Annotated in this window: 45 protein-coding genes and 1 riboswitch; of the genes, 22 read left to right on the top strand and 23 right to left on the bottom strand. The window is 68.2% G+C overall.

Annotated elements, in window-relative coordinates; translation table 11 throughout:
- Position 1: 1 nt before the first annotated feature.
- Both ACT3S2_RS13465 and ACT3S2_RS13470 read right to left on the bottom strand, forming a co-directional pair.
- On the bottom strand, positions 2–631 hold the full coding sequence (locus ACT3S2_RS13465; RefSeq protein ID WP_444555594.1) for a hypothetical protein: 630 nt from the start codon (positions 629–631) through the stop codon (positions 2–4).
- A gap of 326 nt (positions 632–957) precedes the next feature.
- The gene (locus ACT3S2_RS13470; RefSeq protein ID WP_444555593.1) at positions 958–1,128 is read right to left on the bottom strand and encodes a hypothetical protein; all 171 of its coding nucleotides are present in this window, start codon (positions 1,126–1,128) and stop codon (positions 958–960) included.
- Between the two features lie 281 nt (positions 1,129–1,409).
- Between ACT3S2_RS13470 and ACT3S2_RS13475 the strand changes: the two genes are divergently transcribed.
- On the top strand, positions 1,410–2,186 hold the full coding sequence (locus ACT3S2_RS13475) for an alpha/beta fold hydrolase (protein WP_444555592.1): 777 nt from the start codon (positions 1,410–1,412) through the stop codon (positions 2,184–2,186).
- Here ACT3S2_RS13475 and ACT3S2_RS13480 read toward each other — a convergent pair.
- The 5 genes from ACT3S2_RS13480 to ACT3S2_RS13500 form a co-directional block, all read right to left on the bottom strand.
- Positions 2,176–3,444, bottom strand: a complete 1,269-nt coding sequence (locus ACT3S2_RS13480) for an acyl-CoA dehydrogenase family protein (RefSeq protein WP_444555591.1) — start codon at positions 3,442–3,444, stop codon at positions 2,176–2,178. The two genes, ACT3S2_RS13475 and ACT3S2_RS13480, sit on opposite strands and share 11 nt — an antisense overlap.
- 108 nt (positions 3,445–3,552) lie before the next feature.
- The gene (locus ACT3S2_RS13485) at positions 3,553–4,266 is read right to left on the bottom strand and encodes a TetR/AcrR family transcriptional regulator (protein WP_444555590.1); all 714 of its coding nucleotides are present in this window, start codon (positions 4,264–4,266) and stop codon (positions 3,553–3,555) included.
- A gap of 26 nt (positions 4,267–4,292) precedes the next feature.
- Positions 4,293–5,822: a DHA2 family efflux MFS transporter permease subunit gene (locus ACT3S2_RS13490; protein ID WP_444561801.1), complete on the bottom strand. Its 1,530-nt coding sequence runs from the start codon at positions 5,820–5,822 to the stop codon at positions 4,293–4,295.
- 37 nt (positions 5,823–5,859) lie between these two features.
- Positions 5,860–6,837 carry a PhzF family phenazine biosynthesis protein gene (locus tag ACT3S2_RS13495; RefSeq protein WP_444555588.1) on the bottom strand — a complete coding sequence of 326 codons (978 nt, stop codon included), beginning with the start codon at positions 6,835–6,837 and terminating at the stop codon, positions 5,860–5,862.
- Between the two features lie 79 nt (positions 6,838–6,916).
- Complete coding sequence (locus tag ACT3S2_RS13500; protein WP_444555587.1) at positions 6,917–7,456, bottom strand: AMIN-like domain-containing (lipo)protein; 540 nt, start codon at positions 7,454–7,456, stop codon at positions 6,917–6,919.
- Positions 7,457–7,803: 347 nt separating this feature from the next.
- On the opposite strand from ACT3S2_RS13500, the gene ACT3S2_RS13505 reads away from it, so the two are divergent.
- From ACT3S2_RS13505 to ACT3S2_RS13535, 7 genes are all read left to right on the top strand, one after another.
- A complete protein-coding gene (locus ACT3S2_RS13505) occupies positions 7,804–8,571 on the top strand; it encodes an ABC transporter ATP-binding protein (protein WP_444555586.1) in 768 nt (255 codons plus the stop codon).
- Entirely contained in the window at positions 8,568–9,884 is a 1,317-nt protein-coding gene (locus tag ACT3S2_RS13510) for a permease (protein WP_444555585.1), read from the top strand. Before ACT3S2_RS13505 ends, ACT3S2_RS13510 begins: the two co-directional genes overlap by 4 nt.
- A 159-nt stretch (positions 9,885–10,043) precedes the next feature.
- Positions 10,044–11,018, top strand: coding sequence for a siderophore ABC transporter substrate-binding protein (locus tag ACT3S2_RS13515; RefSeq protein ID WP_444555584.1), 975 nt, complete (start codon positions 10,044–10,046; stop codon positions 11,016–11,018).
- 15 nt (positions 11,019–11,033) lie between these two features.
- Entirely contained in the window at positions 11,034–12,020 is a 987-nt protein-coding gene (locus ACT3S2_RS13520; RefSeq protein ID WP_444555583.1) for an ABC transporter permease, read from the top strand.
- On the top strand, positions 12,013–13,080 hold the full coding sequence (locus ACT3S2_RS13525) for an iron chelate uptake ABC transporter family permease subunit (RefSeq protein ID WP_444555582.1): 1,068 nt from the start codon (positions 12,013–12,015) through the stop codon (positions 13,078–13,080). The genes ACT3S2_RS13520 and ACT3S2_RS13525 overlap by 8 nt, the downstream gene beginning before the upstream one ends.
- The gene (locus ACT3S2_RS13530; protein WP_444555581.1) at positions 13,077–13,832 is read left to right on the top strand and encodes an iron ABC transporter ATP-binding protein; all 756 of its coding nucleotides are present in this window, start codon (positions 13,077–13,079) and stop codon (positions 13,830–13,832) included. Before ACT3S2_RS13525 ends, ACT3S2_RS13530 begins: the two co-directional genes overlap by 4 nt.
- 264 nt (positions 13,833–14,096) lie before the next feature.
- Positions 14,097–15,575 (top strand): S8 family peptidase, encoded by a 1,479-nt coding sequence (locus ACT3S2_RS13535; RefSeq protein WP_444555580.1) that lies wholly within the window; start codon positions 14,097–14,099, stop codon positions 15,573–15,575.
- Between the two features lie 90 nt (positions 15,576–15,665).
- On the opposite strand, the gene ACT3S2_RS13540 is transcribed toward ACT3S2_RS13535, so the two are convergent.
- Together ACT3S2_RS13540 and ACT3S2_RS13545 are read right to left on the bottom strand one after the other, a co-directional pair.
- Positions 15,666–16,469: an SDR family NAD(P)-dependent oxidoreductase gene (locus tag ACT3S2_RS13540; protein WP_444555579.1), complete on the bottom strand. Its 804-nt coding sequence runs from the start codon at positions 16,467–16,469 to the stop codon at positions 15,666–15,668.
- A 250-nt stretch (positions 16,470–16,719) separates the two neighbouring features.
- Entirely contained in the window at positions 16,720–17,538 is an 819-nt protein-coding gene (locus ACT3S2_RS13545; protein ID WP_444555578.1) for an MBL fold metallo-hydrolase, read from the bottom strand.
- 77 nt (positions 17,539–17,615) lie between these two features.
- On the opposite strand from ACT3S2_RS13545, the gene ACT3S2_RS13550 reads away from it, so the two are divergent.
- Positions 17,616–19,349 carry an SIP domain-containing protein gene (locus tag ACT3S2_RS13550; RefSeq protein ID WP_444555577.1) on the top strand — a complete coding sequence of 578 codons (1,734 nt, stop codon included), beginning with the start codon at positions 17,616–17,618 and terminating at the stop codon, positions 19,347–19,349.
- Between the two features lie 66 nt (positions 19,350–19,415).
- Positions 19,416–19,922 carry a GNAT family N-acetyltransferase gene (locus ACT3S2_RS13555; protein WP_444555576.1) on the top strand — a complete coding sequence of 169 codons (507 nt, stop codon included), beginning with the start codon at positions 19,416–19,418 and terminating at the stop codon, positions 19,920–19,922.
- A 32-nt stretch (positions 19,923–19,954) separates the two neighbouring features.
- On the opposite strand, the gene ACT3S2_RS13560 is transcribed toward ACT3S2_RS13555, so the two are convergent.
- Entirely contained in the window at positions 19,955–20,908 is a 954-nt protein-coding gene (locus ACT3S2_RS13560; protein WP_444555575.1) for an oxidoreductase, read from the bottom strand.
- Between the two features lie 154 nt (positions 20,909–21,062).
- Between ACT3S2_RS13560 and ACT3S2_RS13565 the strand changes: the two genes are divergently transcribed.
- Together ACT3S2_RS13565 and ACT3S2_RS13570 are read left to right on the top strand one after the other, a co-directional pair.
- Positions 21,063–21,638, top strand: a complete 576-nt coding sequence (locus ACT3S2_RS13565; protein ID WP_444555574.1) for a DUF488 domain-containing protein — start codon at positions 21,063–21,065, stop codon at positions 21,636–21,638.
- A 136-nt stretch (positions 21,639–21,774) separates the two neighbouring features.
- Positions 21,775–22,116, top strand: coding sequence for a carboxymuconolactone decarboxylase family protein (locus tag ACT3S2_RS13570; protein ID WP_444555573.1), 342 nt, complete (start codon positions 21,775–21,777; stop codon positions 22,114–22,116).
- A gap of 39 nt (positions 22,117–22,155) precedes the next feature.
- Here ACT3S2_RS13570 and ACT3S2_RS13575 read toward each other — a convergent pair whose 3' ends face one another.
- The gene (locus tag ACT3S2_RS13575) at positions 22,156–22,662 is read right to left on the bottom strand and encodes a MarR family winged helix-turn-helix transcriptional regulator (protein WP_444555554.1); all 507 of its coding nucleotides are present in this window, start codon (positions 22,660–22,662) and stop codon (positions 22,156–22,158) included.
- A gap of 101 nt (positions 22,663–22,763) precedes the next feature.
- Here ACT3S2_RS13575 and ACT3S2_RS13580 point away from each other — a divergent pair, with 101 nt between their 5' ends.
- Positions 22,764–24,632 carry an ABC transporter ATP-binding protein gene (locus ACT3S2_RS13580; RefSeq protein ID WP_444555555.1) on the top strand — a complete coding sequence of 623 codons (1,869 nt, stop codon included), beginning with the start codon at positions 22,764–22,766 and terminating at the stop codon, positions 24,630–24,632.
- A 242-nt stretch (positions 24,633–24,874) separates the two neighbouring features.
- On the opposite strand, the gene ACT3S2_RS13585 is transcribed toward ACT3S2_RS13580, so the two are convergent.
- Positions 24,875–26,125, bottom strand: a complete 1,251-nt coding sequence (locus ACT3S2_RS13585) for a phospholipase D-like domain-containing protein (protein WP_444555556.1) — start codon at positions 26,123–26,125, stop codon at positions 24,875–24,877.
- A gap of 215 nt (positions 26,126–26,340) precedes the next feature.
- Here ACT3S2_RS13585 and ACT3S2_RS13590 point away from each other — a divergent pair, with 215 nt between their 5' ends.
- Positions 26,341–27,726: an MFS transporter gene (locus ACT3S2_RS13590; RefSeq protein WP_444555557.1), complete on the top strand. Its 1,386-nt coding sequence runs from the start codon at positions 26,341–26,343 to the stop codon at positions 27,724–27,726.
- Positions 27,727–27,767: 41 nt separating this feature from the next.
- Here the strand turns inward: ACT3S2_RS13590 and ACT3S2_RS13595 are convergent, their stop codons facing one another.
- The 5 genes from ACT3S2_RS13595 to ACT3S2_RS13615 form a co-directional block, all read right to left on the bottom strand.
- Complete coding sequence (locus tag ACT3S2_RS13595; protein WP_444555558.1) at positions 27,768–29,069, bottom strand: MFS transporter; 1,302 nt, start codon at positions 29,067–29,069, stop codon at positions 27,768–27,770.
- Positions 29,070–29,250: 181 nt separating this feature from the next.
- Positions 29,251–29,934 carry a cation diffusion facilitator family transporter gene (locus tag ACT3S2_RS13600; RefSeq protein ID WP_444555559.1) on the bottom strand — a complete coding sequence of 228 codons (684 nt, stop codon included), beginning with the start codon at positions 29,932–29,934 and terminating at the stop codon, positions 29,251–29,253.
- The gene (locus ACT3S2_RS13605; protein ID WP_444555560.1) at positions 29,922–30,254 is read right to left on the bottom strand and encodes an ArsR/SmtB family transcription factor; all 333 of its coding nucleotides are present in this window, start codon (positions 30,252–30,254) and stop codon (positions 29,922–29,924) included. The genes ACT3S2_RS13600 and ACT3S2_RS13605 overlap by 13 nt, the downstream gene beginning before the upstream one ends.
- A 47-nt stretch (positions 30,255–30,301) precedes the next feature.
- Positions 30,302–31,018: a metal-dependent transcriptional regulator gene (locus tag ACT3S2_RS13610; protein ID WP_444555561.1), complete on the bottom strand. Its 717-nt coding sequence runs from the start codon at positions 31,016–31,018 to the stop codon at positions 30,302–30,304.
- Positions 31,015–32,277 (bottom strand): Nramp family divalent metal transporter, encoded by a 1,263-nt coding sequence (locus tag ACT3S2_RS13615; protein ID WP_444555562.1) that lies wholly within the window; start codon positions 32,275–32,277, stop codon positions 31,015–31,017. Before ACT3S2_RS13615 ends, ACT3S2_RS13610 begins: the two co-directional genes overlap by 4 nt.
- Before the next feature lie 92 nt (positions 32,278–32,369).
- Here ACT3S2_RS13615 and ACT3S2_RS13620 point away from each other — a divergent pair, with 92 nt between their 5' ends.
- Positions 32,370–33,482, top strand: coding sequence for a glutathione S-transferase family protein (locus ACT3S2_RS13620; protein WP_444555563.1), 1,113 nt, complete (start codon positions 32,370–32,372; stop codon positions 33,480–33,482).
- A gap of 7 nt (positions 33,483–33,489) precedes the next feature.
- Here the strand turns inward: ACT3S2_RS13620 and ACT3S2_RS13625 are convergent, their stop codons facing one another.
- Both ACT3S2_RS13625 and ACT3S2_RS13630 read right to left on the bottom strand, forming a co-directional pair.
- Positions 33,490–33,939, bottom strand: coding sequence for a hypothetical protein (locus ACT3S2_RS13625; RefSeq protein WP_444555564.1), 450 nt, complete (start codon positions 33,937–33,939; stop codon positions 33,490–33,492).
- Between the two features lie 32 nt (positions 33,940–33,971).
- On the bottom strand, positions 33,972–34,445 hold the full coding sequence (locus ACT3S2_RS13630; protein ID WP_444555565.1) for a hypothetical protein: 474 nt from the start codon (positions 34,443–34,445) through the stop codon (positions 33,972–33,974).
- A gap of 85 nt (positions 34,446–34,530) precedes the next feature.
- Here ACT3S2_RS13630 and ACT3S2_RS13635 point away from each other — a divergent pair, with 85 nt between their 5' ends.
- Complete coding sequence (locus ACT3S2_RS13635; RefSeq protein ID WP_444555566.1) at positions 34,531–35,559, top strand: RNase H family protein; 1,029 nt, start codon at positions 34,531–34,533, stop codon at positions 35,557–35,559.
- Between the two features lie 55 nt (positions 35,560–35,614).
- A complete protein-coding gene (locus ACT3S2_RS13640) occupies positions 35,615–36,760 on the top strand; it encodes a serine hydrolase domain-containing protein (protein WP_444555567.1) in 1,146 nt (381 codons plus the stop codon).
- A gap of 16 nt (positions 36,761–36,776) precedes the next feature.
- Here ACT3S2_RS13640 and ACT3S2_RS13645 read toward each other — a convergent pair whose 3' ends face one another.
- Positions 36,777–37,592 (bottom strand): FAD:protein FMN transferase, encoded by an 816-nt coding sequence (locus ACT3S2_RS13645; protein WP_443384132.1) that lies wholly within the window; start codon positions 37,590–37,592, stop codon positions 36,777–36,779.
- Positions 37,589–37,876 (bottom strand): hypothetical protein, encoded by a 288-nt coding sequence (locus ACT3S2_RS13650; protein ID WP_443384133.1) that lies wholly within the window; start codon positions 37,874–37,876, stop codon positions 37,589–37,591. Before ACT3S2_RS13650 ends, ACT3S2_RS13645 begins: the two co-directional genes overlap by 4 nt.
- 180 nt (positions 37,877–38,056) lie before the next feature.
- On the opposite strand from ACT3S2_RS13650, the gene ACT3S2_RS13655 reads away from it, so the two are divergent.
- Together ACT3S2_RS13655 and ACT3S2_RS13660 are read left to right on the top strand one after the other, a co-directional pair.
- Complete coding sequence (locus ACT3S2_RS13655; protein WP_444555568.1) at positions 38,057–38,818, top strand: SGNH/GDSL hydrolase family protein; 762 nt, start codon at positions 38,057–38,059, stop codon at positions 38,816–38,818.
- Between the two features lie 28 nt (positions 38,819–38,846).
- Positions 38,847–39,581, top strand: a complete 735-nt coding sequence (locus tag ACT3S2_RS13660; protein ID WP_444561802.1) for a VIT1/CCC1 transporter family protein — start codon at positions 38,847–38,849, stop codon at positions 39,579–39,581.
- Positions 39,582–39,614: 33 nt separating this feature from the next.
- Here ACT3S2_RS13660 and ACT3S2_RS13665 read toward each other — a convergent pair whose 3' ends face one another.
- On the bottom strand, positions 39,615–40,169 hold the full coding sequence (locus ACT3S2_RS13665) for an RDD family protein (protein ID WP_444561803.1): 555 nt from the start codon (positions 40,167–40,169) through the stop codon (positions 39,615–39,617).
- A 117-nt stretch (positions 40,170–40,286) separates the two neighbouring features.
- Positions 40,287–41,783, bottom strand: coding sequence for an amino acid permease (locus ACT3S2_RS13670; RefSeq protein ID WP_444561805.1), 1,497 nt, complete (start codon positions 41,781–41,783; stop codon positions 40,287–40,289).
- Between the two features lie 205 nt (positions 41,784–41,988).
- Positions 41,989–42,087, top strand: a riboswitch (glycine riboswitch).
- A gap of 190 nt (positions 42,088–42,277) precedes the next feature.
- Between ACT3S2_RS13670 and gcvP the strand changes: the two genes are divergently transcribed.
- The 3 genes from gcvP to gcvH are packed head-to-tail and all read left to right on the top strand — an operon-like array spanning position 42,278 to position 46,749.
- Complete coding sequence (gene gcvP, locus ACT3S2_RS13675; protein ID WP_444561804.1) at positions 42,278–45,163, top strand: aminomethyl-transferring glycine dehydrogenase; 2,886 nt, start codon at positions 42,278–42,280, stop codon at positions 45,161–45,163.
- Between the two features lie 38 nt (positions 45,164–45,201).
- Positions 45,202–46,329 (top strand): glycine cleavage system aminomethyltransferase GcvT, encoded by a 1,128-nt coding sequence (gcvT, locus tag ACT3S2_RS13680; protein WP_444555571.1) that lies wholly within the window; start codon positions 45,202–45,204, stop codon positions 46,327–46,329.
- Between the two features lie 39 nt (positions 46,330–46,368).
- Positions 46,369–46,749, top strand: a complete 381-nt coding sequence (gene gcvH, locus ACT3S2_RS13685) for a glycine cleavage system protein GcvH (RefSeq protein WP_444555572.1) — start codon at positions 46,369–46,371, stop codon at positions 46,747–46,749.
- The last annotated feature ends 42 nt before the right edge of the window (positions 46,750–46,791 follow it).

The raw sequence follows: 46,791 nt of genomic DNA on the forward strand, positions 1-46,791 counted from the left end.
CTTAGCCGGCGAAGGGCAGCGCCCCCGCGAGGACCCCGACCATGAAGGCAGGCAGGGGAACCCATGACCACCAGTTGGTGGGAAAGCCGGGGTGTGGGGTGTCGGCAGCAGGGCGTGGTGGTGGCGCCAGGAACAGGCAGATCAGACCGAAGATCACCAACAAGACGGTCGTCACCGCCGCGCCGGCCAGCGTGTTTCCGAGGAAGACTCCTTCGGGTAGCGCCTCGGTGGCAGCCGCTTCGCGGAAGGCCTCGAGGACGGAAGTGGTACGTGAGGTGCTTGGCAGCCAGCAGATGACAAAGAAGGCGATTGAAACCACCGCAGCGGCAATGGTCGCGAACCGTGCCCCGGGACCGACGACCTTGCGTGCATCGGGGCGCATGAGTCGAAGCCACCCGAGGTAGGCGAGGATTGGAACGACGGTGAAAAGGAGTATTCCCGCGCCGAAGCGGATCAGCTGGATGATGGACAGGGTGCCTGTTTCGGCCGTTTCCGCCCCGGTGACGTCCCCGGCGATGGCCAGGACGGGAGCCCGGAACGCCGCGAACCACAAAAGTGCCACTGCGGAGCCCACCAACGCGGCGATGAGCCGGTTGCGGACCAGGGAAAGATAGGGGTTTCTCATGGCCATGTCGTGGTGATCGTTCCTCGGGCTGGGCGAAGGCTGCGTCATCAGTCTAAGCGGCCCTGCCCGGGGCCACCACCTCCCTGTCGTCGCGGGGAGCTCCCTCAGCCGGGGGCATCTGGTGGGGCCCGCCGGGGTGGGAACCAGCGCGGACGCGATTGAGCGGCAGACGTTAAAAGAGTGAAGCACCGGCCATAGCGGACAAGGAGGCGACAAACCGCTATAACCGGTGCTTCTGATCACTCGCACCTTTGAGAAGGTTCCTTCAGCTTAACCAGCGAAACTTGGAACCACCTGTGCGCCCCGTGTCAGCTCGGTGGGAGTGTCGCCACTCAGTAGTTCGACGGCGGATCGGAGGCTGGGAAGGACTCCTCCTCCCACTCGTCGACGCGCGCGTCGTCGTGATCGTGTTGTGCCCGACGGGCCTTCTTCGCGGCTTCCTCGGCGCTCTCGGGCTTGGCGTCCGGACCGCCCGTGGACAGTCCCTCGGTGTTCTCGCTCATGGCATCCTCCCTCGTTGACGGGGCCTATGCCATCAGTCTGGTCCTGAAACCACGAGGTGTCGAGGTCAGCGCCCGGGCCGGGGCTTAACGAGATGAACACCGACTGGATCGATAGTTGGGGGGAATCATCGATGGTCCAGCCGGTGCTCTCATCACTCGCACCTTCAAGAGGTACTTAAAAACAATAAGGTCCAAAGCTTGGCGTTCGCTGGAAAATGCCGAAGAGCCCCGTGTGAATCACGGGTGGCCGGCCCGACGGGGCCGCCCGATAGCCTGTGGGGATGGCTGAGACGCAGAATCCCCGGGACGGAAGCACCATCTCCTACGACATTTCAGGGCAGGGCCCCGCCATCGTCCTGTTGCACGGTTCGGCGCTATCGCGGGCGATCTGGCGCGGGCTGGGCTACGTCAAGGGCCTCGAGGGGTTCACCGTGGTGCGGATCGACCTCCGCGGACACGGCCGCAGTTCCAAACCCCACCGCCCGCAGGACTACGCCATGGATCTGCTGGTCGGGGACGTGGTGGCCGTGCTCGACGCCGAACAGCTGGCCAGTGCGGTGATCATGGGGTATTCCTTCGGGGCGCGCGTCGCTTTTTCGCTGGCCGCCGCAGCCCCGGGCCGGGTGGAGAAGCTCGTGAGCCTCGGGGGGACGTTCAAGGCGCAGGGCGGCCAGATCGCCGAGGTGTTCTTCGAAGGCTATCTCCAGGCCCTGCGCACCGGCGGCATGCAGGCCTTCGTCGACGGGCAGCAGCTGGATCCGCAGACCCGGTTCGCCTTCATGAACAACGACGCCCGGGCCCTGCACGCCTACTTCGAACGCACCGAAATCGAAGCGGGGATCGAGGAATCGGTGGTCGCCTCGCTCGAGCTGCCGGCCCTGTTGTTCGCCGGTACCCGGGACCGCCGGCGCTACCTCGACTCCCGGGCCGCGGCGGAATTGATGCCGGCGGCCCGGTTCGTCCCCTTGGAGGGCAGGACCCACGGCTCGACGCTGGCTGCCGTCGACGAGGTCCTGGCCCAGCTGCTCCCGTTCCTGCAGGGTGAAGCTACTTATTGAAGGCCGAGAGCCCGGTGATCGAGCGGCCGATGATCAGCGCCTGGACGGTTTCGGTGCCCTCGTAGGTGTGGATGGCCTCGATGTCGGCGAAGTGGCGGGCCACCCTGTTCTTCAGCAGGATGCCGTTGCCGCCGAGCAGATCGCGGGCGTTGGAGGCGATCTGGCGGGCGGTGCGCGTACAGGTGTACTTCGCCAGGGAGGCCTGCGGGCCGGTGAGCTCTCCGCGCTCCTCACGGCGGGTCATCTGCATGACCATCAGCTGCATGGTCGCCAGTTCCGAGTGCATGCGGGCCAGGCGTTCCTGCACGACCTGGGCGGCGGCCAGCGGGCGGCCGAACTGGGTGCGCTGGGTCGCGTACTGCACGGCTGATTCGTAGCAGGCCATGGCATGTCCGACGGCGGACCAGGCGACTCCCAGCCGGGTGGCGAAGAGGACCTTGGCGGTGTCCTTGAAGGAGTTGGCGCCGGGCATGACATGGGTGTCGGGGACGAACACGTTCTCCAGGCGGATATGGGCCTGCCAGATGGCGCGCAGGCTCAGCTTCCCTTCGATGGTGGTCCCGGTGTAGCCCTCCCACTCCTGCTGGACGATGAAACCGCGGACGTTGCCCTCATCGTCGCGGGCCCAGACGACCGTGATGCCGCCGGTGGAGCCGTTGCCGATCCACTTCTTCTCACCGTTGAGGACGTAGCCGCCGTCCACGCGGGTGGCCCGGGTCTCCAGGGAGACCGAATCGGAGCCGTGCGTGGGTTCGGTCAGGGCGAAGGCACCCAGGACCTCGGCCCGGGCCAGCTTCGGAACCCAGTGGGCGATCTGTTCCTCGGAGCCGCAGAAGGCGACCGAGCGCAGCGCCAGGCCCGACTGGACCGCCCCGATGGTGGCGACCGACCCGTCGGCGCGGGAGAGTTCCATGTTCACCAGTCCGGCGGCCAGCGTGCTCATGGCCGGGTGGCCGTCGACGTCGATGCCGTCGCGCAGCAGATCCAGTTCGCCCAGTCGGGTGGCCAGATGGAACGGGAAGTCGGCACGGTCCCAGTAGTCGTCGATCTCTGGACGGACTTCGTCCAGGCCGAAGCGCCGGGCCCGGTCCCAGTAAGCGCGGTCCTCCGCCGGGATGTCCTCGGCGCCGAAGAGGCCGGTGGGGTCGACGTCGACCTCGCCCCAGAGCTCATAGTCGGGCTCGACGACACCGAGCGGGAATTCGGCGATCGGGGTGTCGTGTCCGGGGTGGGGGGAGGTGGTTTCTGAGGTGCTCACGGGTGTCCTTCGGCGTTGCGTGGCCGGCACTGGGAGGTGGCGCCGGTCACGGGGGATCGATCCGTACCAGCATCCATGAAACCGAGGTTCAGGTCAAGACACTCAGTGTCAGGCGGTGGGTGGGGTCCGCCCGGGCTGTTGATCCAGCGCCCGGCGGACGGCGTCGACGATCTGCTCGGGGTCGGTGCCGCTGTTCGACACCGTGACGACGACCTCCGGCCGGGTCGGGGGCGCCCCCGCTGGGGGGGTCTGTTCCTGCAGCCGGGGCAGATGCAGGGCAGCCAGTTGGGCCAGTTCGTCCACGAGTCCGGACCGCAGGCCGGCATCGCAGGTGTTCAGCCAGCTGCGCAGGAACGCGTTGTGCACCGCGACCACCGAGGCCGCATAGGAGGTGATCGCCAGGTTGACGTCGTCCAGGCCCGGGTCCACGTCCAGGGCGGCGCGCAGGCCGCGACGGAAGGCCCGTTCATAGCGATGGGTGCTGACCAGTTCCCGGTCGCGCAGGGCGGGAACCTCCTGCAGCAGTTCGAAGCGCAGCAGCGAGGCCCGGGGCCGGCCGGTGTGGTGATCGAATACGAAGAGGGCGGCGGCGGCCAGCCGGTCGGCCAGCCGGCGTCCGGGGGCCGCCAATTCGCGATGGACCCCGTCGATGACGGTGTCCATGTCCGCGAAGACCATGTCCTCCTTGGAGAGGTAACGGCGGAAGAAGGTACTGCGGCTGATCCCCAGCACCGCCGCCAGCTGGTCCACGCTGGTGGCATCGAACCCGCGTTCGACCAGCAGTCGCAGGGCTTCCTCGGGAACGGTGGCTGTGTGGTCCATGCCGGTGAATCTAGCACGGCCGGCGTTCACCGCCGGCTGGCCTTCCGCCCCGCCGGGGGCTGGAAGAACAAGCAGACCAGTGCCGCGAAGATCGCCACCAGTCCGGGCAGCAGCAGGGACTGGCCCAGGGCCGTGGAGAACGCGCCGTGCAGGAAATCCGGGACCGCCTGGCCCATGGTGGCCGCCGCTCCGGCCGGGGTGGCGGAGGAGCCGTCGCCGGCGCGGTCCGTGCCGGCCAGCACGGCGCTGGACTCGGCACTGACGCGGGCCTCCATGAGGAAGGCGATCAGGGCCGACCCCAGGACGGAGCCGACCTGGCGGGTCGTGTTGTAGACCCCGGAACCTGCCCCGGCGGTGGCCTGGCCCAGATCGCGGGTGGCCGTCAACGAGACCGAGGGCCAGATGCCGGCACTGCCGATGCCCATGACCACCGGGGGCAGCAACAACACCCAGAACGGGATGTCGGGGCTGAGGATCAGCCCGTAGACCACGATCCCCCCGCCGAAGAGCAGGAACCCCGGAACGGCCAACAACTTGGGGTCGATCCGGTTGGTCAGCTTGCCGGCGAAGGGGGCCAGCACCCCCGAGACGATCGCCATCGGGGCGATCATCAACGCCGAAAGCGTCGGGCTCAGGCCGCGGACGGATTGCAGGTAGAGGATGATCGGGAAGTTCAGCGCAATGATGGCCAGGCCCATGGCCGTGATCGCGACATTGGCCAGCGAGAAGTTCACGTTGCGGAACAGGCCCAACGGCACCAGGGGTTCGCGCCGGTTGAAGCGCTGCCACACGATGAATCCGGCCAGCACCACCAGCCCCGCGATGATCAGGCCCCATACGGTGATGGGACCGATGATCGTTCCCCAGTCGTAGGTGTTGGCCTCCTGGATCCCGAAGACGATTAGGAACATGGCGATCGCCGAGAGCGCGACGCCGAACAGATCGAAGTTGCGGCTGTGCCGGGGCAGCTGGGGGACCTTGAGCCAGACCCGCCAGATGGCCAGGGCCCCGACGGGGACGTTGACGAAGAAGATCCATTCCCAGCTCAACGTGTCCACCAGCACGCCGCCGAGGATGGGCCCGGCGAGGGTCGCGACCCCGGCCACGGCGCCCCAGACGCCCATCGGTGCACCGCGGCGTTCGGCCGGGAACATGCGGGTGATGAACGTCATCGTCTGCGGGGTCAGCAGGGCCGCGCCCAACCCCTGGGCCACCCGGGCGGCGATCAGCATGCCGATGCTCGGCGACAGGCCGCACCACAGCGAGGAGAGGGTGAACAGGGCCAGACCGATCAGGTACAGGTTCTTCGGGCCGAAGCGGTCGCCCAGCCGCCCGGCCACGAGCAGCGGGACCGCGAAGGCCAGCAGGTAGGAGCTGTTGACCCAGATGACGCCGTTGATGCCGGTGTCCAGGCCGCGCATGATCGCCGGCATGGCGGTGGCGACGATGGTGGAGTCCACCAGGATCATGAAGAAGCCGATGACCAGCGCCCAGAGCGCGGACCAGGCGGCGCGGTCGTCGGGGGCGGTCGGGGCAGGTCTTTGGGGGTTGGTCACCGGTAGAGGATACTCCGGTGCCCGGGCCCGTGTCGGCTCAGTCCCAGCACACCGTTCCCTCGATGCAGGTGACCACGTCCCCCGAGACGCGGATGCCGCCGTCGTGCTCCGAAAGCCCGACGTGTCCGGCCCGTCCCAGCCGGGTCCCCTGGCGCACCGTGTAGGAGGGGGCGACGAGTCCTGCCGGGATCATCCACTGGGCGATGCCCGCATTCAGGCTTCCGGTCACCGGGTCCTCGGGCATCCCCTCGCCCGGGCAGAAGGCCCTGACCTCGAAGTCGGCAGGGATGGGCCGCACCGCGGTTTCGAAGGCGGCGGAGTCATCGGCCGGTAGGAGCGGTTCGAGTTCGGCGCGGGTGCCCTTCGGGCGTTCCCCGTCCCTCCGCGCAGCGGGCACCGCCTCAACGGCAGGGACCAGATGCGGGCCGATGATCCCGATCTCCAGGCCCTCCAGTGCCACGAAATCCGGTTCCACGGCCAATACCGCCTCGGCGTCGTGGAGCATCAGCACCGCCCATTGCGGGCCGTTGGCCACCCATTGGTGGGCCACGACGTCTGCGGCGCGCAGCCCCAATCCGGCCAGTGCCCACTCCAGGACATCGTCTTCCAGGGGGCCGGTACGGCGCAGTGGAGGGGACAGGAAGGCCAACTGGTGCCGGCCCTGCCCGTCACGGTCCCCGGTATGGACCTCGATGAGTCCGGCGGCACATTCCTGGATGACCACCCCGGGGCGGCGGGGGCGGCCGCCGGCCTCGAGCCAGGCGTGGGCGGTACCCAGCGTGGGGTGCCCGGCGAAGGGCAGTTCCGTCGTGGTGGTGAAGATCCTCACGCGGTAGTCGGCGCTCGGGTCGGTCGGGGGCAGGACGAACGTGGTTTCGGCGAGATTGGTCCAGTTCGCGAAACGCAGCATGGCCTCCTCATCCAGGCCGTCGGCATCGAGCACGACGGCCAGGGCATTGCCCAGATAGGGGGTGGAAGTGAAGACGTCGACTTGGCGGAACTGGCGTTGGGGCATTGCGCCATGGTGGCACACCGAAGCCGGCGGAGAAGGCCCCCGCCGGCTTCGTGACGTACGGTTGCGGGCATCGAAAACATCACCACCGGTGGGCGACGTCGATGACCAGCCGTGAACCGGTGCCGGGCCCGTCCAGGACGAAGGTGCGGAAGGGCAGGCGGGCGCGGACGCCGAGTCCGAAGGAACTCCGGCCTTCAAAGCTGCCCAGATAGGCCACCTGGCCGAACGTGCGGTAGCCGGTCACGTCGGCTGCCTTCGTGCGGTGGGCGGGGGCGTAGGAGGTGCTGGCAGGTGAGGCCACGAGGATCTGCAGATCGGCGGCGCCGGTCAGCGGCACGCGCCGGCCCTGGCCTTCGGTGCGGACGGCGTTCACGTATTTGACGTCGTATCCCTTGACCTTGCCCTTCAGATCGACGACGAGCCGGTCGAAGCAGGCATGCTCCCCGGTGCGTACCCCGGTGACCCGGGCCGAGGAGGAAGACCCGTGGGAGTCGGCGAGCGAACCCCAGGTGATGCCGCAATACGGTGCGGTGGTGGCTGCTGCGGCAGGAAGTGCGGGGGCCAACCCCAGGCCCGCGACCAACAGTGCCCCGGCCAGGCCGACTTTGATGGCCTTCATGATGGTGTTCCTTCCCAGGAATGTTGCGGTGGATGATGCCTCCATGATGCGCCCGGGACGAGACCGGGGGAAGTGGTTATTCACTTTGGTGCACCAATGTGATGCGGGAGTGGAAAAGGAAGGGAATCAGCACCGTTAAGGCGTCAAAACGGCGGCATTTCGGGTCCGTGGAACGGGCTGGATCCGCGCAGCGGACAGCCGGATCACGATCAGGGATCCCGGGGGGCGGCCCTCCCGGGCCGGCCCCCCGCGCCGGGCCCGGCATCAGACCCTGGTAGGAGGGGGCCGTCGAAGGTTCATCTCAGCGGTTGATCCGCCGGACCCCGGTGGGCCCGGAGACTGGATCCATGCCTGAAAACACACCGACCCCCGAGGACGAGGCGCTCCGATCCGCCCCCGGCGTCCTCTCCGCCATCAACCTGAAGAAGGCCTTCGGCGCCACCGACGCATTGGGTGGCCTGGACCTGGAGCTGCGGCGGGGGGAGTCCGTGGCCATCATGGGGCCCTCCGGCTCCGGGAAATCGACGCTGCTCCACACCCTGGCCGGCATTGAGGCCCCCGATATCGGCTCCGTGCACTTCCGTGATCCGGCAGGGGCCTCCGGCGCCGTGGACATCACCGCGCTGGGTGAAGGGGCCCGCTCCCGGTTGCGTCGGCAGAGCTTCGGGTTCGTCTTCCAATCGGGATTGCTCATCCCCGAACTCACCGCCGTCGAGAACGTCGCGATGGCCCTGATGATCACCGGCATCCCCCGGTCGACCGCGGTGCCCCATGCCGCCGAATGGCTTCAGGCACTGGGGCTGGCGGGCCTGGAGGAACGTCGGATCGGCCAGCTCTCCGGGGGACAGGCCCAACGGGTGGCCATCGCCCGGTCCCAGATCACCGGGGCCACGGTCACCTTCGCCGACGAGCCGACCGGCGCCCTGGACTCCGCCACCTCCTCAGAGGTCCTCGAGATCCTGCTCCAGGCCACCATCGGCCGCGGGAACACCCTGGTCATGGTCACCCACGACCAGGAGGTGGCCTCGCGCTGCCACCGCATCATCCACCTGCTCGACGGCAGGATCCGGCACGACGCCGATGCCTCCGCGGCCCGTCCGGGGGCCCGGGCATGAAGGCCTTCTCCCTGGCGTGGTTGCTGGGCCGGCCGGTCCGCGGACGGTTGGGACCCCAGCTGCTCACCGCCTCCGCCTACGCCCTGACCGCGGCCCTGCTGATGCTCGTGGCGGCCGGGGGATGGTCCTTCACCGCCGTGCAGGACGAACTCAGTGGGCTTTATCTGGTGCTGGCCGGTCTCGCCGTCGCCTTGTTGGTGGTGCCGTTGGCGGTCCTGGGTGCTGCGGCGGCGCGCCTATCGGCCCGCTCCCACGACCAGCGGCTGGCCACCGTCCGCCTCCTGGGCGGCACCCCCGCGCTCGCCGCCGCGGTCACGGTCATCGAATCCGCTGCCGTCGCGCTCGCCGGGGTCCTGAGCGGGGTGGTGTTGTACCTGCTCGGGGCCCCGCTGGTGGGGCTGCTGCATTTCCGGGGGCAGGCGATCGGCGCGGCGATGTTCATGCCGGTCGGTACCATCGCCCTGCTGGCGCTGGCCGTCGTCGCCGTGGGGGTGGTCTCCGCGGTGGTCGGGTTGCGCCGGTTGAATGTCTCCCCGCTGGGTGTGCGGACCCGCGCGGCAGCACCGGGCGCACGGTGGATCCGGGCGCTGATCGCCGGAGTCGTCATCGTCACGGCGTTCACGGCCCTGCAGTTCCTCTCGGCATTCCGGGATTTCGCGCTCATGATCGCGGTGCTGATCGGGGCCTTCGCCGCCGTGCTGGCGGTGCTGAACATCGTGGGCCCCTGGGCGGTGCGGCTGCTGGCCGGACATTCGCTCACACGGGCACAAACCCCCGAACGACTGCTGGCCGCGCGCATGATCCTCGAATCCCCGGCGGCGGCGTGGCGACAGGTCTCGGCCGTGGCCATGACCAGTTTCGTGGCCGTGCTGGGTGGGTCCGGGGCCGCGTTGATGAAGGCCTCGGTCACCGAGGAGTCCGCGGCCGGGGACCGGGCCCTGGCCCAGGACATCTTGACGGGGGTGGTGGTGACGGTCCTGGTCTCCTTCATCGGCGTCTGCTGCTCGGCGGTGATCAACCAGTGCGCCCAGACGCTGGACCGCCGGGAGCTCTATGTGAACCTGGGCCGGCTGGGAATGGATGCCGCCACGATGGACCGGGCCCGGGTCCGTGCGGTGATGGGGCCGTTGCTGTGGGTGTGCCTGGGGTCGGCCCTGATCGCAGGGATCCTGCTGCTGCCCCTGGTCGGCGTCGCCCTGGTCCTGTCCCCGCTGACGATCCTCGTCGTGGTGGGGACCCTGGCCGCCGGGGTGGTGGCGGTCCGGGCCTCCGTGGCATTGGCCGGCGCACGACTGGTTTTACACAGTTCCTGAACGGGCCCGCGTATTACCCGGAAACACGGAGCCCGGCAACCCGGAAAAGGTGACGAGAATAACATCAGGCTCAATGTGCGTTATCTACTCAGGGTGGGCTAAGTTGGACCGAAGTCCCATTCAACGGCCCGCACGGGCCGCCTCATACGAAAGGAACATATGTCCTCCCTGAAACTGCGCCTGGGAGCGCTACTGGGCGCTTCGGCCCTCGCTCTGACCGCCTGCGGCGGATCCTCCGACGCCTCACCGACGGCTTCCGACGCCAGCACCGTGAGCGTTGAAGACAACAACGGAACGCAGACGGTGCCTAATCCGCCGTCCTCGGTGGTCGCCACCGACAACCGGACGTTCGAGACCCTCTCGGACTGGGGCGTGGAACTGACCGCCGGGGCCGTGGCCCTGATGCCGGAAACCATCGACTACACGAAGGATGACTCCATCGTGGATCTGGGCAACCACCGCGAACCGGATCTGGAAGCCGTCGTGGCCGCGGAACCCGATCTGATCGTCAATGGCCAGCGCTTCGCCCAGTACCACGAGGACTTCGCCTCGCTCGTCCCCGATGCCACCATCCTCGAACTGGACCCCCGCGAGGACGAACCCTTCGACGCCGAGCTCAAACGCCAGACCGAGGTGCTCGGCGAGGTCTTCGGCAAGCAGGACGAGGCACAAAAGATCAACGACGACTTCGACGCCGCCATCGAGCGGGCAAAGGCCGCCTACGACGACAGCGACGAGGTCATGGCGGTCATCACCTCGGGCGGGGACATCGGCTACTCGGCGCCCTCCAACGGACGCACCCTCGGGCCGGTCTTCGACATGCTGGACCTGACCCCGGCACTGGAAGTCGACGACGCCAGCGACGACCACCAGGGGGACGACATCTCCGTGGAGGCGATCGCCGACTCCAATCCGGATTGGATCCTGGCCATGGACCGCGATGCGGCGATCGCCGCCGACGATGCCGACTACCAGCCGGCCAACGAACTGCTGACCTCTTCGGACGCACTGGGCAACGTCACCGCGGTCAAGGATGGCAACGTCATCTACATGCCGGCCGACACCTACACCAACGAGGGGATCCAGACCTATACCGAGTTCCTCAACACCTTCGCCGACGCCCTCGAGGGCTAGCCGCGGCGCGCACCCATGACCACCAGCACCACCGGACGCGGCGTCGGCCGGAAAGGCCGGCTCTTCGAGCCTTCCCTTCTGGTCGGCGTCGCCGTCGTCGTCGCCCTGCTCGGGTTCTCCCTGCTGACCGGGGTCTATGACATCTTCGGGGCCGAGGATGGGGGGAGGATGTTCGCCATCACGCGCATCCCGCGCACCATGGCCCTGGTGCTCTCCGGGGCCGCGATGGCGATGTCGGGGCTGGTGATGCAGCTGCTGACCCAGAACAGGTTCGTCGAGCCCACGACCACCGGGACCACCGAATGGGCGGGACTGGGCCTGCTGACGGTGATGATCCTCGCTCCCGGAGCAGGCATCATGGCCAAGATGATCGGGGCCATCGTGGCCGCCTTCATCGGAACGATGGTGTTCTTCCTCTTCCTGCGCAGGGTTTCGCTCAAGGCCTCCTTGACGGTGCCCATCGTGGGGATCATGCTCGGCGCCGTCGTCGGAGCCATATCCACGTTCATCGCGTTGCAGACCGACATGCTCCAGAGCCTGGGCATCTGGTTCGCCGGCAGCTTCACCTCGGTGCTGCGCGGACAATACGAGGTGCTGTGGATCGTGGCCCTGGTCGGGGCCGCCGTCTTCTGGGTGGCCGACCGCTTCACGGTGGCTGGGCTCGGCGAAGAGGTCGCCACCAACGTCGGGCTGGACTACAACCGGATCATCCTGCTGGGCACCGGACTGATCGCCGTGGCCACCGGCATCGTGACCGTCGTGGTCGGAAACCTGCCGTTCCTCGGGCTCATCGTGCCCAATATCGTCTCCATGTTCCGCGGGGACGACCTGCGCGGGAACCTGCCGTGGGTCTGCCTGCTGGGCATCGGCATCGTCACCGTCTGCGATCTGATCGGACGCACGATCATCATGCCCTTCGAAGTTCCCGTGTCGTTGATCCTGGGGATCGTGGGGGCAGTGGTCTTCATCGGCCTCCTGTTGAGGCAGCGTCGACATGGCTGATACCGCTTCCCCTCCACGGCTGGCTGCCTCCCCCCGGCGCCGGGGCCCCGAGGGGCCCCCGCGCAACTCCTCCGCCTTTCCCACCCGACGGGCGCGCCGGCGGTACCTGATCGTGGTCACCGTGCTGTCCCTCCTGGCCGTGGGCTTCGGCGGCGGACTGCTGATCTGGGACAACCCCATGCCCGCGGGTTCGTCTGGTTATTGGCGGATCGCCGAACTGCGCGGCACGAGCGTGGTGGTCATGCTCGTCGTCGCCTGCTGCCAGGCCATGGCGACCGTCAGTTTCCAGACCGTGACGAACAACCGCATCATCACCCCGTCGATCATGGGTTTCGAATCGCTGTATGTGGCGGTCCAGACCGCTGCGGTGTTCTTCCTGGGGGCCGCCGGGGTGACCGCGGTCCAGGGGCTGCCGCAATTCGTGCTGCAGGTGGTGGTCATGGTGGGGCTCTCGCTGGCGCTCTACGGCTGGCTTCTCTCGGGGAAATACGCGAACATCCAGGTCATGCTGCTGATCGGCATCATCATCGGCGGCGGACTGGCGTCGGTGTCCACGTTCATGCAGCGTCTGCTCTCGCCGAGCGAATTCGATGTCCTCACCGCCCGGCTGTTCGGGTCGATCTCCAACGCCGACGCCGGGTACCTTCCGGTGGCGATCCCGCTGTGCCTGGTCGCCGGGGTGCTGTTGTGGGCGAACTCGCGGAACCTGGACGTCGTCGCCCTGGGCCGGGACACCACGATGAACCTGGGGCTGGACCACCGGCGCATGGTCATGCGGACCCTGTTCCTGGTCTCCCTGCTGATGGCCACCTCCACCGCCCTGGTGGGCCCGATGACGTTCCTGGGTTTCCTCGTGGCCACCCTGGCGTACCAGATCGCCGATACGCACGACCACCGCCTGGTCTTCCCGGTGGCCGCGCTCATCGGGTTCGTGACCTTGTCCGGGGCCTACTTCATCATGAAGAACCTCTTCTACGCCGAGGGGGTCGTCTCGATCATCATCGAAGTCATCGGCGGCTCGCTCTTCCTGTATTTCATCCTGCGAAAGGGTCGGCTGTGATCACGCTGAACGACGTCCGCAAGAGCTATGGCAACGGCACCGAGATCGGGCCGGTCAGCTTCGAGATCCCCGTCGGGGGCATCACCGCCCTGGTCGGCCCCAACGGTGCCGGCAAATCGACGCTGTTGACGATGATCGGGCGCCTGCTCGGCCTGGATGCGGGGGCCATCGAAATCGCCGGCTACGACGTTTCCACCTCGGCCTCGAAGGACCTGGCCCGGATCGTATCGATCCTGCGGCAGGAGAACCATTTCACTACCCGGTTGACCGTGCGCCAACTGGTCGGCTTCGGCAGGTTCCCGCATTCGCGGGGCCGGCTGACGGTGGTCGATGAGCAGGTCGTCTCCCAGGCCATCGACTTCCTGAATCTGCGCGAACTGGAGGGCCGCTACCTCGACCAGCTCTCCGGCGGCCAGCGGCAGCGCGCCTACGTGGCGATGGTGCTGGCCCAGGACACCGAATACGTCCTGCTCGACGAACCGCTGAACAACCTGGACATGCGGCATTCGGTGCAGATGATGCAACATCTGCACCGTGCCGCCCGGGAACTGGGCAGGACCATCGTGGTGGTCATCCACGACATCAACTTCGCCGGACACTATGCCGACCACATCTGCGCCGTGAAGGACGGGCAGGTGGTCGACTTCGGGCCCCCGGAGCAGATCATGACCAACGCCGTGCTCAGCAGGGTCTTCGACACCCCCGTGGAAGTCATCGAGGGGCCCCGCGGCCCGCTGGCCGTCTACTACTGACCGGTAGGGTTTCTCCCGCACTTGCGTAAACAAGGGCCCCGGCCCGGCATCGCGATGATGCCGCGGCAGGCTCAGCGGTGGACGGATCTTTGACAATCACAATATTTGTGAACTGTAAACACTCCATTTGAATATCTAATTATCAGTTTTCAAACAAGACTTTCAAATATGGTCAACTCGTGCTTATCATCCGTAGCGTGCCCCGGATCGGCTCAAGGTCGAGCTGCCGGGCACACCACAGAAAAACGAAGCAAGGAGTGCAACATGGGTAAGAAACCCATCAGATTGACCCGCGCAGTGGTCTTGTCCACGGCAGCGTTCGTAGGATCCTGTTCGCTGATCGGCGGGCTGACCGGCCTGCCGGCCACCGCCGCGACACCGACGTCCGGGCCGACGGTCTCGAACACCGTCGCGGTCGCCGCCGACGCGAACACCGCCCAGGCCGCGACCGGCGCCCTGGAATCCGGGACGAGCTACGACCAGTTCATCGTCTCCTATAAGGACTCGGCGAGTTCCGCGACGAAGCAGGCCCGCGTGAACTCCATGGGCCCCGCCGCCAAGGAAGCCGGCGTCTCAGTGAAGGAACTGCGCCCCACCGCCACCGGCGGCCACGTGTTGCAGACGAACGAGAAACTCTCCACCGCCGAGGCGAAGCAGTTCATGCTCGACGCGGCCAAGACCGGGACCATCGACTCCATTGAACCGGATGCCATGATGACGATCGCGGCGACCCCCAACGACACCCACTACGGGCAACAGTGGGACTTCCACGGGTCCAACGGCATGCGCACGCCATCCGCGTGGAACTACTCCACCGGCAGCGGGGCCGTGGTCGCGGTCCTGGATACCGGCATCACCAGCCACTCCGACCTGAACGCGAACATCCTGCCCGGCTACGATTTCGTCTCCAATGCCTCCGCGGCCCGCGACGGAAACGGCCGCGACTCCAACCCCGCCGACGAGGGCGACTGGGTCAACCCCGGTGAATGTGGTTCGGCCAACGGCAGCAACTCCTCCTGGCACGGCACGCACGTCGCCGGCACCGTCGCCGCGGTGACGAACAACGGCAAGGGAGTCGCCGGGGTCGCCCCCACCTCCAAGATCGTCCCGGTGCGGGTGCTGGCCAAATGCGGTGGCTCGCTCTCGGATATCTCCGACGCGATCGTCTGGGCCTCGGGTGGGAACGTCTCGGGCATTCCGTCCAACCCCAACCCGGCTGATGTGATCAACATGTCCCTCGGTGGTGGCGGAGCATGCGGCTACACCTACCAGAACGCCATCAACTCGGCCGTTTCCCGGGGGACGTCCGTCGTGGTGGCCGCCGGCAATGAATCGCAGAATGCCGCCAACTCCCGGCCGGCGAACTGCAACAACGTGATCACCGTCGCGGCCAGCAACAAGTCCGGCTCGCGGGCCTTCTACTCCAACTACGGTTCGTCCGTGGACGTCACCGCCCCCGGTGGCGACACCTCAAGCCGTGGTGGGGGAATCCTGTCCACGATCAACTCCGGACGGACGACCCCGCGCGGTGAAGCCTACGCCGAGTTCCAGGGCACCTCGATGGCTGCCCCGCATGTTGCCGGTGTGGTGGCGCTGATGCGCGCCAACAGTCCCAACATGAGCCCGTCATCCGTGGAATCCTCGCTCAAGGCGGGGACGCGCGCCATGCCCGGCGGCTGCTCGGGTGGCTGTGGGGCCGGCCTGGTCGATGCAGGGCAGACCCTGTATTCGCTCGGGTACTAATCCACGGTAGGACCTGCAATCCGCTGGCCGGGACACCGTCATCACGGTGTCCCGGCCAGCTTGCCGTCGTACCGGTGGTGACGTGTCGGCTCAGCGGCCGCGTTGGGCCAGACGGGCCACGAGGGCATCCGGGGCGACCCGTGCCAGGAAGGTGATGATCTTGTACTTGGTGCTGGGGATGGACACCGAACGGCCGGCCATGGCGTCCGTCAGCCCGCTGCGCACCACCTCTTCGGGTTCCAGCCACGACCAGGAGGGGATGGATTTCTTGTCGATCTTCATCCGGTCATGGAATTCGGTGTGCACGAATCCGGGGCAGATGGCGGTGACCGAGATTCCGCGGTCGTGGTAGAAGACATTGGCCCACCGACTGAAGTTCACCAGGAACGCCTTGGACGCCGAGTAGGTGCCGCGAGGAGTGAAGGCGGCGACGGAAGCGACGTTGATGATCCGCCCGCCCCCGATCTTCGCCATGGCCCGCAGGGCGGCGTGGGAGAGGATCAACGGGGTGCGCACGTGGATGCCGACATGGGCCAGCTCCTCGGCCAGGTCGTTGTCGGCGAAGTTCCCGGCCATTCCGTATCCGGCATTGTTCACCAGGGTGGTCACCGGATTGGTGGAGTCGGCCAGCCGGTTGGCGACCTGCTGGACGCCGGCCTCGGTGACGAGGTCGGCGCTGATCGTCTGCACCTGGACGGCGTAGCGGGCGCTGAGGCTCTCGGCGGTGGCATCCAGTCGTTGCTGGTCACGGGCCACGAGGACCAGGGAGTACCCCTGGGCCGCCAGTTGCCGGGCGAACTCGGCGCCGAGTCCCGAGGTGGCTCCGGTGATGAGCGCGGTCACGGTCGGCTGGGCGGAGTAGTGCGTCTCGGGGTGCTGTGTGGGACTGGCCATGCCTTGACTGTAGCGGGGCGTGCGATTCAGTCCAAGGAGGCTGCGCGGGTGAGGCGAAATCGTCACCGGAGCACAATAGGGCACTAGAACTTTGTGTAATACCGACCACCAAGGCTAGCCTAACTACATCAGGATTTTCCGGGGGTGTCCCGGATAAGGATCGTCAGGGAGACCATCGTGGATTCACGCTGCTTCAGGGGCAGGACCCCGTCTTGCCGGGGAACTGAGCCACGTGCCGGTGGGTAGGGGCCTAGGGGGCCGGGGTGGTCCCGGACAAGTAGTGCAGCTGGGCCTTGACCGAATGCTCTGCGGCCCCGCGCACCGCGGGATCGATGTCGGCATAGACCAGATCCGTGACCTCGGCCGTCCCCGGCCGGCCGGAGGGATCAGCGGCGGCCAGCCGGGCCACGGCGTCACGGACCTGCTCGAGACGTTGGAGCCGATGGGCCGTGTACTGCTCGATGACGGTACCCAGCTGCGGATGCGTGGGGCCGTGGGCCGGAAGCATGAGCGCCGAGCCGAATCCGGACAGGACATCGAGGCTGGCCAGGTAGTCACCGAGCGTTCCGTCGGGGAAGTCCAGGATGGTCGTCCCACGCCCCAGGATGGTGTCGCCGGTCAGGACCGAACCGTGGGGTCCGTCGTCGGGCAGCAGGAAGCACAGCGAATCGGAGGTATGCCCGGGGGTGGCCACGACCTGGACCCTGATCCCCGCCGCGGTGATCACTTCCCCATCGCCCAGGACCGGGGCCTGCCGACAATGGTCGGCCAGGGCCGCCCGCACCGGGGCCCCGGTCAGTTCGTGCAGGCGGTCGATGCCCTCGGTGTGGTCGGGGTGGCGGTGGGTGATCAGCACCAGCTCGACGCGTCCGGCAGCGGCCAGGGCCTGCAGATGGTCCTCGTCGGCGGGCCCCGGGTCCACGACCACCACCGGGCCGGTCCCGGCTCCTGCGGCATGCAGGAGATAGGAATTGGTGCCCTCCAACGTCATCGGACCGGGATTCGGTGCCGTGATCAGATCGGCGCAGGAGCTCACGTGCTGGATGGGGGAAGGCGTCGGCTGTGGCATGCCGACAGTCTAGGGCAGCCGAGACGACGTTTCCCCCGCCACGACCTCGTGGGAACCCCCTTCAACCCAAGGAACACATGCAGAGCCTGACGGCAGAGAACCTGTCCTTGTCCCACCCTTCCGGCGCCATGCTCACCGACCTGAGCGTGGAGATCCCGGTCGGGGAGATCACCGTGGTCATCGGCCCCAACGGCGCCGGCAAATCCACGCTGCTGCGCGGACTGGCCGGAGCGCAGGAACCGGATTCCGGAACCGTGAGGATCGGTTCGACCGAGCTGCACGACCACCCGGTCGATGACCTTGCCAGCATCCTGTCCCTGCTGCCGGAGACCCCCGGGGGCCATGAAGCCAGCGCCGCACGGGCACGGATCTCCGACGTGCTGGCCCGCGGATCGGAGGTGTTGCTGCTGGACGAGCCGACGGCGCATCTCGATATCGCCGGGCAGCTCGAGGTCCTCGACGCCATCGCCGAGGTGAACCGCCGGTGCGGGACGACCGTGGTCATGGTCCTGCACGACCTCGGCCTGGCGGCCCGCTACGCGGACCGGATGCTCGCACTGGTGGCAGGACGCATCATCGCCGCCGGGCGCCCTTCGGAGATCCTCACGACCGAACTGGTCCACGAGGTCTTCGGACTCCGGGCCCGGGTGATTCCCGACCCGGTGGCCGGAACGCCCCTGATGGTGCCGATCGGACGCCACCGGTTCCGCCGCCCCGACACCGGCCGAGCCGGGCCACCGCCCACCAGGCAGCCTGCCGGACCACGCCCGAGGCCGGAGACGCCCCTGGAATCCGTGGTCGTCCCCACCGTGGCCCGCCCCGCCGTGGACGTCTGCCCGACGCTGGCGTTCAGCCTGGAGGTCGTCGACGTCCAGGAGCTCGGGCCCGGGTTCCGCCGCCTGACCCTGGCCGGGCCGGAACTCGAACACTTCGGTACCGGCGGGCATCCACTGGACCTGCGGATCAAGGTCCTGGTGCCGCCGGCGGGCGAGGAATCCGTGGCCCGCCTGCGCACGCTCTTCGCCGATCTGGCCCCCGGGGGCCGGATCACCCCGGAGGATTCGGCCGGCTGGTACCGGACCTGGCTGGCCCGGGACCCCGCCGAGCGCGGATCCATGCGCACCTATACGGTGCGTTCCTTCCGCCCTGCAGGCCATCCCGGCAACGCGGGGCCGACCCCGGAACTCGATCTGGACTTCGTGTTGCACGTGCACCGGGAAAACGGCGTCCTGGTCGGCGGGCCGGCCTCCGTCTGGGCGGCGGAGGCCGCCATCGGCGACGACGTCATCATCCTGGGACCCAATCGGGCGCTCTGCGGGCCCGACTACGGGGGTATCGAATTCCGGCCCGGCAAGGCGCGACGGATCCTGCTGGCCGGCGACGAGACGGCGGCCCCGGCGATCTGTTCGATCCTGGAATCACTGCCCCCGGGGATCACCGGGGACGCCTTCATCGAGGTCCCGTCCGTCGAGGACATCCAGGGTTCCTTCACCCGTTCAGGGGTTGCCGTGCAGTGGCTTCCGCGCGGCATGCAGGCCCCGGGCACGTTGCTGGAGACGGCCGTGCGTTCGGCGATCGCGCTCCCGGGGGCCGGTGCCGTGGACCCGGGTGACGAGTTGGAGGACGTGGATGTCGACGAGGGCATCCTGTGGGAGACGACGGCCGGAGCCGGCCAACCCTTCTACGCCTGGCTCGCCGGCGAGGCGGGGGTCATCAAATCGTTGCGTCGTTATCTGGTCCGTGAGGTTGGAATCGACCGCAAGCAGGTCTCCTTCATGGGGTATTGGCGTGCGGGCCGGGCCGAAGCCTAGGGATTGATCCGCGTCGTGGCTCGTCACGCAGGACGGGATTGACTTCCGCCGTGGGAAAATATGGGAATGATGCACACCCAGGTCCGCCGGGCCATGACCGAGGATTGGCAGGCGCTGCGTGCGGTGCGGCTCCGGGCACTGGCGGACGCGCCGTCGCTCTTCAGCTCCACGTGGGAACGCGAGTCCGCTTTCGGTGAGGAGCGCTGGCGTGAACGGGCGGAACAAAGCAACTGGTTCCTGGCCTGGTCCCCGCTCTCGACCGGCCTCGCCACGCAGCTGGCTGACGGACTCGCGGGAACGGTCCTGCGGCCGGGGACCGGAGGCTGTGAACTCATCGGCATGTGGGTTGATCCGGCGGTGCGCGGACTGCACGTCGGCCGGGAACTGGTCGCCGCCGCTGCCGGCTGGGCCCGCCGGGCCGATGCCGGACGATTGGATCTGTGGGTGGTCGCAGGGAATCATGGCGGCCACGAGTTCTACCGGCGCCAGGGGTTCCTGGAAACCGGGGAACACCAAGAGGTTCCCGACCGCCCCGGTGTGGTGGAGCTGGGCCTGACGCTGCCGCTCATCTGATCAGCCCCCGCCGGGGAACCAGCCCCTGGGAATCAGGGCCGGGACGGTGCGTCCAGGTACCTGACCTGCGTCAGTTCCTCGGAAAGCTCCCACAGCCGGCCGGCGGCCGCCGGATCCCGGGCCGCCTCCGCCCGCTGCGCGAGGCGGGGCGCCCCGCGCCACTCCCCGGGACCGCCTGGACCGTAATATTCCCCGCCGCGGGCGCTCGGATCGGAGGCCGCACGCAACGTCGGCCGGGCCCCCTGGGCCGGTCGGGGCATCACGGCGTTGAACAGGGCCCGGGCCGGACGCAGGGAGGGCCGGTCGAAGACATGGCCGAAGAGGTCGGTGCCCACCACTCCCGGATGGGCGGCGACGGCGATCGTTTCCTGGCCGGCGGCCCGCAAACGCCGATCCAACTCGTCGGTGAACAGCAGGTTGGCCAGCTTCGAGCGGTTATAGGCGGCCACGGGGGTGTAGCCACCCTCTTCGAACAGGGGATCGTCGAAATCCATGCGCCCGCCCCGGTGGGCCAGGCTGGACAGCGACACGACCCGGGAGCCTGGCACCGCCGCCAGGAGATCCAGCAGCAGGCCGGTCAAGGCGAAATGGCCCAGGTGGTTCGTGCCGAATTGCAGTTCGTACCCCTCGGCGGTCAGCCCATACGGGGTCATCATGATGCCGGCGTTGTTGACCAGCAGATCCAACCGCTCGTGGGTGGTCAGCACCGTCCGGGCGAATGAGTGGACCGTGGAAAGGATCGACAGATCAAGCTGGATGACTTCCGTGCGCAGCTCGCCGACGGAGGCCAGCAGCTCCGGTCTCAGCCGGTCGGCGGCAGCCCGCCCCTTGCCCGGATCCCGGCACGCCATCACGACGTGGGCGCCATGCAGGAGCAGCTCCCGGGTGGTGGCGAGCCCCAGGCCGTTGTTCGCGCCGGTGACCACCGCCGTCGTGCCGGTGAGATCGCCGATATCGGTGGTGCTCCAGGACCTGGTGCGCGGCATGGGCTCCTCCTGCTGGTCGGCTCACATGGACGGCCCCAGTCTAGGGCCCGGGCAGGACCTGCCCCTCGATCCCGCAGGCGATCCCGGGGCGACAACCGCCCGTGCTGTGGTGCATCCTGAAGGAGGGGAGCATCCAGGCGAAGGGCGGGCAGGCATGGCAGCGGAACCATCCAACGGCAACGCGGCGGGGACCATCTGGACCCTGGGGCATTGGACCTGTCCGCCGGAGGTCGTGGCCGAGACGTTGGAATCGGCCGGGATCGAATTGCTGGCCGATGTGCGCAAGATGCCCGGATCGCGGCGGAGCCCACAATTCGATGCGGATCAGATGCCTGCCTGGTTGGCCGACATCGGCATCGAATACCACCATGTGCCCGAACTGGGAGGCCGTAGGCCGCGGCAGCATGGCATCGACCCGAGGGTCAACGCCGGGTGGCAGAACGCCAGCTTCAAGAACTATGCGGACCATACGCTCACCGAGGAGTTCGCCACGGGCCTGGAGCGGCTGATGCGGTGGGCCCGGGACCGGCGGGTCGTGGTGCTGTGCGGGGAGCCGATGCCCTGGCGTTGCCACCGGCTGCTCATCGCCAACGTGCTCGCCGCCCGGGGGTGGACGGTGGTGCACCTATCCAATACCGCGAAGCCGACCGAGCATGAACTCGGCCGGTGGGGAGCCGAGCCGAGGGTGCACGACGACGGCGTGGTGACCTACCCGGCACCGGGGCAGTGACTTTATCTGTGCCACCTGCCTACAGTGAAAGAGGGCCCCGCGGAGCAGTGGAGCCCGGAGCCGGTTGGTGGTCATCCCCGTGCGCAACGGGTGCGGAGGTGTCGGCGCCAGCCGCACCCTAGGAGAGGACCCCACCATGTCAGACGATCTCTTCCCCAAGGCCACCCCTGCGGTGGCCAAACGTCGCAAGGAACTGACCCCGGACGCCACGCAGGCCTTCGAGGACTTCAGCAAGGCGGTCTTCGCCGAGGGCGCCCTGGACGAGCAGACCAAACAACTGATCGCCGTCGCCGTCGCCCATGTCACGCAATGCCCCTATTGCATCGAAGGCCACAGCAAACTCGCCAAGCGCAAGGGCGCCACGGCCGAGCAGATCATGGAAGCCATCTGGGTGGCCGCAGAAATGCGGGCCGGCGGCGCCTTCGCGCACTCCACCATCGCCCTGCATGCGATCGGGGAAGTCCCCCACCAGCACTGACCGGCGGCACCGGGCCGGTGGACGCCGCCGGGGTCCGCCCTAGCGGTGCTGGGCCACCGGTTCGTCCCCGGCCAGGACGCCCAGCAGGCGGGCCAACTCATCGCGCTCGCCGGAATCGAGCCGGCCGAAGTATTCGGTGGACTGCCTGCGACGCGATTGGTGGATCCTGGAGCGCAGTTCCTGCCCGTCGGCGGTGAGGCGGACCAGTACGGCCCGGCGGTCCAGCGGGTCCGGCGCCCGTTCCACCAGCTCCTTGGTTTCGAGCTGGTCGATGACTTCGGTCGCCGACCGCGGGGCGATCCGCAGCAGATCGGCCAGTGCCTTCAGCCGCAGCCCGGCCTCCGGGCCGCCCCCCGCCCCCCGGACCTCGGGCGGGCAGGGTCCACACCCGCGAGCCAGCGTATTCAGCGCCCGCCATTGGTGCGGGGTCAATTCAAAGGGGGCCAATTCGTGCGTCCAGCGGCGACGGAGCCCCCGGAAGGCAGCGTGGAAGAGGTCGCCGAGATCGGGATCTTCGGTCAGGCCGGGGGGCACATCAGCGGTCATGCCCTCAGTGTACCCATTTGCGATCCTCCCACATAATGAGGTAACCTCTGCATAGTTGCCGGGCATCCCGGGCGACTCCTTCAACCCAGGAGGTGCTGCCGATGAAACCGGCACGGACTCCAGAACCACCCTCCCCCCGCCGTGGGGGCCCCGGCAGGATCAGCGCCGATGACCGCAACCAGCTCGCCCGCCATCCGGTGAGCCTGCGCCGGGTCGCCGGGCTCTTCGCCCCGCACCGGAAGATTATCACCGTGTTGATGCTGCTCATCAGCGTGGCGTCGGTGGCCGGCCTGGCCCAACCGTTCCTGATCCGCGGCATCATCGATGACGCCATCCCCGACGGAAACGTCCCGCTGCTGGCCTGGCTGGCCGGGGCCATGGTCGTCATCGCGGCGATCACCGCCCTGATCGGCGTCGTGCAGACCTGGATGGCCACCGACATGGGCCAACGGGTCATGCACACCCTGCGCACCGGCATGTTCACCCACCTCCAGGCCCAGTCCCTGGCCTTCTTCACCCGGACCCGCGGGGGAGAAATCCAGTCGCGGCTCACCAGCGACATCGCCGGAATGCAATCGGTGGTGACCACCACGGCAACATCCATCGCCACGAACCTGACCACCGCCGTCGCCACGGCCATCGCCATGGTCGCCCTGTCCCCGATGCTCAGCATCCTCTCGCTCATCGTCATCCCGCCGGCGGTCTTCCTGAGCCGCCGGGTCGCCCTGCTGCGACGCGATATCACCGCGGACCGCCAGGCGGAGTTGGCGAACCTCTACACCCAGGTCGAACAGGGCCTCTCGGTATCCGGGGTGCGCCTGGCCAAGACGCTGGGCACCACCGAACGCGACGCCGCGGACTTCACCGCCAGCTCGCACCGGCTCATCGGGCTCGAACTGCGCTCGCAACTGGCCGGACGCTGGCGGATGGCCACCATGCAGATCGTCTTCGCGGCCATCCCCGCGGCCATCTACCTCGCCGGCGGCTTCCCGGCCGCCACCGGCGGGATGACCATCGGCACCATCGTCGCCTTCACCGCACTGCAGTCGACCATCTTCCGCCCGATCATGGGACTGCTGAACGTCGGGGTCCAATGGGTCACGGCGATGGCACTCTTCAGCAGGATCTTCGAATACCTGGACCTGGTCCCGGAGATCACCGCCCCCGATCACCCCGTGCGGATCGACCCCGACACCGTCCGCGGGGAACTGCGCTTCGAAGGCGTGGGGTTCTCGTACGACGGCGAATCCCGGGCCCTGGCCGATATCGATCTGGTGGTGCCCGCGGGGACCGCGACGGCGATCGTCGGGGCGACGGGGTCGGGGAAAACGACCCTCGGGGCCCTCGTCCCGCGGTTGCACGAGGCGAGCGCGGGGCGCATCACCATCGACGGGGTCGACGTGAAGGACCTGGCCCCCGCCGACCTGGCCCGGATCGTCGGGGTGGTCTCCCAGGAGTCCTATCTGATCCACGCCTCCATCCGGGAGAACCTTCGCCTGGCGGCCCCCGAAGCCACCGACGAGCAGTTGTGGGCGGCCCTCGAGGCAGCGCGGATCGATGAGTTGATCGCCGCGTTGCCGGTCGGGCTGGAGACGATCGTCGGGGCTCGGGGACACCGGTTCTCCGGCGGGGAGCAGCAGCGTCTGGCGATTGCCCGGACCATCCTGCGCAATCCGCGGATCCTGGTCCTGGACGAAGCCACCTCGGCCTTGGACAACACGACCGAGGCCCAGGTCCAGGCCGCCCTGGACCGGCTTTCGGAGGGACGGACCACGGTGACGATCGCGCACCGGCTCTCCACGGTGGAGCGGGCCGATCAGCTGGTGGTGCTGGACGCGGGGCGAATCGTCGAACGGGGGAGCCCCGCCGAATTGCGGTCGGCCGATGGCCCGTTCGCCCGCCTGCTGAGGGTCCGTGCCGCGGCCGACGAACTGCGGCTGGAGGACAGCGGGCCGGTCGGCTCGTGGTAGCAGCCGGGTGGGCCCGCGGCGCGGCCTGGGGCCGGTCCGGGACAAGAGTAGGCCCTTGGAAACCCAGCCTGGTTTCCAAGGGCCTTTTCATCACTCGCACCTTCTTGAGGTACTCCCCAGCCTAGGAGCGCCGGCTGGGAGCCGACTGTGCGGACCGTAGGAGGCAACTGGCAGTCGGGCCGACGCCCGGGGCGCGCCGCGGTCCTTCGCAGGGGCGGGCTCCGGTCGCGCTGGATGGACGGCTAGAGGAACGGGCGCAACGGAATGAGGATGACTTCGCTGATCTTGGCAGCCGGGTTCTGCCGGCTCCAGTCGGACAGCGTCAGTTCCCGGCAGTTGGTGCTGTCGACTTTGAAGATCCTCTCCATTTTCGCCGCGAACTCCGGGTCGTGGATCTCAAGGTTCGTCTCGTAGTTCCCGGTCAGGCTCAGCCGGTCGATGTTGGCGGTGCCGATCGTGGACCATTGGCCGTCGATGGTGGCGGTTTTGGCGTGGATCATGGCGTCGCGGTAGAGCAGGATGGAGATCCCCTCCCGCAGCATGGTGGTGAAGAACCCCCGGGCCAGCCAGTCGGCCAGGACGTGGTTGGAATCCTCCGGGAGGATGAGCCTGACATCGACGCCCCGCCTGCTGGCGGCCCGCAGTGAATCAAGGATCTGCCGATCGGGGATGAAGTAGGCGGTGGTCATGTAGATGTGATCGCTGGCCCGGTTGATGGCGTCGAGGTAGACCCCCCGGATCGGGTACACCAGATGGGAGGGGATGTTGTTGGCCGTGCGGATGTGCGGATCCCACGTCAGCGCCGGCTGGTGGGGGATTTCCGGCCGGCCGCAGGCGGTGTTCCAGACGTCCAGGAATGCCTGGCGCAGTTCCCAGACCGCCGGACCCTTGAGGCGCAGATGCGTATCGCGCCATTCGGTGGCGTAGAGATCCCCGATGTTGTAGCCGCCGACGAAGCCGGTTTCGCCGTCCACGATTAGCAATTTGCGGTGGTCCAGGCCGGTGCTTCGCAGCGGGGTGAACAACCGTGAGGGGCGCAGGACGGGGAACCGGTACACGTGGACCCCGGGGTGGAACCGGAAGAAGGAGCGGGGGACGACGAGGTTGGCGAAGCCGTCGTAGATGACGAAGACGTCGACCCCGCGGGCCGCGGCATCGTTCAAGGCTTCCTTGAAGCGTTGTCCGGTCGCGTCGGACTTCCAGATGTACGTCTCCAGGAAGACGTGTTCTTCGGCGCCGCGGATGGCGGCGAGCATATCGGCGTAGACGTCTTCGCCGTAGGTGTAGATCTTCGTCTCGGAGTCCTTGACGGGGGCGTCGAATGCCCCCGGGCGCGGGAACCCCGCCCGGCGGGTCCGTTGGCGGCGTTTGAGCGAATCGAAGATCACCAGGCCGGCCACCACCGTGGCCTGCAAGGCCACGAAGGCCAGCGCCAATCGGGCGGCCGTTTTTTTCAAGCCCGCCATGACGGCGGGCGGGATCACGGAAGACATGGTGTGAGTTTAGTTCCGATGCCGGCGTCGGGGCTCGTGCGACTCGGCGCCCCGGGGCGGAGACGGGGTTGACGGCGGGGGTGTCGTCCCTCACACTGGATAATATACGATTTAGTATACTAAGTCAGGATCTGTAGGTGGCGCCAGAGACGTCGTCGCGCAGCAGAAGCCAGGTGGGGGGCGCCGGAACCGCCACACCAGTCCAGGAGTGAACCATGAGCACAGCACGGCTCGATGCCCACGCACGCAAGACCCAGCGACGCGTCGCCTTTGCCACGATCGTTGGGACCACCATCGAGTGGTACGACTTCTTCATCTACGCCACGGCCGCCGGCCTGGTCTTCGCCCATGTGTTCTTCGCTCCGGCGGGGGAGTCCATCGGACTGCTGCTCGCCTTCGCCTCCGTGGGCATCAGCTTCCTCTTCCGGCCGCTGGGGGCGTTCCTTGCCGGGCATTACGGGGACAGGATCGGCCGGAGACCGATGCTGGTCATCACGCTGATCATGATGGGCTCCGCGACGACCCTCATCGGCGTGTTGCCGACCTATGGGACCGCCGGGATCCTGGCCCCCATCCTGTTGCTGTTGCTGCGGATCCTGCAGGGGGTCTCCGCCGGCGGCGAATGGGGTGGAGCGGTACTGATGGCCGTCGAGCATGCCCCGGCGGACCGCCGGGGTCGGGCCGGCGCATTCCCCCAGCTGGGTGTGCCGCTGGGCCTGCTGCTGGCCACTGGCGTGACCGCACTGATGACCGGGTGGATCTCCCCGGGGGAGGCCTTCGTCCAGTGGGGGTGGCGGATCCCGTTCCTGCTCAGCGTCGTGCTGATCGCCGTCGGCTACATGGTCCGCCGTGCGGTGGACGAATCCCCGGTGTTCCAGGAGATCGCGGAGAAGAAGCAGCAGACCAAGGTGCCGATCGCCGAGCTGTTCCGCAAGCATTGGCTGCTGGTGCTCCTGGCCGCGCTGGTCTTCGCGGGCAACAACGCCGCGGGCTACATGGCCACCGGCGGATTCATCCCCAGCTACGCGACCAGTGATGCCGTGGGCCTGGACCGCACGGATGTCCTGGTGGCCATGACCTTCGCCGCTGCCATGTGGTTCATCTTCACCTTCGCCGCCGGGGTGCTGGCGGACAAGATCGGGCGCAAACGAACCTACCTGATCGGCTTCGGCATCCAGATACTGATGGTCTTCCCGCTCTTCTGGATGATCGATACCGGCTCACTGGCACTGCTCTACCTCGCGCTGGGACTGTTCACGATCGGGCTCGGGTTGACCTACGGTCCGCAGGCCGCCTGGTACTCAGAGATATTCCCGGCCTCCGTGCGGTTCTCCGGGGTGTCGATCTCCTATGCCCTCGGGGCGATCCTGGGTGGGGCCTTCGCCCCGACCATCGCCCAGGCCCTGATCAACGCCACCGGCACCGGGGCATCCATCTCGGTCTATCTGCTGCTCATGACCGTCGTGGCCATTGCCGCAGTGCTGATCCTGCGGGATCGGCCCGGGATCAACCTGTCCATCAACAACCAGGCCGAGCAGGAGGTGGGGGCCACCATCTTCGATCAGCGACGCGCCCCCGCGTTCGAAAAGGCGAGGGGGTAGGCCCCGGTCACGGCCGGCCACTGCCGCGTGCCGTGCGGCAGCTAGCCGGTTTTCCCGGTCTCGGGGAGCGAATGGCTCACGACGACCCCTGCGACCCCGAGCACGGCCAGGAAACCCAGCGCGGCTTCGGGGCCCAGCGCGGCGAGGGCGCCGGAGATCGCACCGGCGACCAAAAGCAGGACCCCCATCGCCGTGTTGGCCACGGCAATGTACCGGGTGCGGAGATCTCCCTCGGCGAGGTCGACCACATACGTCTTCCGTGCCACCCGCACCGCGGTATGGCTCAGGACCAGGACCAGATAGACCGCCGGATAGATCCACCACAGTTCCCGGCTACCCGGGATGAACAGCACGACGGCGAGGAACAGGACCACGACGAGCGTGGCGAAGGCGGCACCCCAGAGCATCAGCCGGCGTGAGGAGCGATCGGCCCAGCGGCCGAAGGGCCGTCCACCCACCAAAGCCGCCACGCCCTGGGCCATGACGAACGGACCGAGCGACCCGAGCCCGGCATCGCCGGTTGCGGCACTGAGGGCAACGACGAAGGGCGGGCTGAGCGCGGAGACCAGCAACAGGGCGCGGGCGACGACGAATCGGCGGAACCCGGCATCGCTGCGCAGCAGGTTCCATGCCGAACGGGCCCACCCCTCGTCCTCGACAGCCGAAGCCGGCGGATCCTCCTGCTCGGGCTCGCGGACTCCCCGGTACACCACTGCGGCCAGGACCCAAGCCAGAGCGGCAGCCCCAAGCAAGGCCGCCAGCACCATTGTCGAGACGTCATCACCACCGAGCAGACGGATCAACAGCCCCAGGGTGATTGCGACGGCGCCCGAGAACACCGTGGACCACCCGTTGATCTGACCGCGCTCGCCTTCGGGCACGGTACGCCCGAGCACATCCTTGCCCGCCAACGAACACAGCGACCGGGACACCGAGAAGAGCGCCAGCGCTGCAAGGAGCAGCACGCCTGCCGCTTGTCCATCCAGCGTCGCGGCGATCAGGGCCAGGGCCGCCGTCGCCAGCGCCTGGCCCGCGGCGCCGATGATCCAGACCGTCGTCCGCCGGCCCCGGCGTTGCACCATCGGGGCCATAGCCGCCTGCGGCAGCATGGATCCGGACTCGCGGATGGGCACCAGCAGCCCGACCAGGACCATCGGAGCTCCCAACGAGGCGAGCAGCCACGGCAACACGGTCTTCGCGTTGACCACCTGGTCCCCGACGGCCTGGAGCGAGTTGGCGACCACCTGGCGCAGGCCGTTGCGGGCGATGATCCGTTGATGGGCCTGCGACTGGTCGCGTCGATCCGCCCGGACGAGGCGTTGATAGACGCCCCGGGTATTCACTGCGGGACCCCGGGGTCGCGGTGTGCAACCGTGAGGCGGTCCGGGAGTGCGGGGGCCCGGCTCCCGCCGGTGGTTGCGCCGTAGGGCCGGGACGGCACGACCCCTGTTGCGAGTTCCATCCGCGCCCCTCTTTCCGACAGAGTGGAACCAGCCTACTGCCCCCAGGGGCGGCCCGGGCGGATCAGCAGCAGTGCGGGTCCGAGCCGGCGGATTCGGCCTCGCCGGTGATCGCCGAGAGCGGTTGCGTGCAGGCATCGCCCCGCCAGGCCTCGAGACCTTCGCGCAGGGCGACGACGGCAATGACCAGCCCGGCCACCGGGTCGGCCCAGGTCCAGCCGAAGAGGCTGTTGAGCAGCAGGCCGAACAACACGGCCGCCGAGAGGTAGGAACAGATCAGCGTCTGCTTCGAGTCGGCGATGGCCGAGGCCGACCCGAGGGCCTGGCCCGTCCGGCGCTCCCACAAACTAAGGAACGGCATGACAACGAGGCTGACGGCGGCCAGGACGATGCCCACGGTGCTGTGTTCGGCTTCCCGCAGCCCCGCCAGGGTCAGTACCGCGTCGATGCTGATGAAGACCGCCAACCCGAAGAAGGAAAAGGCGATCAACCGCAGTGCCGTCCGTTCCCGTTTTTGCGGATCCGGGGCCGAGAATTGCCAGGCCACTGCCGCGGCGGAGAGGACTTCCACGATGGAATCCAGGCCGAAGCCGAGCAGCGCCACCGATGACGCTGCGGTGCCGGCGGCCAAGGCGATCACTGCTTCGATGACGTTGTAGCTGATCGTCAACGCCACGATCAGCCGAATGCGGCGCTTCAGGACCTCGCGTCGTTGGTCGCGGTCCCCGGGAGCCCTCAGCACGTGCATCCGGGCCCTGCACAGCAGTCGGGTTCCATCCGCAGGGCGGCCTTGAGTAGTTCGTCCATGGCAGCTGCCAGATGGGGGTCGGTCAGGCGATACCAGGAACGCCTGCCGTCGGGGATCGCCTCGACGAGCCCGCAGCCGCGCAGGCAGGCGAGCTGGTTGGACATGACCTGCCGGGAGACGCCGAGGGCCTCGGCCAGATCGGACGGATAAGCCGGTCGTTCCCGCAAGGCCAGCAGCACACCGACGCGGGTGGGGTCGGATACGGCATGGCCGAAGCGGGACAGTGCGGCGGTATGCGAGGCGGTGGCGGTGGGATGCATGAGTACCACGGTACAGCTAATCCTGAATTCACAAAAGCGTGGATGACCTAGTGATCGGCGGCCGTGGCGGTGACCCACAGGGCCCGGATGGCTTCGGGGCGCAACACCACCCGGGCCTCGTCGTCGTGCGGGGCCAGGGCCAGGGAGCCATTGGCTTCGGCTGCCGCGATGTCGACCAGCGCGCCCGGGCGCAACCCGTGCCGGGCGAGTAGGCGCAACAGACCGGGGTCCTCGTCGGAGATGCGAGTGACCTCATAGGTTCCCGGGAGGGCCTCTGCGAGGTTGACCGCATGTGCCGGACGCCGCGTGGCTCCGGCCACGGTGGGGATCGGGTCTCCGTGGGGGTCGTGGACGGGGTGCCCCAGCAGGGAATCGATGCGTTCGATCAGCGTGTCCGAGACGGCATGTTCGAGGTTCTCCGCCTCGTCGTGGACCTCCTCCCAGGAATACCCCAACGTACGGACCAGGAAGGATTCGAGGAGACGGTGCTTGCGGACCATGGCCACGGCATGGCGTTGTCCAGCGGCGGTGAGGCGGACCGGCTGGTAGGGCTCGTGGATGACCAGCCCCTGGGCGTGAAGCCGGCGCATGGTGTCGGAGACATTGGCGGCGGTGGTCCCGAAGCGTTCCGCCAGCGCCTTTCCGGTGACCGGGGAGCCGCCCCATTCGGTGGCGGACCAGATGGCCTTCAGGAAATCCTCGGCGACGCGGCTGATTTCCCCGGAGCCCGGGGGCGGGGTTGCCGGAGTGTGTTCTTGTCTCATTGGGCCCCCGTGACGGTCAGGGAGATGAGCAGCAGATTCAAGGCGATGATGGCCACGGTGATCGCCCACGCGAAGACCTGGGTGCCCAGGCCGTTGATGAACCGGCCCATCACCGAACGCATCCCCGTATAGCGGACCAGAGGGACCAGTGCGAAGGGGATGCCGATGGAGAGGAAGACCTGGCTGAGCACCAGGGCCCAGGTCGGGTCGACCCCCACGGTGAGGATGGCCAGTGCCGGGATCAGCGTGACGACCCTGCGCGCCAGCAGGGGGATCCGGCGCTGCAGCAGGCCCGACATGATGGCCGAACCGGCATAGCAACCCACCGAGGTCGATGCCAGGCCCGAGGCCAGGAGTCCGACGCCGAAGATGACGCCGATGACCGGTCCCAGCGCCTCGACGATGGTCCCATGGGCGCCCTGGATCGTGTCGGTGCCCTCCACTCCGCGTAGGCTCGAGGCCGCCAGCAACAACATCGCGATGTTGACCGAACCGGCCACGATCAACGCCAGGACGACGTCCCAACGGTTGGCATGCAGGAGTCGCCGGATCCCCGATTCGGTGTGCCCTTCACCATGCCGGTCCCGGGCCAGGGAGGAATGCAGGTAGATGGCGTGGGGCATGACCGTGGCCCCGAGCATGCCGGCCGCGAGCAGGACCGTGCCCGTGCCCTCGAACCTGGGAACGAGCCCGCCGGCGGCGGCACCCCAGTCCATCGGGCTGACCAGCAGGCCCGCAACGAATCCGATGGTGATCAGCACCAGCAGCGCCATGATCACCAGTTCGAAGGGGCGTTGACCATGCCGGGACTGGATGGTCAGCAGGGCCATCGAGACGATCCCGACGATCAGCCCGCCCAACGGCAACGGCAGGCCGAAGAGGATGTGCAGTGCAATGGCCCCGCCGATGACCTCGGCCAGATCGGTGGCCATGGCGATGAGCTCGGCCTGGCCCCAGAAGGCCAGGCGGCCGCCGCGCGAGAGCCGGGCGCCCAGGATCTCGGGCAACGACCTGCCGGTGACCAGCCCCAGCTTCGCCGAGAGGTACTGGATCATCACGGCCATGACGTTCGCCGCCACCAGCACCCAGACGAGCAGGTAGCCGTGTTGGGCTCCGGCGGTCAGGTTCGCCGCGACATTGCCGGGGTCGACATAGGCGATGGCCGCAACGAAGGCCGGACCCAGCAGCCACACCAGGCGTCGCTGGGGGTGTCCTTGCCGTTCCACGACGGACGGTGCCGTCGAACCAGTTCGTTTCATCGCACGGATCCTTTGAGTTAAGTCCACTTAACTTATCGTTCCGGGACCCGATGACGCCAGCGGGATGACGTGAACCGGCCTAGGATGGGCCCATGGATGAGAACCGGTATTCCACCCGCGGCGCCTATGTGAACGTTGGTGAGGAATTCACCCGTGACACGAACTACATCAATGATCGGATCGTCGCCGATCCGGAGGCCGTCCGGGCCTCAGCCGCCCAGGGTGGTGGCTCCATCGGGGACCCCGGGGCCGGACTCTCGGAGGGGGCCCGGGCCTGGCCCGTGGAGGCCGGACGCTATCGGCTCGTGGCGGCCCGCGCCTGCCCGTGGGCGAACCGGGCCCTGATCGTGCGCCGGCTGCTGGGGCTCGAGGAGGCGTTCAGTGTCGGACTGCCCGGTCCGACCCACGATGTCAGGTCCTGGACCTTCGATCTGGATCCCGGAGGCCGGGACCCCGTCCTGGGGACCGAACGGCTGCAGGAGAACTTCTTCCGGCGCTTCCCCGACTACCCGCGGGGCATCACCGTTCCGGCAATGGTGGACATCCCCACCGGCGGCGTCGTGACCAACGACTACCCGCAGATGACGCTGGACTTCTCGACCCAATGGAAGCAGTTCCACCGGGCGGGGGCCCCCGACCTGCTGCCTGCAGGGCGCTGGGAGGAGATGGCCCCGGTCATCAAAAGGATCTTCACCGAGGTCAACAACGGGGTCTACCGCTGTGGTTTCGCCGGTTCGCAGCAGGCCTACGACGAGGCCTACCAGCGCCTCTGGACTGCCATGGACTGGTTGGAGGAACGCCTCGCCGGGCAGCGGTACCTGATGGGGGAGACCATCACCGAGGCGGATGTCCGCCTGTTCACCACCCTGGTGCGCTTCGACGCCGTCTACCACGGGCACTTCAAATGCAACCGGAACAAGCTCGCCGAGATGCCGGTGCTCTGGGCTTATGCCCGGGACCTGTTCCAGACCCCGGGGTTCGGGGACACCGTCGATTTCACGCAGATCAAACGGCACTATTACATCGTGCACGAGGACATCAATCCCACCGGATTCGTGCCGCAGGGCCCCGCGCTGGACAACTGGCTCCAGGCCCACGGACGCGAGGAACTGGGCGGTTCCCCGTTCGGCTCCGGAACGGCGCCCGGACCGGTGCGTGCCGGGGAGGAAGTCACCGCCGGGCACAACCCGCTCCATCCCGGTTGAGGTCCGGCTACCCGTTGCGTCCGGGCTGCCCCCGATCGTCAAGACCCTTCAGGAACAGGTTTTTCTGGACCTGGTCCCAGCCCTCGGAGGTCAGTTTGGAGGCCTCGAAGTCGTCGGCCTCTATCCTGGCCGAGATGCCGTAGAACGAAACGTCGAACGGCATGCCGGCACAGGCGATGTGATCTTCCTCCGCGACGATCAGGCAGAGGCCCTCATCCGATTCGGCGCTCTGCCTGGCATCCCCGGTGGCTGCGCGGGCCATATAGAACGAGAGGCCGTCGACCTGGGCGGCAAAGCGCACTGTATCCGGTTCGAATCCGCCGACATGGAGATCGGAGGGCAACTCGTCCTGCGCGGTGGCCGGCTCATCGAGTAGTTCGATGCCCTGATCCGCCGGGCTGCTGCACCCGGCCAGGAGCGGTAGGGCCAGTAGCGGAACCAGAAGGTGACGTCGCATGGGGCCAGCCTCCCCGACGCGTTGGATTCTGGCTACCCCTCGTCCTCGGGAACCGGATGGCGTGGGGGTGTCCTGCTGCTGTGGTCCAGACCCTTGACGAACAGCTGGCGCTGCAGCTGTTCCCACCCCTCGGGTGCCGGGTGCGGGGTGTGCTCAGCGTCGGGCACGAATCGGGCCGAGACGCCGAGGAACCGGGTTTCCAAGGGCAGCGGTCCGCAGGTGATGACCTCCGGCTCGGCGACGATGAGGCAGGCCCCCCACCCCGGCGGGAGGTTCGCCGGACCGCCCGTCAGGGGTGGCCGGGCCAGATAGAAGGAGAAGCCATCGGTCCGGGTGAGCAACCGGGTGGTTCCCGGCTGGAAGCCCGCCACGGCGGTGTCGGCTGGCAGGGCATCCTCCGCGGTGGCCGGCCGATCGAGGAGTTCCAGGCCCGCGCCGGTGGAGCCGCACCCTGCCACTGGAGCCAGGCATAAGGCCAGCAGCGGAACCATGAGGCGAGGGCGCATGGGGACAGCGTGCCCGATGGGCAGGCTCCTGGCTACCGTCGGGGGCCAACGCGAAGCGTCGGGGTGGCATGGCAGGATGGAACCCATGACGATCACCGCCGCCGCAGACGGCTCCGCGCTTGGAAACCCAGGACCCGCCGGCTGGGCCTGGTACGTCGACGACTCCGCCTGGCGGGCCGGCGGCTGGCCCCACGGGACGAACAACATGGGCGAACTGATGGCCGTGCTGGATCTGTTCCGTTCCACCGAACATGTCGCCGACGAGCACCTGCACATCCTGTGCGATTCCCAATACGTCATCAACTGCATCACCAAGTGGATGCCGGGGTGGAAACGCAAGGGATGGAAGAAGGCCGACGGCAAGCCGGTGTTGAACGTGGACCTGCTCAAGCAGATCGATGAGGCCATCACCGGCCGCGACTACCGGTTCGAATGGGTCAAGGGCCATGCCGGGCACCACCTCAACGAGGCGGCCGATGACCGCGCCCGGGCTGCGGCCACCGCCTACCAGTCCGGGCGGGGCAGCGACGCGGGCCCGGGCTACCCGGGATCCGGGTCACCTGAGGCCGGCCCGGCGGACCCCGGCCCTTCCCCGCAGGCCGAGCCGGCCCCCACCGGTGCGGACCCCCTGGAACAGGACGACTTGTTCTCCTCCCTCGAGGACCCCGCCGAAACGGGCCGCGGAAGCGCCGAGATCGATGCCGTGGTCGCCCTGGAACGGGAGTTGCTGGATCCTCGGGTCCGCAGCGAAGTGGGACAGCTGAACTTCCTGCTGCATCCGGACTACCGCGAAGTCACGTCCCGGGGGACGCTGACCGAACGCGAGACCGCGGTGACCGTCTTGTCCTCGGGGGCCGTGGACCTGCTGGAAGCCGCCGATCAGGTGGGCGAGGAGGACGACGTCGTCCCGCACGGCGGATGGTCGACCCCGCCGGCCGGCCCCGGGATCGACCGTGCCTTCGAACTGCTCGAGGCGATCCGCGTGGGGGTGGAGGCGATCCACCTGACCTACCGTCTGGTCGGAACGGAATCGGCGGTCACCGTCGGTTCCCTGTGGCAGCGTGAAGAGCAGCGCTGGCGGTTGCGCTTCCGCCAGGAAACCCCCGAAGTCTAGATCCCCGAATGCCGGGGACCCCTCCCCGGAATCGGCAGAGCCCAGGAGCCCCACCGTGAACGACCCGCGCTTCGCCCCCGTCACCGAGCTGTTGGAATCCTTCGCCACGGCGGACCCCGACTACTCGGCCCAGCTCTGCGTCTACGCCGGTGGGCACCCCGTCATCGACCATGCGGTGGGACCGAACTCACAGCTGGATTCGCTGACCGGGGTCTTTTCCGCCTCCAAGGGGGCCGCCGGCATGGTCATCGCCCTGCTGGTGCAGGATGGCCTGCTGGACTTGGAGGAACCGGTGACCAGGTATTGGCCGGAATTCGCGGCCCGGGGCAAGAAGGCCATCACGGTCGGGCAACTGCTGAGCCACCAGGCCGGGCTGCCGGGGGTCGACGGCGGCATGGCGGTGGAGCACTACACCGAATCATCCCAGGGCGCCGCACGCCTGGCCGCCGCCCCTCCCGTCTGGAAACCCGGCTCCACGCACCAATACCACGCGTTGACCATCGGGATCTTCGCCGAGGAACTCGTCCGGCGCATCACCGGGCAGACCCTGCAGCAGGTCTACGAGACCCGCATCCGGGAGCCCTTCGGCATCGACTTCCACCTCGGTCTGCCCGAGGGCGAGGAGCCCCGGTTCCGCGAGGTGCTCAAACCCGCGCAAAGCCCGGAGCTTCCCTTCATCGACCCGTATGGTCCGCTGGGTCTGGCGCTGAACTCCACGGCGGGCTTCGATATCGGAGAGGGCATCAGCTACGACCTGCTGGACCTGCCCAACTACCGGCGGATCAGGGCCTCGGGCCTCGCGGCCGCCGGGGGAGTGGCCAGTGCCCGCGGCCTGGCGCGGCTCTATGCGGCGGCCAGCACCGGCGTCGTCCGGGACGACGGGGCCGCCGATGGGCCCTTCCTGACCGAGGACACGCGAGGGACGGTGGCCGCCGAGCAGGTGTTCGGCCTCGACCGGGCCAACGGGCTGACCGGGGCGTTCGCCGTGATGTTCATGAAATCGATCCCGCGCAACGACTTCGGGTCCTGGCAGTCCTTCGGCCACGACGGGGCCAACGCCACGCTGGCCTACGCCGACCCCGCCTACGGCATCGGATTCGGTTATGTGCCGGCCCGGGCCGAGGAGAGCGGCACCGGCACCCGGGGTGGGCAACTCAGCGTGGCCGTACGCCAGGTCCTGCTCTCCCTCGCCGGCGGCTGAGCGGCGGCACCGGGGTTCACGCGCTCTGCTGCAGGGGCCAGGTCGAGGAGGCGAGTAGTTCGCCGTCGTGCCCGCAGACCAGGACCGCGACCCCGAAATCGCGGACGGCGGCCTCCAGGGTGGATTCCCCGCCGACCATGATGGCCTGGGACAGCACATCCGCGGTGACGATCTCCTCGGCCAACACGCTGACCTGCAGATAGGCGTTCGGCCCGGATCCCGCCCCCGTCGAAGTGGTGGCCAACGCCGCGGTGAACCCGGGGGTCCCGGCCAACGGCACATCGGCGACCAAGGTCGCCGGATCGAAGGGATCGGTGATCCCGGCCCGCCAATGCCTGCCATAGAACGGGTCGGTTCCGGTGGGTTCTGCCGGGAAGGGCGAACCGCTGCACAGCACGTCGCCGCCGGCGGTGACCGACCAATGCGGCAGTTGGAGGTCCATCATGGCCTGGCCGGCGTGGGCGATGGCCCACCCCTTGACCAGCCCGCTCAGATCCACCGGTCCGGTGGAGGTGTGCGGGGTGTAGGCACCGTCGGTCGCCTGGCGCCAGACGGTCGCCTGCTCATAGAGCGCCCGCAACCGGCGGTGGGCGTACCGGAGTTCGATGTCCCCGCGACGCAGGCTCTCCACCGGGCCCTGGCCGTCGACGCCGAAGGAGGTCTGGGCGTCGAGGAAGATGCGCTGGACCGTTTCCACGGCGGCGTCGAGCTCGTCGGGCTCCAGCGGCGCGCTGATGCCGACCGTCGTGCCCAGGGCCTGGAACGACCGGTGGGCCAGCTCCGGGATCCGCGGATCGGCCGGCCCGCCCGTCGCTTCGTCCACCACGCTCATGCCCGGGGTCCCGCGAGACCTGCCGGGGCCATGTGGTCCGGCGTGCTGATGAGCTGGACGGGCTCCGAACCGCGCAGCTGCTGGCGCCTGACACTGGACAGGGTCGAGGGACTGGCCGCCGGCCTCGTGGTGATCGCAACCGCGGAACCGCTCGTGGTGGACCCGAGTCGATAGGGTGCGGGAGCCGGTGTCGCCTGGGCGACCGGTGGCGTGCTGCCGACCCAACCGGCGGCCAACACCCCGGCGGAGGCCACGGAAGCAAAGATGGCTTGGCGGATGTTCACGAGGTGGTCCTTTCGAGGACGGGTTCCTGTCGGTGTTGCATGAAACCAGCCTGTCGAACCGAACTGTGAACACCCTGTGACCGGCCCGCATGGCGGCCCCAGGCGGGCGGGTTTCGCCGAGGGCGGATACATATCGACCGGTGGCGGGCGTCCGGAGAGCGGTGGACGTAGGCTGGACGGGTGGAATTCGAGAAACGGTATCTGGCCCTGGGGGACTCCTTCACCGAAGGCGTGGGTGATGAGGACCCGACCCGTCCCCACGGCGTCCGCGGGTGGGCCGATCGGGTGGCCGAGCAACTCTGTGCCGCCGACCCGGCCTGGGGGTATGCGAATCTGGCCATTCGTGGCAAGAAGATCCACCAGGTCATCGACGAACAGCTCGAAACGGCCCTGGCCATGGAACCGACCCTGGTCACGCTCTATGCCGGGGGCAACGACATCCTGCGCCCCCGGGTGGATATCGACGCGCTGATGGCCGGTTACGACGACATGGTGGCCCGCCTGCGGGCCACCGGTGCAACCGTCGTGGTGTTCACCGGGTTCGACTCCTCGGCCTCGGCCGTCTTCGGCAAGACCCGGGGCCGGACCGCCATCTACAACGAATGGGTGCGTGAAGCAGCTGACCGCCATGGCGCCCTCGTCGCCGACTACTGGCGTTGGCGTGAATTCAGCGATTTCCGGTACTGGGCGGTGGACCGGCTGCATATGGGTCCCCCCGGGCATACGCTGATGGCCAAGAAGGTGTTGACCCTGCTCGAGGGCGCCGACGCGATCGCGACCCCGGAGCTGGAGAGCGCCCCGGAGCCGACCCGTAGGGAACAACTCGCCTCCAACGCCCGCTGGACCCGCGAATTCGTGGTGCCGTGGATCGGGCGCCGTGTGCGGGGGACCTCCTCGGGGGACTCGATGGGCCCCCGCTACCCGGCCTACATCCGGCTCTGAAGGACGGCGCAGTGATTGACTGGTGGCCATGAAGCCATCCACCGGAGCAAACCAGCACGACGGCGAACCGCATGAGGGCGGGGGACTGGCCGAACGGTTGAACTGGCTGCGGGCCGGGGTCCTGGGCGCCAACGACGGGATCGTCTCCACCGCCGCCGTCGTGGTCGGGGTGGCCGGCGCGACCACTGCCACCGGCCCGATCCTGGCCGCCGGGGCGGCGGCACTAATCGGTGGTGCGGTGTCCATGGCGCTGGGTGAATACGTCTCGGTGTCCAGCTCCGCGGATTCGCAGCGGGCCCTCATCGCCCAGGAACGCAGCGAACTGGCGCACCTGCCCCAGGAGGAACTCGACGAACTGGCCGACCTGTATGAGCGGAAGGGGCTCAGCGCCGCCACCGCCCGGACGGTGGCCACCGAACTCACCGCCCATGATGCGTTGGGGGCCCACCTCGACGCCGAACTGAATATCGACCGCGAGGACGTGGTCAGCCCGTGGAGTGCTGCCGCCGCGTCCGCGGTGTCCTTCACGGCCGGGGCGTTGCTGCCGTTCCTGACGGCCGTCCTGCTGCCGGCGCAGTGGAGGATCCCGGTGACCTTCCTCGCCGTCCTGGTGGCCTTGGCCGTGACCGGGGGGCTGGGGGCGCGCCTCGGGGGAGCGCCGGTGTTCAAGCCGGTGGTGAGGGTCGTGGTCGGCGGGATCCTGGCCCTGGGGGCCACGTTCCTCATCGGCACCTGGTTGGGTAGCAGCGGGGTCACCGGCTAGCGGGGCCCCGGCCCGGGGCCCCGGTGGAGCGGATCAGCCCTGCTTGATGACCTGGGTGCCGCCGGCGAACTTATCGAACCAGCTCTGGCGTTTCACGGTGTCGTTGTTGATGGTCACCGCGATGACGATCGCCGCGGCCAGCGAGGCGAGCGAACCAAGTACGGTACCGATGATCGGCAGGATTCCGATGATCCCGAAGCCCATCCAGAGGTTCCGCTTGATCGCCTCGGTCATATCCGGGTGGCCGCCCTGGGCGCCCACGACATGCAGTTTCATGAGCATCTTGCCCACGGTCTGTCCCCGGCTGGACTCCATGAAGGCGAAGTAGCCGACGTAGATGACGGCGCTGACCACCGCTGACACCGCCGTCGCGCCGAAGCTTCTGCCGCCGAGCCCGAGGCCGGCTCCTCCGGCCCCCATGATCGCGCCGGTGATGATCAGGCCTACGACCAGGAAGTTGACGATCAGCAGGATGACGCCGTCGATCAGCCGGGCCAGGAACCGGTCGAGGAGCTCCCCGGGGCGTGTGCCGGTCGGGGGCATGGCGGGGCCGGTGGGCTGGGGCGGAGGAGGTGTGGGATCGCTCATGGCCCCACCATACGCAAGGAACTGTCCCAAGACCATGGGTGGGCAGGATCTACATTTTCGGGCTGAGTGGTACATATGCGTTTTCCGGCACGCTAGCCGATGGCGGTGGAGGGGGATCTAGCGGACGGGGTGCCGTGGGGCTTCCGCATAGGAGGCGGCCGCCGTGGAGCGGCGCCGCCCGTAGGCCAGATAGGCGGCGGCGCCGAGCATCATCCACAGTCCGAAGACGGTCCAGGTGGTGACCCCGAGGTTGGCCATGAGGAACACGCAGCCGGCGACCGCGAGGATCGGGGTCACCGGGTAGAACGGTACGTGGAAGGTGCGGGGCAGCTCCGGGCGGTTGCGGCGCAGGTGGATCACCGAGAGGCTGACCAGGCTGAAGGCGAAGAGCGTGCCGATGCTGGTGGCGTCGGCCAACTCCCCCAGGGGGACCAATCCGGCGGTGATCATGATGACGCCGCCGGTGATCAAGGTGTTCAGGACCGGGGTCCCGGTCCGTGGGTTGAGCTGGCCGAAGACGCGGGGGACCATCCCGTCGCGGGACATGGCCACCAGGACGCGGGTCTGGCCGTAGAGCACCGTGATGACGATGCTGATGATCGCCACGACCGCGCCGACGGAGAAGACCAGGGCCACCCAGGCCTGGCCGGTGATCGCTTCGAGGACCTGGACCAGGGCCGCCTCCTTGCCGATGAACCACTGCCAGTCCTTGGCCCCGACGGCGGCGATGGCGACCAGGATGTAGAGCACGGTCACGATGATCATCGAGGCGATGATGGCCCGTGGCAGATCGCGCTGCGGGTTCACCGCCTCCTCGCCGGCGGTGGATGCGGCGTCGAAACCGATGTAGGAGAAGAACAGCCGGGCCGCCGCGGCCGAGACGCCCGCGGTGCCCATGGGCAGCAGCGGGGTGAAGTTCCCGGTATGGAAGGCGCTGAAGGCGATGACGACGAAGAAGAGCAGCACGACGATCTTCACGAACACCAGCACCGTGTTCACCGTCGCGGACTCCTTGGCCCCGCGCATCAGCAGGACCATGGCCAGGGCGACGACCAGGACGGCCGGGACGTTGAACAGGCCGCCGTCGGCTCCGGGGGGATTGGTCAGCGCTGCGGGCAGGTCCAGCTGGAAGACCCCGGCGAGTTCGTTGACGTATTCCCCGGCGCCCACGGCGATGGCGGCCACCGAGACCCCGTATTCAAGCAGCAGGCACCAGCCACAGATCCAGGCCAGACCTTCACCCATGGTCGCGTACGTGTAGGAGTAGCTGGACCCCGAAACCGGGACGGCCCCGGCCATTTCGGCGTAGGACAGCGCCGAAAGGAGGGCGGCCACCCCGGCGATGGTGAAGGAGATCCAGACCGCGGGCCCGGCCATCGGCACCGAGGAGCCCAGCACGACGAAGATGCCGGTGCCCAGCGTGGCACCGACGCTGATCATGGTCAGTTGCAGCACCCCCAGGGTGCGGCGCATGGTCCCGCCGCCGGAACCGTGGCCGGCGTCGGCCTGTAGTGTTTCGACGTCCTTGCGGAGCAGGAGCTGCCGGCCCAGCGTCAAGGGCCGGCGGCCGGCGGCCGGGGCAGGGAGGTCCGGGGCTGGATGCTTCGATGGAATCTGCAACTGGGTCCTTGGCGGGGCCGGGTGGGCCTGCGGTCGGGCGGCGCCCGTCGGATCGCGGCAGGTGCCGGTGTCGGCAAATGAACTTACATATTTTCGCACCATCATGCATGAATATGAAAATCGATGGCGCGACGCGGAGGTTGTCCGTGGCATGGGTCTCCACGTATCATGAAGACGTGTCCACTAGGGCACACGCCTATGACTTGCGGCGGGAGAGTCCCGTCAGATCCACTGGCGGGCGCCGTAGGAGCAATACCCTCCCCGGGAATCTCTCAGGCCCCCGTACCGCCGCGCAGAGGCAACTCTGGAAAGAAGACGCATCGCCGGCCGGGGGCACCCGACCAGCAGGCGAAGCGCTCACCGACGGTGCAAGCCGCGGCCGGTCAACTCCGGACGTAGCGGAATCTCTCAGGTCCAATACAGAGTCGGGGAGGAACCGAAGCTCATTCGGTGTGCACCACACATCGACCACACTTGGAGTTCCCCTGATGACCGAGACCACGGCCCGTCCCACCACCAGCACCGCCGGCGAACTTGCCTTCGCCGACCGTCATATCGGCCCCCGCGGCGACGCCACCGAGACCATGCTCCGGCAGCTCGGCTACGCGAGCCTCGACGATCTCGTCGACACCGCGGTCCCCGCCGACATCCGCCAGGCCAAGCCCCTGGACCTGCCGGCGGCCCGCTCCGAGGCCGAGGTCCTGGATGACCTGCGTGCCATCGCGGCGAAGAACATCGTCAAGACCCAGATGATCGGCCAGGGGTTCTACAACACGATCACCCCGCCGGTCATCCTGCGCAACGTCCTGGAGGACCCCGCCTGGTACACCGCCTACACCCCGTACCAGCCGGAGATCTCCCAGGGCCGGCTCGAGGCCCTGCTGAACTTCCAGACCATGGTCTCGGATCTGACCGGGCTGCCGATCGCCAACGCCTCGCTGCTCGATGAAGCCTCGGCCGTCGCCGAAGCCGTCCTGCTGATGCGCCGCGCCAACAAGGCCAAGGCCGAGGCCAAGACCGTCCTGGATGCCGACATGTTCCCGCAGACCATCGCCGTGGTGAAGGGACGCGCCGAGGCCCTGGGCTTCGAACTCGAGATCGCCGACCTGTCCCAGGGGCTGCCCGACGGCGAGATCTCCGGCATCGTGCTCCAGCAGCCGGGGAACTCGGGCCGGGTCTCCGACCACGCAGGCGTGATCGCCGCCGCCAAGGAGCGCGGGGCGATGGTCACCGTCGCCGCCGACATCCTGGCCCTGACCCTCATCGTCCCGCCGGGCGAGCAGGGAGCCGACATCGCGGTGGGCAACACCCAGCGCCTGGGTGTCCCGCTGTTCTTCGGTGGCCCGCACGCCGCCTACATGTCGGTACGCGACGGCCTGGTGCGCTCGCTGCCGGGCCGCCTGGTCGGGGTGTCCAAGGACGACGCCGGACTACCCGCCTACCGTCTGGCCCTGCAGACCCGTGAGCAGCACATCCGCCGCGAGAAGGCCACCTCCAACATCTGCACCGCCCAGGCGCTGTTGGCCATCACCTCCTCGATGTACGGCGTCTACCACGGCCCCGAGGGCCTCAAGGCGATCGCCCAGCGGGCCCACCTGCGGGCCGGTGCGCTGGCCTCGGTGCTCCGTGACGCGGGCTTCACCGTGGCCAACGAATCCTTCTTCGACACGCTGACCCTGCAGGTCCCCGGCCGGGCCGATGAGCTGGTGGCCGCCGCCGAGGACAACGGCATCAACCTCCGTCGCCTGGACGCCGACACGGTGGGCATCTCCACCGACGAGACCACCACCACCGCCCACCTGGTCGCGATCGCCGAGGCCTTCGGCGTCGCCGACGCGGCCGCCGCCATCGAACAGGCCGAAGCCGCCGCCACCGAACAGCTTCCGGCCGCCGTCGTGCGCTCCAGCGAGTACATGACCCACCCGATCTTCCACACGGTCCGTTCCGAAACCCAGATGCTGCGCTACCTGCGTCGCCTCTCGGACCGCGACCTGGCACTGGACCGCACCATGATCCCGCTGGGCTCATGCACCATGAAGCTCAACGCCACCGCCGAGATGGAATCCATCTCCTGGCCGGAGTTCGCCTCCATCCACCCCTACGCCCCGTCCCACCAGACCGTGGGCTGGCGTGAACTGATCGACGACCTGGAATCCAGGCTCTCGGCCATCACCGGGTACGCAGGGGTCTCCATCCAGCCCAATGCCGGTTCGCAGGGCGAATACGCGGGTCTGCTGGCCATCCGCCAGTACCACCTGGCCAATGGCGACGCCGAACGCACCGTCTGCCTCATCCCGGCCTCGGCCCACGGGACCAACGCCGCCTCGGCGGTGCTGGCCGGGTTGAAGGTCGTGGTCGTCAAGACCGCAGCCGACGGCACCATCGACTCCGCCGACCTGGACGCGAAGATCGAAACCCACCGCGAGGCACTGGCGGGCATCATGATCACCTACCCGTCCACGCACGGGGTGTACGACGACGATGTGCGCGAGGTCTGCGATAAGGTCCACACCGCCGGCGGACAGGTCTACATCGACGGAGCCAACCTCAACGCCCTGGTCGGCCTCGGCCAGCCGGGCCAGTTCGGCGGCGACGTCTCGCACCTGAACCTGCATAAGACCTTCTGCATCCCGCACGGCGGCGGCGGACCCGGCGTCGGCCCGGTCGCCGTGGCCGAGCACCTGGTCCCGTTCCTGCCCGGAGCCCCGGCCGGCGAAGCCACCGCACGCACCGGCACCGCGGTCGCCGCGACCACCTACGGGTCGGCCGGCGTGCTGCCCATCTCCTGGGCCTACGTGGCCATGATGGGCGCCGAGGGCCTGACCAACGCCACCAAGAACGCGTTGCTGACCGCCAACTACGTCGCTTCGCGGCTCAACGAGTACTTCCCGGTGCTCTACACCGGCAACCAGGGCCTGGTCGCCCACGAATGCATACTGGATCTGCGCGATGCCACCGCCAAGACCGGCATCACCGCCGAGGACGTGGCCAAGCGCCTGATCGATTACGGCTTCCACGCCCCGACACTGGCCTTCCCGGTCGCCGGCACGCTGATGGTGGAGCCGACCGAATCCGAGGACCTGGCGGAAATCGACCGGTTCATCGACGCCATGATCGCGATCCGGGCCGAAATGGAGCAGGTCCTTTCCGGGGAGTTCACCGCGGCGGAATCCCCGCTGCGGCTGTCCCCGCACAGCGCGGCCGCCGTGGTCTCCAGCGACTGGGACCGGGCCTACACCCGCGAGCAGGGGGCCTTCCCGCTGCCCGGGCTGCGCCAGGACAAGTACTTCGCCCCGGTGGGACGCATCGACGGGGCCGGCGGCGACCGGAACCTGATCTGCTCCTGCCCGCCACCCGAGGCATTCGAGAACTAGACCGGATCCGCGGAACCCGACGAAAGGCAGCCTGAGCTGTGAGCACCGAAACCACCACCACGCCGAAGCAGACGCCCCTGCACGGCGAACACGAATCACTGGGCGCGCATTTCACCGACTTCGGTGGCTGGGACATGCCGCTGAAATACGGTTCCGAACTGGCCGAACACCAGGCCGTCCGCGAAGCCGCGGGGCTCTTCGACCTCTCCCATATGGGCGAGGTCCGGGTCGAAGGCCCCGAGGCCGCGAAGTTCCTGAACAGTGCGCTGGCCGGGAACATGGCCATCATGAAGATCGGCAAGGCCAAATATTCGGTGATCTGCAACGCCGAGGGCGGGATCCTCGATGACCTGATCACCTACCGCCGCGCCGAGGAGGACTTCCTCGTGGTCCCCAACGCCGGCAACGCCGACGTCGTGGCGGCAGCACTGGCCGAACGCGCCGCCGGCTTCGAGGTCACCGTCACCGACGAGTCGGCCGAGACGGCCCTGATCGCCATCCAGGGACCCGCCGCCGCGGGGATCCTCACCGGGCTGGTCACCGGCGCCGACGTCGAGACCGTCCAGGAGATGAAGTACTACGCGGCCGATGACGTCACCGTCGCCGGGATCAACGTGATGCTGGCCCGCACCGGCTATACGGGCGAGGACGGCTTCGAGCTGTACCTGCCCAACGCCGAGGCCACCACCCTGTGGAAGGCACTGCTCGAGGCCGGCACCGAGGCAGGGCTCATTCCCGCCGGACTGGCCAGCCGTGACTCGCTGCGCCTGGAGGCCGGGATGCCGCTCTACGGCAACGAGCTGTCCACGGACATCACCCCGTTCGATGCCGGTCTGGGACCGATCGTCTCCTTCAAGAAGGAGGAGGACTTCCTCGGGCGGACCGCGTTGGAAGCCAAGAAGGCCGAAGGCGTGGCGCGCAAGCTCGTGGGTCTGAAGGGCCTGGGGCGTCGAGCCGGACGTTCCCACTACGCTGTGATGAAGGACGGGAACGTCGTCGGCGAGGTCACCTCGGGCCAGCCCAGCCCCACGCTGGGCCACCCCATCGCGTTGGCCTACGTCGATGTCGAACTCACCGAGGCCGGCACCGCACTGGATGTCGACCTCCGTGGCAAGGCCCAGCCCTTCGAGGTCGTCGCCCTGCCGTTCTACTCCCGCCAGAAGTAAATCCCCCACATCCGTGGATCCAGAGACTAAGGACAACACATGAGCAAGGTTCTTTCGACCCTCCGTTACTCCGCCGAGCACGAGTGGGTTGACGACTCCACCCCGACCAAGGTCGGCATCACCCAGGTCGCCGCCGACGCACTCGGCGACGTCGTCTACGTCGACCTGCCCGAGGTCGGCTCGACCGTCACCGCCGGGGAGACCTGCGGGGAAGTCGAATCCACCAAGTCGGTTTCCGACCTCTACGCGCCGGTGACCGGCACCATCGTGGAGACCAACCCGGCCGTGGAGGACAACCCGGCCCTGCTGAACGACGACCCCTACGGCGGCGGATGGCTGTTCACCGTCGAGGTTTCCGAAGAGGGACCGCTGCTCTCGGCAGCGGACTACGCCTCGGCCAACGGTGGCGATGTCGAGTGACCATCGAATCCGCACAGGTCCTCTCCTCCAGCCTCACGGCCC

The organism is Arthrobacter sp. AOP36-A1-22 (genome assembly GCF_052377615.1).
Classification (GTDB): domain Bacteria; phylum Actinomycetota; class Actinomycetes; order Actinomycetales; family Micrococcaceae; genus Arthrobacter_H.

Coding starts and splice junctions, on each gene's coding strand:
- ACT3S2_RS13500 (WP_444555587.1), bottom strand. CDS start 7,456: ATGAAGGCCATCAAAGTCGGCCTGGCCGGGGCACTGTTGGTCGCGGGC.
- ACT3S2_RS13475 (WP_444555592.1), top strand. CDS start 1,410: ATGGCTGAGACGCAGAATCCCCGGGACGGAAGCACCATCTCCTACGAC.
- ACT3S2_RS13605 (WP_444555560.1), bottom strand. CDS start 30,254: ATGCATCCCACCGCCACCGCCTCGCATACCGCCGCACTGTCCCGCTTC.
- ACT3S2_RS13510 (WP_444555585.1), top strand. CDS start 8,568: ATGAAGGCCTTCTCCCTGGCGTGGTTGCTGGGCCGGCCGGTCCGCGGA.
- ACT3S2_RS13625 (WP_444555564.1), bottom strand. CDS start 33,939: ATGCGACGTCACCTTCTGGTTCCGCTACTGGCCCTACCGCTCCTGGCC.
- ACT3S2_RS13540 (WP_444555579.1), bottom strand. CDS start 16,469: ATGGCCAGTCCCACACAGCACCCCGAGACGCACTACTCCGCCCAGCCG.
- ACT3S2_RS13620 (WP_444555563.1), top strand. CDS start 32,370: ATGGATGAGAACCGGTATTCCACCCGCGGCGCCTATGTGAACGTTGGT.
- ACT3S2_RS13550 (WP_444555577.1), top strand. CDS start 17,616: ATGCAGAGCCTGACGGCAGAGAACCTGTCCTTGTCCCACCCTTCCGGC.
- ACT3S2_RS13570 (WP_444555573.1), top strand. CDS start 21,775: ATGTCAGACGATCTCTTCCCCAAGGCCACCCCTGCGGTGGCCAAACGT.
- ACT3S2_RS13520 (WP_444555583.1), top strand. CDS start 11,034: ATGACCACCAGCACCACCGGACGCGGCGTCGGCCGGAAAGGCCGGCTC.
- ACT3S2_RS13600 (WP_444555559.1), bottom strand. CDS start 29,934: ATGCACGTGCTGAGGGCTCCCGGGGACCGCGACCAACGACGCGAGGTC.
- ACT3S2_RS13485 (WP_444555590.1), bottom strand. CDS start 4,266: ATGGACCACACAGCCACCGTTCCCGAGGAAGCCCTGCGACTGCTGGTC.
- ACT3S2_RS13590 (WP_444555557.1), top strand. CDS start 26,341: ATGAGCACAGCACGGCTCGATGCCCACGCACGCAAGACCCAGCGACGC.
- ACT3S2_RS13635 (WP_444555566.1), top strand. CDS start 34,531: ATGACGATCACCGCCGCCGCAGACGGCTCCGCGCTTGGAAACCCAGGA.
- ACT3S2_RS13465 (WP_444555594.1), bottom strand. CDS start 631: ATGGCCATGAGAAACCCCTATCTTTCCCTGGTCCGCAACCGGCTCATC.
- ACT3S2_RS13535 (WP_444555580.1), top strand. CDS start 14,097: ATGGGTAAGAAACCCATCAGATTGACCCGCGCAGTGGTCTTGTCCACG.
- ACT3S2_RS13545 (WP_444555578.1), bottom strand. CDS start 17,538: ATGCCACAGCCGACGCCTTCCCCCATCCAGCACGTGAGCTCCTGCGCC.
- ACT3S2_RS13615 (WP_444555562.1), bottom strand. CDS start 32,277: ATGAAACGAACTGGTTCGACGGCACCGTCCGTCGTGGAACGGCAAGGA.
- ACT3S2_RS13575 (WP_444555554.1), bottom strand. CDS start 22,662: ATGACCGCTGATGTGCCCCCCGGCCTGACCGAAGATCCCGATCTCGGC.
- ACT3S2_RS13565 (WP_444555574.1), top strand. CDS start 21,063: ATGGCAGCGGAACCATCCAACGGCAACGCGGCGGGGACCATCTGGACC.
- ACT3S2_RS13505 (WP_444555586.1), top strand. CDS start 7,804: ATGCCTGAAAACACACCGACCCCCGAGGACGAGGCGCTCCGATCCGCC.
- ACT3S2_RS13515 (WP_444555584.1), top strand. CDS start 10,044: ATGTCCTCCCTGAAACTGCGCCTGGGAGCGCTACTGGGCGCTTCGGCC.
- ACT3S2_RS13470 (WP_444555593.1), bottom strand. CDS start 1,128: ATGAGCGAGAACACCGAGGGACTGTCCACGGGCGGTCCGGACGCCAAG.
- ACT3S2_RS13665 (WP_444561803.1), bottom strand. CDS start 40,169: ATGAGCGATCCCACACCTCCTCCGCCCCAGCCCACCGGCCCCGCCATG.
- gcvP (WP_444561804.1), top strand. CDS start 42,278: ATGACCGAGACCACGGCCCGTCCCACCACCAGCACCGCCGGCGAACTT.
- ACT3S2_RS13495 (WP_444555588.1), bottom strand. CDS start 6,837: ATGCCCCAACGCCAGTTCCGCCAAGTCGACGTCTTCACTTCCACCCCC.
- ACT3S2_RS13645 (WP_443384132.1), bottom strand. CDS start 37,592: ATGAGCGTGGTGGACGAAGCGACGGGCGGGCCGGCCGATCCGCGGATC.
- ACT3S2_RS13560 (WP_444555575.1), bottom strand. CDS start 20,908: ATGCCGCGCACCAGGTCCTGGAGCACCACCGATATCGGCGATCTCACC.
- ACT3S2_RS13630 (WP_444555565.1), bottom strand. CDS start 34,445: ATGCGCCCTCGCCTCATGGTTCCGCTGCTGGCCTTATGCCTGGCTCCA.
- ACT3S2_RS13525 (WP_444555582.1), top strand. CDS start 12,013: ATGGCTGATACCGCTTCCCCTCCACGGCTGGCTGCCTCCCCCCGGCGC.
- ACT3S2_RS13555 (WP_444555576.1), top strand. CDS start 19,416: ATGATGCACACCCAGGTCCGCCGGGCCATGACCGAGGATTGGCAGGCG.
- ACT3S2_RS13585 (WP_444555556.1), bottom strand. CDS start 26,125: ATGTCTTCCGTGATCCCGCCCGCCGTCATGGCGGGCTTGAAAAAAACG.
- gcvH (WP_444555572.1), top strand. CDS start 46,369: ATGAGCAAGGTTCTTTCGACCCTCCGTTACTCCGCCGAGCACGAGTGG.
- ACT3S2_RS13610 (WP_444555561.1), bottom strand. CDS start 31,018: ATGAGACAAGAACACACTCCGGCAACCCCGCCCCCGGGCTCCGGGGAA.
- ACT3S2_RS13660 (WP_444561802.1), top strand. CDS start 38,847: ATGAAGCCATCCACCGGAGCAAACCAGCACGACGGCGAACCGCATGAG.
- ACT3S2_RS13580 (WP_444555555.1), top strand. CDS start 22,764: ATGAAACCGGCACGGACTCCAGAACCACCCTCCCCCCGCCGTGGGGGC.